At 39.9% G+C, this 57,671-nt stretch carries 53 protein-coding genes and 1 tRNA gene (1 of these 54 running past the window's edge); 20 read left to right on the top strand and 34 right to left on the bottom strand.

Features of this window, described 5'->3' with window-relative positions; all coding sequences use genetic code 11:
- The 6 genes from VJ786_RS09200 to VJ786_RS09175 form a co-directional block, all read right to left on the bottom strand.
- A protein-coding gene (locus VJ786_RS09200) for an ABC transporter permease/M1 family aminopeptidase (protein WP_336557646.1) crosses the window boundary here: on the bottom strand, window positions 1-3,524 show its 5' portion. Its footprint begins 139 nt before the window's first position; the window shows 3,524 of its 3,663 coding nt (coding positions 1-3,524); the start codon lies at window positions 3,522-3,524; the stop codon falls past the left edge of the window.
- Window positions 3,517-4,401, bottom strand: coding sequence for an ABC transporter ATP-binding protein (locus tag VJ786_RS09195; protein ID WP_099368006.1), 885 nt, complete (start codon window positions 4,399-4,401; stop codon window positions 3,517-3,519). Before VJ786_RS09195 ends, VJ786_RS09200 begins: the two co-directional genes overlap by 8 nt.
- Before the next feature lie 126 nt (window positions 4,402-4,527).
- The gene (locus VJ786_RS09190; RefSeq protein ID WP_099368007.1) at window positions 4,528-5,328 is read right to left on the bottom strand and encodes a M48 family metallopeptidase; all 801 of its coding nucleotides are present in this window, start codon (window positions 5,326-5,328) and stop codon (window positions 4,528-4,530) included.
- Window positions 5,329-5,401: 73 nt separating this feature from the next.
- Window positions 5,402-6,052 (bottom strand): glycerol-3-phosphate 1-O-acyltransferase PlsY, encoded by a 651-nt coding sequence (plsY, locus tag VJ786_RS09185; RefSeq protein WP_099368008.1) that lies wholly within the window; start codon window positions 6,050-6,052, stop codon window positions 5,402-5,404.
- 13 nt (window positions 6,053-6,065) lie between these two features.
- Window positions 6,066-6,923 carry a carboxylating nicotinate-nucleotide diphosphorylase gene (gene nadC / locus VJ786_RS09180; RefSeq protein WP_099368009.1) on the bottom strand — a complete coding sequence of 286 codons (858 nt, stop codon included), beginning with the start codon at window positions 6,921-6,923 and terminating at the stop codon, window positions 6,066-6,068.
- A gap of 74 nt (window positions 6,924-6,997) precedes the next feature.
- On the bottom strand, window positions 6,998-7,339 hold the full coding sequence (locus VJ786_RS09175; protein ID WP_167554297.1) for a DUF4783 domain-containing protein: 342 nt from the start codon (window positions 7,337-7,339) through the stop codon (window positions 6,998-7,000).
- Window positions 7,340-7,533: 194 nt separating this feature from the next.
- On the opposite strand from VJ786_RS09175, the gene gpmI reads away from it, so the two are divergent.
- Window positions 7,534-9,069 carry a 2,3-bisphosphoglycerate-independent phosphoglycerate mutase gene (gene gpmI / locus VJ786_RS09170; protein WP_099368011.1) on the top strand — a complete coding sequence of 512 codons (1,536 nt, stop codon included), beginning with the start codon at window positions 7,534-7,536 and terminating at the stop codon, window positions 9,067-9,069.
- Window positions 9,053-9,613 (top strand): hypothetical protein, encoded by a 561-nt coding sequence (locus VJ786_RS09165; RefSeq protein WP_099368012.1) that lies wholly within the window; start codon window positions 9,053-9,055, stop codon window positions 9,611-9,613. The genes gpmI and VJ786_RS09165 overlap by 17 nt, the downstream gene beginning before the upstream one ends.
- 268 nt (window positions 9,614-9,881) lie before the next feature.
- Here VJ786_RS09165 and VJ786_RS09160 read toward each other — a convergent pair whose 3' ends face one another.
- Together VJ786_RS09160 and VJ786_RS09155 are read right to left on the bottom strand one after the other, a co-directional pair.
- Window positions 9,882-10,418, bottom strand: coding sequence for an adenine phosphoribosyltransferase (locus VJ786_RS09160; RefSeq protein WP_099368013.1), 537 nt, complete (start codon window positions 10,416-10,418; stop codon window positions 9,882-9,884).
- Window positions 10,415-11,404 (bottom strand): ComEA family DNA-binding protein, encoded by a 990-nt coding sequence (locus VJ786_RS09155; RefSeq protein WP_180268526.1) that lies wholly within the window; start codon window positions 11,402-11,404, stop codon window positions 10,415-10,417. The genes VJ786_RS09160 and VJ786_RS09155 overlap by 4 nt, the downstream gene beginning before the upstream one ends.
- Before the next feature lie 67 nt (window positions 11,405-11,471).
- Between VJ786_RS09155 and VJ786_RS09150 the strand changes: the two genes are divergently transcribed.
- Entirely contained in the window at window positions 11,472-12,080 is a 609-nt protein-coding gene (locus VJ786_RS09150; RefSeq protein WP_099368015.1) for a polysaccharide deacetylase family protein, read from the top strand.
- Window positions 12,081-12,105: 25 nt separating this feature from the next.
- Here the strand turns inward: VJ786_RS09150 and VJ786_RS09145 are convergent, their stop codons facing one another.
- From VJ786_RS09145 to VJ786_RS09115, 7 genes are read right to left on the bottom strand one after another with little or no spacing between them, the layout of a single operon-like run.
- Window positions 12,106-12,906 (bottom strand): DUF4249 domain-containing protein, encoded by an 801-nt coding sequence (locus VJ786_RS09145; protein ID WP_336557645.1) that lies wholly within the window; start codon window positions 12,904-12,906, stop codon window positions 12,106-12,108.
- A gap of 4 nt (window positions 12,907-12,910) precedes the next feature.
- On the bottom strand, window positions 12,911-15,247 hold the full coding sequence (locus tag VJ786_RS09140) for a TonB-dependent receptor (protein WP_336557644.1): 2,337 nt from the start codon (window positions 15,245-15,247) through the stop codon (window positions 12,911-12,913).
- 28 nt (window positions 15,248-15,275) lie between these two features.
- Window positions 15,276-16,094, bottom strand: coding sequence for an alpha/beta hydrolase (locus VJ786_RS09135; RefSeq protein WP_336557643.1), 819 nt, complete (start codon window positions 16,092-16,094; stop codon window positions 15,276-15,278).
- The gene (locus VJ786_RS09130; RefSeq protein WP_336557642.1) at window positions 16,094-16,393 is read right to left on the bottom strand and encodes a hypothetical protein; all 300 of its coding nucleotides are present in this window, start codon (window positions 16,391-16,393) and stop codon (window positions 16,094-16,096) included. The genes VJ786_RS09135 and VJ786_RS09130 overlap by 1 nt, the downstream gene beginning before the upstream one ends.
- Window positions 16,354-16,986: a hypothetical protein gene (locus VJ786_RS09125; RefSeq protein WP_336557641.1), complete on the bottom strand. Its 633-nt coding sequence runs from the start codon at window positions 16,984-16,986 to the stop codon at window positions 16,354-16,356. Before VJ786_RS09125 ends, VJ786_RS09130 begins: the two co-directional genes overlap by 40 nt.
- A gap of 29 nt (window positions 16,987-17,015) precedes the next feature.
- On the bottom strand, window positions 17,016-17,657 hold the full coding sequence (locus VJ786_RS09120; RefSeq protein WP_099368021.1) for a hypothetical protein: 642 nt from the start codon (window positions 17,655-17,657) through the stop codon (window positions 17,016-17,018).
- A gap of 41 nt (window positions 17,658-17,698) precedes the next feature.
- Entirely contained in the window at window positions 17,699-20,626 is a 2,928-nt protein-coding gene (locus VJ786_RS09115) for an FAD-binding and (Fe-S)-binding domain-containing protein (protein ID WP_257213836.1), read from the bottom strand.
- Between the two features lie 226 nt (window positions 20,627-20,852).
- Here VJ786_RS09115 and VJ786_RS09110 point away from each other — a divergent pair, with 226 nt between their 5' ends.
- Together VJ786_RS09110 and VJ786_RS09105 are read left to right on the top strand one after the other, a co-directional pair.
- Window positions 20,853-21,332: an Lrp/AsnC family transcriptional regulator gene (locus VJ786_RS09110; protein ID WP_099368023.1), complete on the top strand. Its 480-nt coding sequence runs from the start codon at window positions 20,853-20,855 to the stop codon at window positions 21,330-21,332.
- A gap of 7 nt (window positions 21,333-21,339) precedes the next feature.
- On the top strand, window positions 21,340-22,527 hold the full coding sequence (locus VJ786_RS09105) for an EamA family transporter (protein WP_099368024.1): 1,188 nt from the start codon (window positions 21,340-21,342) through the stop codon (window positions 22,525-22,527).
- Between the two features lie 84 nt (window positions 22,528-22,611).
- On the opposite strand, the gene VJ786_RS09100 is transcribed toward VJ786_RS09105, so the two are convergent.
- The 4 genes from VJ786_RS09100 to VJ786_RS09085 are packed head-to-tail and all read right to left on the bottom strand — an operon-like array spanning window position 22,612 to window position 29,732.
- Window positions 22,612-23,883: a glucose-1-phosphate adenylyltransferase gene (locus VJ786_RS09100; RefSeq protein WP_099368025.1), complete on the bottom strand. Its 1,272-nt coding sequence runs from the start codon at window positions 23,881-23,883 to the stop codon at window positions 22,612-22,614.
- A 1-nt stretch (window position 23,884) separates the two neighbouring features.
- Window positions 23,885-25,300 (bottom strand): glycogen synthase, encoded by a 1,416-nt coding sequence (locus tag VJ786_RS09095; RefSeq protein ID WP_336557640.1) that lies wholly within the window; start codon window positions 25,298-25,300, stop codon window positions 23,885-23,887.
- Entirely contained in the window at window positions 25,297-27,216 is a 1,920-nt protein-coding gene (gene glgB, locus VJ786_RS09090; RefSeq protein ID WP_099368027.1) for a 1,4-alpha-glucan branching protein GlgB, read from the bottom strand. The genes VJ786_RS09095 and glgB overlap by 4 nt, the downstream gene beginning before the upstream one ends.
- A 59-nt stretch (window positions 27,217-27,275) precedes the next feature.
- Window positions 27,276-29,732: a glycoside hydrolase family 31 protein gene (locus VJ786_RS09085; RefSeq protein WP_099368028.1), complete on the bottom strand. Its 2,457-nt coding sequence runs from the start codon at window positions 29,730-29,732 to the stop codon at window positions 27,276-27,278.
- Between the two features lie 213 nt (window positions 29,733-29,945).
- Between VJ786_RS09085 and queA the strand changes: the two genes are divergently transcribed.
- Window positions 29,946-30,995, top strand: a complete 1,050-nt coding sequence (queA, locus tag VJ786_RS09080) for a tRNA preQ1(34) S-adenosylmethionine ribosyltransferase-isomerase QueA (protein WP_099368029.1) — start codon at window positions 29,946-29,948, stop codon at window positions 30,993-30,995.
- Between the two features lie 148 nt (window positions 30,996-31,143).
- On the top strand, window positions 31,144-31,845 hold the full coding sequence (locus VJ786_RS09075) for a 2-C-methyl-D-erythritol 4-phosphate cytidylyltransferase (protein WP_099368030.1): 702 nt from the start codon (window positions 31,144-31,146) through the stop codon (window positions 31,843-31,845).
- Window positions 31,846-31,850: 5 nt separating this feature from the next.
- Here the strand turns inward: VJ786_RS09075 and VJ786_RS09070 are convergent, their stop codons facing one another.
- The 9 genes from VJ786_RS09070 to VJ786_RS09030 all read right to left on the bottom strand — a co-directional run bounded on the left by VJ786_RS09070 (window position 31,851) and on the right by VJ786_RS09030 (window position 38,428).
- Window positions 31,851-32,003 (bottom strand): lmo0937 family membrane protein, encoded by a 153-nt coding sequence (locus VJ786_RS09070; RefSeq protein ID WP_134777679.1) that lies wholly within the window; start codon window positions 32,001-32,003, stop codon window positions 31,851-31,853.
- Window positions 32,004-32,109: 106 nt separating this feature from the next.
- On the bottom strand, window positions 32,110-32,874 hold the full coding sequence (locus VJ786_RS09065) for an MBL fold metallo-hydrolase (RefSeq protein ID WP_099368031.1): 765 nt from the start codon (window positions 32,872-32,874) through the stop codon (window positions 32,110-32,112).
- Window positions 32,871-33,143, bottom strand: a complete 273-nt coding sequence (locus VJ786_RS09060; protein ID WP_099368032.1) for a hypothetical protein — start codon at window positions 33,141-33,143, stop codon at window positions 32,871-32,873. Before VJ786_RS09060 ends, VJ786_RS09065 begins: the two co-directional genes overlap by 4 nt.
- On the bottom strand, window positions 33,140-34,147 hold the full coding sequence (locus tag VJ786_RS09055; protein WP_336557639.1) for a glycosyltransferase family 2 protein: 1,008 nt from the start codon (window positions 34,145-34,147) through the stop codon (window positions 33,140-33,142). Before VJ786_RS09055 ends, VJ786_RS09060 begins: the two co-directional genes overlap by 4 nt.
- A 1-nt stretch (window position 34,148) precedes the next feature.
- Complete coding sequence (locus VJ786_RS09050) at window positions 34,149-35,099, bottom strand: glycosyltransferase family 2 protein (protein ID WP_099368034.1); 951 nt, start codon at window positions 35,097-35,099, stop codon at window positions 34,149-34,151.
- A gap of 70 nt (window positions 35,100-35,169) precedes the next feature.
- Window positions 35,170-35,790, bottom strand: coding sequence for a DUF4199 domain-containing protein (locus VJ786_RS09045; protein WP_099368035.1), 621 nt, complete (start codon window positions 35,788-35,790; stop codon window positions 35,170-35,172).
- 3 nt (window positions 35,791-35,793) lie between these two features.
- A complete protein-coding gene (locus VJ786_RS09040; RefSeq protein ID WP_099368036.1) occupies window positions 35,794-36,462 on the bottom strand; it encodes a hypothetical protein in 669 nt (222 codons plus the stop codon).
- A gap of 5 nt (window positions 36,463-36,467) precedes the next feature.
- A complete protein-coding gene (locus tag VJ786_RS09035) occupies window positions 36,468-37,730 on the bottom strand; it encodes a dihydroorotase (protein WP_099368037.1) in 1,263 nt (420 codons plus the stop codon).
- Window positions 37,731-37,870: 140 nt separating this feature from the next.
- The gene (locus tag VJ786_RS09030; RefSeq protein ID WP_180268527.1) at window positions 37,871-38,428 is read right to left on the bottom strand and encodes a UbiX family flavin prenyltransferase; all 558 of its coding nucleotides are present in this window, start codon (window positions 38,426-38,428) and stop codon (window positions 37,871-37,873) included.
- Between the two features lie 416 nt (window positions 38,429-38,844).
- Here VJ786_RS09030 and VJ786_RS09025 point away from each other — a divergent pair, with 416 nt between their 5' ends.
- The gene (locus tag VJ786_RS09025) at window positions 38,845-39,495 is read left to right on the top strand and encodes an ankyrin repeat domain-containing protein (RefSeq protein WP_099368118.1); all 651 of its coding nucleotides are present in this window, start codon (window positions 38,845-38,847) and stop codon (window positions 39,493-39,495) included.
- A 29-nt stretch (window positions 39,496-39,524) separates the two neighbouring features.
- On the opposite strand, the gene VJ786_RS09020 is transcribed toward VJ786_RS09025, so the two are convergent.
- Both VJ786_RS09020 and ribD read right to left on the bottom strand, forming a co-directional pair.
- Window positions 39,525-40,820 (bottom strand): DUF2851 family protein, encoded by a 1,296-nt coding sequence (locus VJ786_RS09020; RefSeq protein ID WP_099368119.1) that lies wholly within the window; start codon window positions 40,818-40,820, stop codon window positions 39,525-39,527.
- Between the two features lie 44 nt (window positions 40,821-40,864).
- Window positions 40,865-41,914: a bifunctional diaminohydroxyphosphoribosylaminopyrimidine deaminase/5-amino-6-(5-phosphoribosylamino)uracil reductase RibD gene (gene ribD / locus VJ786_RS09015; RefSeq protein ID WP_336557638.1), complete on the bottom strand. Its 1,050-nt coding sequence runs from the start codon at window positions 41,912-41,914 to the stop codon at window positions 40,865-40,867.
- A gap of 89 nt (window positions 41,915-42,003) precedes the next feature.
- On the opposite strand from ribD, the gene prmC reads away from it, so the two are divergent.
- Window positions 42,004-42,906: a peptide chain release factor N(5)-glutamine methyltransferase gene (prmC, locus tag VJ786_RS09010; RefSeq protein WP_099368120.1), complete on the top strand. Its 903-nt coding sequence runs from the start codon at window positions 42,004-42,006 to the stop codon at window positions 42,904-42,906.
- Between the two features lie 129 nt (window positions 42,907-43,035).
- Window positions 43,036-43,108, top strand: a tRNA-Lys gene (locus tag VJ786_RS09005).
- Window positions 43,109-43,161: 53 nt separating this feature from the next.
- Here VJ786_RS09005 and VJ786_RS09000 read toward each other — a convergent pair.
- On the bottom strand, window positions 43,162-43,851 hold the full coding sequence (locus VJ786_RS09000; protein WP_336557637.1) for a hypothetical protein: 690 nt from the start codon (window positions 43,849-43,851) through the stop codon (window positions 43,162-43,164).
- 368 nt (window positions 43,852-44,219) lie between these two features.
- Between VJ786_RS09000 and VJ786_RS08995 the strand changes: the two genes are divergently transcribed.
- The 3 genes from VJ786_RS08995 (at window position 44,220) to VJ786_RS08985 (ending at window position 46,120) form a co-directional block, all read left to right on the top strand.
- Window positions 44,220-44,942, top strand: a complete 723-nt coding sequence (locus VJ786_RS08995) for a hypothetical protein (RefSeq protein ID WP_144038189.1) — start codon at window positions 44,220-44,222, stop codon at window positions 44,940-44,942.
- A 63-nt stretch (window positions 44,943-45,005) separates the two neighbouring features.
- Complete coding sequence (locus VJ786_RS08990) at window positions 45,006-45,449, top strand: DinB family protein (RefSeq protein ID WP_099367880.1); 444 nt, start codon at window positions 45,006-45,008, stop codon at window positions 45,447-45,449.
- A 47-nt stretch (window positions 45,450-45,496) separates the two neighbouring features.
- Complete coding sequence (locus tag VJ786_RS08985; protein WP_336557636.1) at window positions 45,497-46,120, top strand: HD domain-containing protein; 624 nt, start codon at window positions 45,497-45,499, stop codon at window positions 46,118-46,120.
- 31 nt (window positions 46,121-46,151) lie between these two features.
- Here the strand turns inward: VJ786_RS08985 and VJ786_RS08980 are convergent, their stop codons facing one another.
- Entirely contained in the window at window positions 46,152-46,976 is an 825-nt protein-coding gene (locus VJ786_RS08980) for a hypothetical protein (protein ID WP_099367882.1), read from the bottom strand.
- A gap of 189 nt (window positions 46,977-47,165) precedes the next feature.
- Between VJ786_RS08980 and VJ786_RS08975 the strand changes: the two genes are divergently transcribed.
- Both VJ786_RS08975 and VJ786_RS08970 read left to right on the top strand, forming a co-directional pair.
- A complete protein-coding gene (locus tag VJ786_RS08975; RefSeq protein WP_099367883.1) occupies window positions 47,166-47,918 on the top strand; it encodes a class I SAM-dependent methyltransferase in 753 nt (250 codons plus the stop codon).
- Window positions 47,919-48,213: 295 nt separating this feature from the next.
- A complete protein-coding gene (locus tag VJ786_RS08970; RefSeq protein WP_099367884.1) occupies window positions 48,214-48,882 on the top strand; it encodes a hypothetical protein in 669 nt (222 codons plus the stop codon).
- Between the two features lie 16 nt (window positions 48,883-48,898).
- On the opposite strand, the gene VJ786_RS08965 is transcribed toward VJ786_RS08970, so the two are convergent.
- Both VJ786_RS08965 and VJ786_RS08960 read right to left on the bottom strand, forming a co-directional pair.
- Window positions 48,899-49,423 (bottom strand): DinB family protein, encoded by a 525-nt coding sequence (locus VJ786_RS08965; RefSeq protein WP_099367885.1) that lies wholly within the window; start codon window positions 49,421-49,423, stop codon window positions 48,899-48,901.
- Window positions 49,424-49,474: 51 nt separating this feature from the next.
- Entirely contained in the window at window positions 49,475-49,897 is a 423-nt protein-coding gene (locus VJ786_RS08960; protein ID WP_336557635.1) for a VOC family protein, read from the bottom strand.
- A gap of 180 nt (window positions 49,898-50,077) precedes the next feature.
- On the opposite strand from VJ786_RS08960, the gene VJ786_RS08955 reads away from it, so the two are divergent.
- The 5 genes from VJ786_RS08955 (at window position 50,078) to VJ786_RS08935 (ending at window position 57,540) form a co-directional block, all read left to right on the top strand.
- Window positions 50,078-50,992, top strand: a complete 915-nt coding sequence (locus VJ786_RS08955; RefSeq protein WP_336557634.1) for an NADP-dependent oxidoreductase — start codon at window positions 50,078-50,080, stop codon at window positions 50,990-50,992.
- 227 nt (window positions 50,993-51,219) lie between these two features.
- Window positions 51,220-54,372, top strand: a complete 3,153-nt coding sequence (locus VJ786_RS08950; protein ID WP_099367888.1) for a SusC/RagA family TonB-linked outer membrane protein — start codon at window positions 51,220-51,222, stop codon at window positions 54,370-54,372.
- Window positions 54,373-54,384: 12 nt separating this feature from the next.
- Complete coding sequence (locus VJ786_RS08945; RefSeq protein ID WP_336557633.1) at window positions 54,385-55,851, top strand: RagB/SusD family nutrient uptake outer membrane protein; 1,467 nt, start codon at window positions 54,385-54,387, stop codon at window positions 55,849-55,851.
- A gap of 4 nt (window positions 55,852-55,855) precedes the next feature.
- Entirely contained in the window at window positions 55,856-56,545 is a 690-nt protein-coding gene (locus VJ786_RS08940; protein ID WP_099367890.1) for a fasciclin domain-containing protein, read from the top strand.
- Between the two features lie 2 nt (window positions 56,546-56,547).
- Window positions 56,548-57,540, top strand: coding sequence for a DUF5007 domain-containing protein (locus tag VJ786_RS08935; RefSeq protein ID WP_099367891.1), 993 nt, complete (start codon window positions 56,548-56,550; stop codon window positions 57,538-57,540).
- The last annotated feature ends 131 nt before the right edge of the window (window positions 57,541-57,671 follow it).

Here is a 57,671-nt window from a genome sequence, read left to right as displayed (position 1 = left end):
GAATAGATCGGATTATCTTCCATCTTCTTGGAAGCTTTCCCCTCTTTCTTATCCCCATAAACCGCAATCTCCACGTAATCCTGCAAAGGCAATGACTTAATTTCCTCTTTTCCATCTTTCCCTTTCAGCATCGTACCTTTCACATCCTCAAAGACCTCCTTCCCTTTCGGGTCGGTTCTATATTTGGATACCTGGAAATCCATGGTCAACTCGTATTTACCATTTTTAAGATCCTTTACGGTCACATCATTGACTTTATTATCATAAAGCGTGATGGTTTCGAACATATCCTTGATGAGGTATTGCAAAGAATCTGGCGTATGCTGTCTCAATAGACCAACAAATTCCAACGAAGTAGTATATGGCGGGTTTTGAAAGGCCGTCCTGTTCAAGTATTCTTTCAAAAAGTTATTGAATGGCTTCTCCCCGAGGTATTCACTCATGGCATACATCACCACAGAACCCTTGTTATAGTGGATATAACCTTGGTTTTCATTGAACATCAATGGATTTTCCCCTAAGTGCTCTGCTGCTCTACCTTGAAGGTATGAATCCAAGGCATCTTTCAAGTACCTACGCATCTGTCCCTTCCCATACGTTTGCTCCAACACCTTTAACGAGCTATATTCTGATAGGGATTCCGACATCATGGTTGCCCCTTTTACCTGTGCACCTATCACTTGATGCGCCCACCATTGGTGTGCAAATTCATGCGCAGTAACCGAATACGGATAATCGACCGCATCCTCCTTGCTTTCATCGATTTTTGCAATAAAACCGATGGCTTCCGAAAAAGGAACTGTATTGGCGAATGCCTGAGCAAAAGTACCCATAGTTTTAGGGAACTCGATCACACGCATTTGATTGAACTGATAAGGACTATAGTTAGCTTCATAATAATCCAAGGATTTTTTCATGGAAGCCATCATGCGATCCAAGTTGAAATCGTGGAATGCATGGTAATAAATCTCCAAATCCTTGCCTTTATACTTCTCCTTCTTAACGTTGAATTTAGCAGAAATGAATGCATAGAAATTGAGGATTGGTGCATCCATTTTATAATGGAAATAACGCTTCCCATCTTTTTCCCATTCCTTTTGCAGGTATCCAGGTGCAATGGCAATCTGATCGGTATTGGTGCTCAATATCGCTTCAAAATTGATCCAATCGGCATCTTGGCTGATGTAATTATTCCCTAATTTACTGCTGTCTCTAGGATCCGCCATGCGATCCTTTGGAGGCAATCCATATTTAGCACGAACATCGTTGTTCTCAACCTCCGCCATATGCACATAAGTAAGCGAAGGGAAGATACTATTATTGAAAAAGGTACCATTTCGAATCACTTCTGAACGATCATCGAGAAAAGTATGTGGCTTATTCTTGATCTGATAAACCACCTCCATGCTATCACCCGGCATCAATGGTTGAGCAAGTTTATAAAGTCGCACATGGAGTACACTATCGTTCAGGACTTCTTGGGCATTGTTCTTAAAACGAATATCTGTAAGCAGATCACCTTCGGAATAATTCAGGAAAATCGAGTCGATAGCATGATCGGTTTTATTCTGGTAGGTAAAACGCCCATTGATGAACAAGTTTCTGTTTTTGGGATCCATATCCACCTCCACAAACACACCCGTCAACCGAGGAGCAGCCATTAAACTGTATTTTTTGTATTTCTTCTCGTAATCTACCCGCTGCAGTTCATAATCTTTGGAGGAAAGAAAAGGTTCCGCTATATTATTATGGTGATAAATCGCATAACCTAACCCCACAAAAGCAACTAAACTAATCAACATAGGGATAGCAATGGCTGGTTTAAAGCGGTTCATCGCTAAAGCAAACTTTTCTTTGATACCCGAAACAATACCTCTTCGCCAGAATATCAAGGTGATGGCAAACAAGACAAGCCCTAACAACATCCAATATAATCGATAATATAGGAAAGGTCTAAGATTTCCATAACCATTCATATCTGAATAGTCAAATCCCGGATCGGCATTAAAAATAAATATACGTTGCTCTACGCCGATCTGAGGTAAAAATGGCGCACCAATAATCACAAAAAGGCAGATGATAAATCCGATAAAATAGTTCTTAAAGAAGCTATGGACAAAAAGTGCAAAAAGGATCAGAAAAATAAAGGACAAACTGCCCAACACATAGATTTCATAAAGGTAGTGCCCGATTTCGAAATGATAATATCCTTGATAGATCTGATAGATCAAACCATTCAATAAACTGACGGTAAAAACAGTAAGTACCATTTTGTACAAAGCCAAAGCCTTTGAAAGGAGCTGTACCCAGTTTGGTACCGAAGTAGCATCCAACAACAGGTTCATATTCGCTTGTCTGGAACGTTGGATCAACATACCGGCAAATAGCATCACCATGATCAACAAGAAGAACTGGTACATGCCGGACATGGTTTGCAACATCTGCCAAGTAACCGGATAAGTCGTGGTTCCATACAATTGTCCACTGATGCTCAAGGCCATCAATACGAACAAAAAGGCAAATGCCATGAGGATATAAAAAGTCCAATTCCGAATCAAGAACTTATAATCGATATGTGAAATCCGCCAACTTAACTTCAGGTTATCCCAGAAACCATGGTTATAAGTAACCTTAGGAAGATTGATCGTAATGATACTTCCGAAATTATCTTTTACGGTTCTAATTCCCTCTTTTGCACGTTTGAACGTAAAGGCCGATTGGGAAAAACTGAAGGTTTTATAGACAAAAGTTAAGATGATCAAAGCTACCCCCATCCAGATCAATCGGTTATAAAGCAGGACACCTTTGATTGGCAAGAGGTTGACATTTCGCTCATTCACACTCCAATATTTGGTATAATACTGAATCGGTTCAAAACCAAAAGGATCCAGTAGGGCCACCATATACCGATTGTCCACATCGCGCGTATAGATATCCAACAAGCTTTGAAGCAATAAGAGGATCAATACGGCAATAAACCCTACATAGATACTCCTTGTAAAAGTGACCAAGGCGAAGATGATACTGCCAAACAACAGAAAATTCGGGAATATGGTCGCAAAAAATCCTTCTACATAAGCCCTAAAATTGTTAGGTCCCAATAATTGAGCATTAATATTAGGGAAAAATTGAGCAGCATAATAACCTAAGGCACATAATAGGGCTATGATGGTCACCATGACCAAAGAGCTCAGGAATTTTGCCGATAAGTAGGTGGGTTTATTTAAAGGATAAGAAAATAAAAGGGTATGCACATTGTACATGTAATCCCTGGCCACCGATGCGCCAACAATGGTAGGCAACAGAAAGTAGATCAATGTGGCAAATGAATTAAAAAATGCCGCAATACTTAAAGGTGCATTGATATAAATTGGATTGGTTGTGGTGGAAGTAACACCATCAAAAGCTCCCAAGTTGGATAAAGAGGTAAACAAAGCCAATCCAAAATAAATGGCACAATAGACATAAAACACAGGTTGCTTCAACCAACGCTTTATTTCAAAGAAGAATATGGTACTAAACATGAACGATATCCTGCTTTAATGCAACAAAATAAACATCTTCCAAAATAGGCGTAGCCGGCTCGAAGGATTCATCCGGTCGAACATCATGGTAGACACGAATATTTAAGGTATTATCCTGGTTATAATTCGAGGAGATAATATTATGGATGCTATTCTGGGTTTCAAAATCAGCACGTTCGATTCTTTTCTTCCATATTTTATCCTGAAGATGGGTGGTGCCTTCCACAGAAGAACCACGGAAAAGTACTTTTCCCCCATTCATGATGGCCAATTCATGGCACAACTCCCGTACATCATCTACGATATGGGTAGAGAAGATGACGGTATGCTCAGCACCTATCTCACGCAGCACATTCAAAAAACGATGACGTTCTGCAGGATCCAGACCCGCAGTAGGCTCATCCACGATAATCAATTTAGGATTGTTCAACAACATCTGGGCAATTCCGAAACGTTGTTTCATACCTCCTGAATACCCGCTTACGCTCTTATTTCGGAATGCGGCAAGATTGGTGATCTCCAATACCTCGGAAACTATCTTCTTTCTATCCTGACGGTTGCTGATGCCTTTAAGGTTGGCAAAATAATCCAAAAGGTCTTCTGCAGAAAGGTTGGGATATACACCAAATTCCTGCGGAAGATACCCTAAAACTCTTCTTAATGCATTTTTTTCTTTTAGAACATTGATATCGCCGAATTGGATTTCGCCTGAATCTGGAGATTGCAAAGTGGCGATTGTCCGCATCAAGGATGATTTTCCGGCTCCGTTTGGTCCTAAAAGTCCGAACATGCCTGGGCCGATGTTCAGATTGACATTATCTAAAGCCTTAACACCATTATTATAGGTTTTTGTAAGGTTGCTGATCGTTAATTCCATAATTTATTTACTTAGTTTATAATTAGTCGTTGAAATAATGATTTCGTAACAGAAAATTATGAAATAAAAAAGGAGCGACCAAATGGTTCGCTCCTTAAGAGATTTTCTATTGTTGTTGAATATCTTTTATTTTTTATAATATTTCATCGCTTCAGGGATTAGTGATTGCAACTGATTGATACGACGGGCATCACTCGGGTGAGTACTTAACCACTCTGGAGGTGATCCGGTTTTACCGGCCGCCATTCTTTCCCAGAATTTAACAGACTCCCGTGGATCATATCCGGCCATGGCCATCAAGATCAATCCAGCTCTATCAGCTGCCAACTCATCCTTACGGGAGAAGCTTAATGAACCGATCTGGTAGCCAACACCATACAATTGGTTGATGATACCTAAATATTTGTTATCCGACATGGCACCAGCAGCACCCAATACCTGTGCGCCCAATTGAGCTGCCATTGCATTGGATACTTGGGCAACGGAATGTTCTTCGATCGCATGTGCAATCTCATGACCCATTACCGTAGCTAGACCAACATCATTTTGTGCGATAGGTAAGATACCTGTATAAACCGCAACTTTACCACCTGGCATACACCAAGCATTCACATCATCACTCTGCACTAAGTTAAATTCCCAGTTGAAATCGAATTGGTCTGCGAGACCTCTTTCCTGCAAATATTTGTTCGCTGCCGCAGCGATGTTATTTCCCACACGTTTTACCTGTGTTGCAGCGGATGTTCCTGTTACTACCTTAGATCCATTTTTGCTTAAAAAATCCTTGTATGCTAAAGCAGCCTGTTCGTTCACAGCTTTTGGATCCACCAATTTCAGGTATTTTCGACCTGTAATTGCCGATGTAGCACATCCCACCAACGAGACTCCCAAAAGGAACATGCTTGTGTATTTAAAAACCCTCTTCATAATATGTTGATTTAGTTTATCAATAGTTTTTCAATCATTTTGAAATACTTAACAAATCTTGTACCCAAAATGTTTAAACTTTTGATTTTTTCTTGAACAAGTAAATTTTAGACTCATGCCCTTTGAGTAGGCGTTCAATGTTTTTTTGATGGGTGACCAGGATCAAGGCACAGATAGCAATGCCATATAAAAGAATGGAAGGTACCGTTGTCTTAAAAATGAAAGCAATGCTGAATGGAAAGGTGAAACCCGCCATAATAGAACTTAATGATACATAATGGGTAACAAAAAGAACGATTAGGAACACCGAAACACACATTAAAGCGGCCGGCCAATGGATAGCCAGGACCATTCCGAATAGAGTAGCCACTCCTTTTCCACCTCTGAATCCTGCAAATATGGGAAACAAATGCCCTAATACGGCGATAACACCTAAGGCTAATTGGATATTGACAAATTGTGGGGCATCATGGTTGCCCACTAAAGAACTATCTAATAAAAATGGGAGATTGGTGGCTGTCCACCCCTTTAAGATATCGACAAACATCACAATGGATCCTGCCTTTTTACCTAAAACTCGGAATGTATTTGTTGCACCGGCATTACCACTACCATACTCCCGAACATCAACCCCATAAAATGCCTGCCCAAACCATACAGCCGTGGGAATAGAACCAAATAAATAAGCTAATATGACGATTCCTACCAGGTAAAATGATATCATATCCAGCAATTTACTAAATAAGTTTAGCTTTTAGACTTAAATCCAGGCTTTTAACAGAATGTGTCAAAGCACCCACCGAGACATAGTCAACCCCAGCTTTGGCATAGGCCGCAATGGTGTTCAAGGTAATACCACCAGAAGCTTCAGTAACCAATCGACCAGCAACTAGTTCTACCGCTTCACGCACCTGATCTGGAGAAAAGTTATCGAACATGACGCGATCTACTTTTTCCAGGTTCAAAACTTCTTTTAATTCCTCAAAATTGCGAACTTCTACCTCGATAGGTATGCTTAGGTTATTTTCTTTTTTATAGGCAAATGCGCCATTTACAGCTTGTGTGATTCCACCTGCGTAATCCACATGATTATCTTTGATCAGGATCATATCGTATAGACCAAAACGGTGGTTCACCCCGCCCCCGATCACTACGGCACGTTTTTCTAAAAATCTTAATAAGGGAGTGGTTTTGCGGGTATCCAAGACTTTGCAGTTTGTGCCTGCGATAGCTTGCACATATTTTGAGGTCTCCGTGGCAATACCCGACATGCGTTGCATGATGTTTAATACCAAGCGCTCACCTTTTAAAATATCATGGATCTTGCCTTTTAAACGGAAAGCGATTTCACCATACTTGACAGCAGTACCATCTTGGATTAATTTTTCAAATTGAATGGAAGGATCTAAATAGTGAAAGATTTCCTCGGCAATATCAACACCTGCCAATATCCCCTCTTCTTTGACCAATAATTGGGCTTCTCCTAATTGAGAGTCATCAATTGTAGATAAGGTTGTAAAATCGCCATTCCCCACATCTTCAATAAATGCTTCTTTTACAAATTGTAATAGCTTTTCTTTGAATTCTCTATCCATTTAGCAACATAAAATTAAGCGAAGATGAATAAAATTAAATTTATATGGAAACTAAAAGCTAATAAAATTAAACATTATTCTATTCGAAGCTCAGTAATAAGGGATTCCCCATTGTGCTGGTTAAACTTCAGAAAGATTCGGTATGTACCAGAATTAGCTTTTAAGTTATAAACAATATAAAAACTCGAATTGTTACGGTTAGTGTGCTGCAGTTGTTTGATTTCGGAAGTCTTGTTGGACCGGAAATAATCGCTCAATAAGAGCTCGGCTTGGAATTTCGTGTATTGACCAGAGTCATTCTTGATGGAAACAGCGACGTTCTGCCCAAAAAAATTGGCTATTGCTTTCGCGTTATTCGTCTTAAATGCCTCTGCGATCTGCCCACTCAGATTGCTCTGCCAGAATGTGAAAGACATTAGGGGCAAGATTAAAAGCACTACAATAACTCGCAAGAACTTAAAAGAAAACCTGTTTAAAATTCGTATCATGATTGACTTGGTGCACAAAACACGCGCTAACTAGCAAATAAAAATTCAATTAATTTCCAAAAAATCAAATTTTTCGCAACCAAAACTATGCCAAGGCATAATATTTCAAGTATATTTGTGTAATGAGTTCTGAAAATAGTAAAGTAGCTTTAATAATCCTGGATGGATTGGGCTACGGAAAAAACGATCAATCAAACGCAGTATTAGCTGCAAGTACCCCATTTTTAGATCACTTACTTTCAACCTACCCTAACTCAAAACTGGAAGCATCAGGCGAAGCTGTGGGCTTGCCTGCTGGTCAGATGGGTAATTCTGAGGTAGGACATATGAATCTAGGTGCAGGTCGTATTGTTTACCAAGAATTAGGAAGGATCAACAAAGCTGCTCGGGAAGGTTTTTTTATGGAAGACCCTACGATACAGGCTGCCTTTGAATATGCAAAAACAAGTCAATCCAATATACATTTTATCGGTTTACTTTCAGATGGTGGTGTGCATGCACATATTGACCATTTAAAGGCTTTATGTGATGCCGCACAGGCAGCACAGTTTGGAAATGACCAGGTCTTTATCCATGCGTTTTTAGATGGACGGGATACGGATCCAAACGGAGGTGTTGGCTATGTTCGTGATCTACAGAACCACTTAACGCATTCGGTTGGAACCATTGCTTCTGCTATAGGACGTTATTACGCCATGGATAGGGATAACCGTTGGGAAAGGGTGAAAGAAGCCTATGATCTATTGACCAGAGGTTTTGGAACTCCTTCCACAGATCTTATTGCTTCGATCGAATCTTCATATCAACAGGAAATCACAGACGAATTCTTGAAACCGATCGTTATGGTGAATGCCGATGGTACACCTAAAGCGGTGATTAAGGATGGTGATGTGGTGATCTGTTTTAACTTCCGTACCGATCGTGGTCGAGAAATCACTCAGGCATTAACGCAGACTTCTTTCCCAGAATATGCAATGCATCCTTTGTCCTTATATTATGTGACCATGACCTCCTACGATGATACCTTCAACGGAGTACATGTTATTTTCCATAAGGACAATCTCACCCAGACCTTGGGCGAGACATTGGCATTGAATCAAAAGACTCAAGTACGGATCGCAGAAACAGAAAAATATCCGCATGTTACCTTCTTCTTCTCCGGAGGAAGGGAAGAACAATTCCCTGGTGAGCATCGTTTATTGGTACCATCTCCAAAGGTGGCCACTTATGATTTACAACCGGAGATGAGTGCTTACGGAATTACCGATGCAATCTGTAAGGATATGGTCGAGAATGCACCTGATTTTATCTGTCTGAATTTTGCTAATCCGGACATGGTTGGACATACAGGTGTTTTTGAGGCGGTGGTAAAAGCTGTGGAAACTGTTGATGCTTGTACAAGGAAAGTTGTGGAAACGGGATTGGAGAATGGTTATTCATTCATTATCCTGGCGGATCATGGAAATTCGGAATTTATGGTTAATGAGGATGGTTCGGTAAATACAGCGCATACAACAAATCTGGTTCCTTGTGTTTTGATAGATAAAACCTATAAACATATTAAGGATGGAAAATTAGGTGATATTGCTCCTACTGTATTGCGTTTATTGAATGTTCCGATTCCAACTGAAATGACTGGTGATGTCTTGGTTTATTAAAATATGTTATGGTGTAGTGGCTGTTGGGCTGCTTGGAATGCTGATGGCCTGTTCAGATCCTGCTACAAAAGATAATGGAAATTCGGAAAAGGTGCTGTATTTCGATCTACCCTCCTATTTCCAGAAAGAAATTGATTCGTTGAAGAAGTTGGATCCGATGGTGGACAAAACGGTGGCAAAGGATGAGCAGGAGGAAACCAAGAAATTGAAGATCAAGGATTGGGAAGCTGAATTTGCAAGCTTTAAGAATATTGATTTGAATAAATCGGCATATGCGGATTTTATTCAGGTTGATTCTAGTGATAATCTATTGGAATATAGTTTTAATGATCCTAAATCAGATCTTTCATGTGTGAGGATTGAACTTGATGGAACGGGTAATCCTAAGGTTATTACGGTTCAAAGGGATGTAAAGAATAATTTGTATCATACATCAGAGTTTTTGATGTATGAGAAAGGGAAGTATTATATCGTGGAGAAAAACCAGGATGTGAAGGTAATGGGCGCGAATAAGTATAAGGTGCAAGGGCACTTTGGTTCTTAGGGGCTCAGTCAATACATCCTGTACGTCATTGCGAGGAACGAAGCAATCTTTCCGTCATTGCGCCCCACTCGCGTCATTGCGCCCCACTCGCGTCATTGCGACCCACTCCGTCATTGCGAGGAACGAAGCAATCTTTAGACTTTTTCATCCTGAGCGCAGTCGAAGGATCTGTACGGTTACTAATGAACAGATGCTTCGACGATGCTCAGCATGACATGCGGGAAGATTGCTTCCTCGTACCTCCTCGCAATGACGTATTCGGCCGCGTTTACTCTTCCTGATACCTCACCAATGAAATCACATTTTCACTAAATCGGCTCAATCTTCCTGCGCTATTTAAAAAATCCAAACTAATCACAAAACAATAGGCGGCAATCTCCCCGCCCAATTTCTCAATAAGCTTACTTGCAGCCACTACTGTCCCACCAGTCGCCAACAGATCATCATGCACCAACACCTTTGTCCCAGGCAAAAAAGCATCCTCATGCATTTCAATAGTTGCCTGTCCATATTCCAGCTTATAAGATTCTGAAATACAATGAAACGGCAACTTTCCTTGCTTCCGAATAGGAATAAACGGTTTATTGAGCTTTTGCGCCAGCAAAAAACCAAAAAGAAAACCACGGCTCTCAATTCCTGCAATCACATCAAACTCAACATCCTTTAGCCCATCCGCAAAAGCCTCTACAGCTTCCGCCACTATTTCTGGATGCTGCAAAAGCGGAGTAATATCCTTAAATACAATACCCGGTTTTGGAAAATCATGGATATCCCTAATAATGGTTTTTAATTTTTCTTCGATCATAAATCCCTAGCAAAATCTAAATATGGCTCAATTTTACGCAAAAAATCCAGATCAAGAATAAGAATATTCCCTAAATCTTCAATTTTCTCGAATGGCCCGTGCTGTATCCTATAATTCACAATGGTCCTTGCTTTCTTATATCGGATATAGGGATGCTTTGCCAATGAATCAATTCCGATTCTATTGATGAAAATTTTATCATAAGCCAAAGGCTGATCAAGCAATTGTTCTTCAATCTTCTGAAATAACTCAGGCGTCATTCCATAATCCTCCATCAATTGTTCCTTTTTATGAAATCCACCAAGGGCATTCCGAAATTTAACAATCCGACTGGAGAAAACCGGACCTATTCCGCGAACCTGCATCCAACCCGTAGTATCAGCTTCATTAAGACTGATTTTATAAAGCGGTTCTTTTTTACGAACAAAGGAATACTCCTCTTGAGATCCTGAACTCGGTTTTTGATGAAAACCACCACTCCCTATTTCTTCCTCAGCAATCCGAACAAAAGGAAGCAATTCCTTAAATTTTGATTCCGAAATAGAATACATCCTGGAAAGATCTTCCACTTTCCGAAATCTCCCACCCTTTTTTCTGTAATTGATAATTACTTTAGCTTGATCTGGACTTAAACCCAGCTTTACCCAGCCTTCTTTTGACAAATGATTAGGATCAAAAAAGAAATAATGAGGTATCATTTTTTTTCCAAACCCCTCCTTGGATGGTTCAAAGTCTTTATTCAAAGAATCAGAATAATTATGGAATTGATCCTCCTTATCCATATATCCCAAACCATCATCTGCAAAATCACCCCTTTCATCTTTTGACTCTTCTGAAAAAACCAAGGTATAGCTTAGACTTTCAGGAGACCTCCAAAAAGGCATCATCATCTTCAAAACGATCAAAAAAAGCAACAATACCAATAAAACAAAAATCCCCTTTTGCTCCTTCTGATTTAATTGGAAATAATCGATCAAGCGTTTCATTTGGTCAATAGTTTTGGTTCTAAACAAATCATGATTAAATTTGGGGCAAATTATCGAAGACCACAACATGCATTTTGTCCGTCCTATATTTTTTCTTAAATACCTTTATTCCAAAGCGATTTGGAGAAAAAGTAAACGAGAAAATAATATTTATTTAACCTTTGATGATGGACCTATCCCTGAAATAACAACTTGGATTTTAGACGTTCTAAAAGAAAAAGGAGTTAAGGCGACTTTTTTCTGTGTGGGAGATAATATCCGAAAAAATCCTGCCATTTATCAGCGATTACTTGATGAAGGTCATGCTGTTGGAAATCATACCTACAACCATAAGAAAGGTTGGGAAACTCCATTGGAAGAATACCTGGAAAATGTAGCGTCCTGCCAAGAGTTGACAAAAACCAAACTCTTTAGGCCTCCATACGGAAGAATTACCCAGAAGCAGTTGAATGTCCTTGCAAAAGATTATCAAATTATCATGTGGGATGTACTTACAGGCGATTACGATAAAAGGATCAGTCCAGAAAGATGTTTATACAACGCGACAACCTATGTCCGCAAGGGTAGCATTATTGTATTTCATGATAATATCAAAGCCATAGAAAATGTCCGTTATGCTCTTCCCAAAACCATCGATCACCTTTTGGAAAAAGGATTTAAATTCAGCCACTTCTAAAATCTTAGATCTACTTAAGAAAGGATTATTCTAAATCATCATCGTCCGCATCGGCGATGGTCACGGTATAATCCCGCACATTTGATATCCCAAAATATCCCAATGCTCCATTGCTGATGTTGCCTGTTGGATTGCCGGGTGCTGCACTGCCAGGATTGGTCAGCTGGTATTCATTCCAATAGGTATACAGCTCTTTGGAAACTATCTGTCTACGAACCTTAACCTTATCCCCTACTTTAAACTCATCATTCCTGCCCCCAATCTGATGGGTAACGACTTGGCCGTCGTTGAATTTATCATTTTGCACGGCATTAAATTTAAAAGGGCCATCATTGATGGAAACAGTATATAAGTAATAATTCGGCACTCCCTTTGGATCTTCAAACTTAAGATTCACAAAGTAATAATCTTCGTTGAATATATTCTCCTTGGTCACTCCCATCGAATCAATTTCTACATAGTCTACCATTGTCCCCTTACTGGAATAGGTCTTATTATCAACACTAACCTCTAAAGTATAGGTAATTTGCGTATTGACAAAGAAGTTGTTATTGGTGTAAAGGCCATTCCCTGCATGAGTAAAGGTATAATTTCTTCCATTACTACCTTTAACAACAACCGAAGCATTATCTACCTGATCGAATTCCGGGGAATCGAAATTAACCGTCCTACTCACTAAGATCTCCTGGTTTCTGTCCTCATTCGTTAAATTGGCTTCAATAACAATCCGTGGATCGGAATCATTCAGATCAATATCGATTTTCTCCTCACAAGAATTGAAAAAAAACAAAGAAACAACAGCTATATAAGTTAAGATACTACGCATAAGACTAAAATTTAAAATTCCAGGTAACAGAAGGGATTATTCCGAATAATGCGATTTTATACGCTTCGGTGATATTCGGGTTGGTTTCATTTTCACGGAAGTCGATGATGTAGGCATTCCTGCGGTTATAAGCATTGTAAAGGCCAAACGACCAACTGGAATTGAAACGTTTATCCTGATTCTTCGGCTCATAATTTGCCGAAAGATCCAAACGATGGTAAGCAGGCATCCGATATCCATTACGCTCCGTATAATAGAACATGGTCGTTCCATTCACCTGATATTTACCGCTTGGGAATGTAATTGCATTTCCCGTATTATACACAAAAGTTGCCCCTAAGTTCCATTTTGGACTTAGCTGATAAATCCCAACGATAGAAATATCATGCGTCCTATCCTGGCGTGCTGCATACCAATTCCCATTATTGATCTGATCAAATTGTCGTTCGCTCTTCGCCAAGGTATAACTTACCCATCCATTCAATTTACCTTTGTTCTTGCGAAGCAGGAACTCCACCCCATAAGCCCTACCAATACCATACAGCAGGTCGCCTTCCATATATTTATTGGCCTGCAGGTCCGCTCCATTTCTAAAGTCGATCTGGTTATCCAATTTTTTATAATAAGTTTCCACGGAAAATTCATAGGCATTGTTCGCAAAATTCTGGAAATACCCTAAAGCCACCTGATCGGCAATCTGCGGTTTGATGTTCAAGCTGCTTACCACATACTGATCCGTTGGAAGACTGGAGGTAGTATTGGTCAATTGATGAAGATTTTGGGCAATGCGGTTATAACTCGCCTTAATACTATTTCGAGGACTTAAAATATAGGCCATAGAGGCTCTCGGCTCCACGTTTAAATAGTGCTTGATCACCTCGTTGCCATAAGTTTTCTCTGCAATAGGCTCTCCATCCTGGTCAAAATCATAAAATGTTCCAGGTACTAGGACCATAAAATCATTAAAGCGAAGGCCATAGATAATAGAAAGATTTTCAATCGGCTTCCATTCATGGGATACATAGGCTGCCGCTTCTATTCCTTGTCTGTTATCTACGGCAATGGAATTGACTGCAGAACCCGCCTTGGCTTCCAAACTGGCAGGACGGATGCGCTGTTGCAATAGATTCACCCCAAATTTCAAGACATTATTATTGTTGGAATAATAGGAGAAATCCTGCTTCAGGTTCCAGTTCCTGATTTTTGAGGCAATCGTAAAATCCGAATCATCGTTATTGACATTCACATTATAGGTAAAATCACTATAGATCAATGTCGTATTACTGAACAATTGGTTGTTCAACACATGGTTCCAACGTACTGTTGCTGTTGCGTTTCCCCAATCAAATCCAAACAGGTCAGAATACCCAAGATCATCCTTGCCAAAATATCCGGAAAGATAGACCGTATTCCGATCGTTCAATTTATAATTCACCTTAGCATTCAGATCATAGAAATAAAGCTTACTCTGATTGACGGTTTCATCCTTCGATAATTTCAGGAACATATCCGCATAGGTTCTACGACCACTCAACATAAAGGAACTTTTATCCTTAACTATTGGACCTTCCACCTTCAATCGCGACGCGATTAACCCTAAACCACCTTCCACAGCAAATTTCTTATTGTTTCCATCCAACATATTGATGTCCATAACAGACGAAATCCTGCCACCATATAGTGCCGGAATCCCTCCTTTATAGAGATTTGCATCTTTTACCGCATCGGAATTGAATGTAGAGAAGAATCCCAATAGATGGGATGCATTATACACCGTAGCCTCATCCAAAAGAATAAGGTTTTGATCTCCTCCCCCGCCTCGTACATAAAAACTCGAACTTCCTTCACCTCCAGAAGCTACCCCAGGCAATAATTGGATGGTTTTAAGAATATCGCGCTCGCCAAAGATGACGGGCACATTCCTTACCTCCTCCATCGTAAATTTCAAAGAGCCCATCTGCGCGGAAGTAACATTTCCATCCTCCTTTTTTGCAGAAACAACCACCTCTTCAATGGTATTTGAGGTCGAGATCAACTCAAAGTTCATTTGCTTTGAGGCATCCACCTGCAGGGTATCCTGATAAGTTCGATAGCCAACAAAACTTATTTCTACCGCGTGTTTTCCCGCAGGAATGGACACCGAATAAAATCCATAATTATTTGAATAGCTACTGAGTTTAAGGTCAGGAAATTTAATCAGGGCGGCGATAAGACTTTCGCCCGAACCTCCATCCTTGATATAACCGCTTAGGGTTACCTTATTCTGGGCATATACATGGAATACAGAAAATAGAACCATGATCATAGTTCCTAAAATCCGAAGTATGGGCAGTTTATTCATAGGGTGGGCAGCGTAAATTTACAGGAAATTATTTTTTAGCAGGTTGATAGAAAAAATCATGGAAAAACATCATCTGATATAAGATTGATTTACTCCAATAATCCCAATTATGAGCTCCAGGCATGGTCAGGAACCGATGTGGGATATTTAGGTAAGTCATTTTTTCGTGTAATTTCAAGTTCACTTTATAAAAGAAATCCTCCGTACCGCAATCAATAAACAATGAAAGTGAGTTCGGTTTGATCAAATGTGTCATCTCCATGACGGTATGTGAGTTCCAAGACTCTTGTTGCTCATGGTAAGGTCCTAAGCGTTTAGCCATTTCCCAATTGTTCGGAAAAGGACGAATATCTACTCCCCCGGCAGTACTACCAGCAGCTGCAAAGGTATCCTGATGTTTAATCGCTAAATACAATGCACCATGACCACCCATACTCAAACCGGTAATTCCTCGTTTGGAACGATCTTTAGCTACTGCATAATTACTTTCCACAAAGTCTACCAACTCTTTAGAAACAAAGGTTTCATATTGATAATTCTTATCATTCGGAATATCCCAATACCAACTTCCATACCCTCCATCTGGACAAACAACTATCATTTCCAATTTATCGACCAGCTCCTTGATCTTCGGAACTTTATCTACCCAATTAGCATAATTACCCGAATACCCATGTAAGAGATAAAGCGTAGGTAGGTTTTTAGACTTACTGTTTTCAGGTTGGATAACCACCGTTTTAATGGCTTTACCCATTGCAGTGCTTTTCACCAAAACCGTATCCACCTGAGCTGCTTGTGCGGTAAAGAATGCAGCAAGCATCAATAAGAATGTTAAACGTATTTTCATCAATTTTGAGGTTTAGAAAAATTATATTGGTAAAGATAAGAATCTAATCCAAAGGGGCGCTCACTTACGGTAAAAAAGGTTTCACCAGAATTATCAAATGTAATTGCTTCACCTTGTGGCTCTTGTTGATAGGCTAAGCGTTTATATGGCTTAGAAAGGCTGTGCTGAATAGATTCATTCAATACACGATTCCAATAATAAATATCGGTAAGATTCTTTATCAAAATGGCATCGCCTGAAGGGCTGATATCAGCAGCAGTTACAAAGGTAAATGGTAATGTAATAAGAGGTTTAAGCATATGTTTTTCAACATCTTGAAAAATATCAGTTGAATAAACAATTGATTTAAATCCCGCTTGCTGATCAGGTAAAACCGATTGTCCAAAGGATCTATGAAAAAAGCTTCTGCATCCCTGGCTTTACCATCGTGGTTAAGGATGATGGTTTGAATCTGCGAAGATTTGATAAGGTTCTCTTTTTTGCCACCTTGCTCCCAAACAGGTTCTTCCAAAATATATAAGCGGATATCCTTTCTCAACCCTCGGTTATCCCCAATATCTCCCAAAACCAAATAGTTTTTCCCATCCTTCTTGAACTTACCGATCTCTTCCATATCAATGGCAATAACACCTTCTAAGTTCACAATCTGCAGCAGGTTAGCGGAAGAATCCACCAGGAAGATCCTAGCCTTGTCTCCACTATCATTGTGCATCCAAAAAGAACCGGGATTAGCATCAGATGCAATAACCCCGGAAACTTCGTTAAGCTCAGGTGCAATCAGTTTCCCTTTTGAAACCCGAGTAGTAGGAATTAAGTCCTGGGCAGTTCCAGCTAAGGCACTGAACAGGAACAATATGACGCTTAAAAGCGTAATGCTATTTATTCTAATCACTTTAAAAGGTTAGCCATTCCATTAATTCATTATTTTCCTTCAAAAGAAGCGATGATCGCCTTTCTATAGGTAGAATCCTTCTCTGTCAATTCAAAGGATTTTTTATAGGTATCTAAAACGCCAAATAATTCAGCAGGAGTACCCGTTCCATTCTCAAAGAAATATTTGAAAGAATAAGTTGCCGATTTTGATAGATCGACTTGATCCTTATTGGAAGAAAACACCAAAGGTAAAAGCGTTTGTGTGCTCATTTTCCCATCGGTTGGCAACTTCATCAAGGTTCCAAGGCTTTTCACAAAATTATCTGAAGGTGCCCCTATCGATGAAAACTTGATCGCTCCTTGTCTAAAACCAGCCTGTTCATCAGCAGCACCCATCGCCGTAACACCAGCAGGGATATTCTTGATCACTTCGACCTGAAAACCTACTGTATCTTGATTATATAAGGATTTTGCTTCATAAATCACCGAAGAATCCGTTTGGCTGTTTTCTTGAAGGTGGAAATACAAATGCAGAGACTCCGCATCGGTATTCGCTGTTAATTGATTAAGGGTTGAACCTGTAGCGCCAGTGGAATCACTTGTATTGTTATTGGTTTTTGAAGAATTTCCACATGACATCATGGCCATTACCGCTGTAAGACTTAATCCAATGTTTAATAATTTTCTCATAATCATATGTTTATTGTTAAACAAAAATAAGGAATTAATGTTTATGCTTTGTTAATTAAAGCGTCATAAAGTATTTCCACAGGATGATAGGATTTCCTTTCCAGACCATCTTTTATCTGATGCCTGCAGGATGTTCCTGCTGCGGCCACTACATATTCCTCACCTGTTTTTCTCAAAGTAGGAAACAACACCAATTCAGCTACTTTTTGGGAAACCTCATAATGTTCTTTCTCATACCCAAAAGAACCTGCCATTCCACAACAGCCCGAAGGGATCACTTCCACTTCATAATTCAATGGTAAGGAAAGGATCTGTTTGCTGTATTCCACCAGCTTAAAGGCTTTTTGATAACAATGTCCATGAAGTTTGATCTTTTGAGGCGCCGCTGTAAACTGTTCCTGATGTATCCTACCAGCAATCATCTCCTGAACCAAGAATTCATCGATCATCAGCGCATGTTTCGCCAACTCCACCGCCTTGGATTTTTTATCGGCATCCACCAGATCCACATATTCATCCCTAAAGGTAATAATGGCCGATGGCTCTACCCCCAATAAAGGCGTTTCCTGCGAAATAATAGCCGAAGCCAAATCCACATTGCTATTGGCTAGATCCTTTGCCTTTTTCACAAAACCCTTGGAGAGGTAAGTTCTGCCGCTCTCTTTAAGGTTTGGAACCAACACCTCATAACCTAAAGCCGTAAGTAATTTATAGGCAGTAATCCCTATTTCAGTATCATTATAATTCGTAAACTCATCGGCATACAGGTAAACCTGTCTTTTCCCTTGCCTCCGCTCCTTTTTATTGGCCCATTGGGTTAAGGTAGTCCCATAAACTTTTGGTAGGGACCTGTCGGGCGCAAAACCTACCACCTGCTTGATCAGGGAGGAGGTCAGCTTGTTGGTTGCGAAAAAGTTATAGATAGGTGCCACTAAAGATCCTAACTTTTGGGATTGGGTGAAGTTTGCTATCAGCTTGCTACGGAAAGAACTGCCGTTAGCATCGTAATAATGCTGCAGGAACTCAGCTTTCATCTTAGCAATATCCACACTGGATGGGCATTCTGTTTTGCAGCCTTTGCAGCTTAAACACAGATCCATCACCTCTTTCAATTCCTCATGGTTGAACCTGTTCTGTTCTGTAGAGTTGGTCAGAAACTGGCGCAGCATGTTGGCTCTTGCCCGTGTCGTATCCTTCTCATCTCGTGTTGCCATAAAAGATGGACACATGGTACCACCCGTAATCTCCGTTTTGCGACAATCACCAGAACCCGAACATTTCTCCGCCAACCTCAAAATGCTCTCCTGCTTGGTAAAATCAAAGTAGGTTTTTATTTGGGAAGCATCTGTTACTTGGTCATACCGCAGATGCGTATCCATTGGCGGCGTGTCTACAATCTTCTTGGCATTAAACACCGCATTAGGATCAAATATTTGCTTGACTTCCAATAACAACTGATACACTGTATCACCTAATACTTTACCAATAAATTCCCCTCTTAAACGACCATCTCCATGCTCGCCACTTAAGGAACCATTGTACTTCAATACCAGATCAGTGGTTCTTTCCAATATCCGACGAAACTGTTTTTTTCCTTCTTCCGTCTTCAGATTGATGAATGGTTCTATATGCAATTCCCCTGCTCCCGCATGTGCATAATAAGAAGCATGAACCTTTTCTTCTACCAGCAATTGTTGTACATCTTCCACATAGGCGGGAAGATCTTCAGGCGATACCGCACAGTCTTCAATCAGATTAACAGGTTGTGAATCTCCGGGAAGATTCCTGATCAATCCCAATCCCGCTTTCCGAACATCCCAAACCAAATTCGTCTGTTCAGCTCCTAATATCAGCGGATAGGCATAGCCCAAACCTGCAGCTTTTAATTCAAGAATTAATTTTTCTGCTTTTGCCTGTATTTCAGCGACCGTATCTGCTCTGAACTCAACAATCAATAAAGCTTGAGGATCGCCTTCAATGAAGAAACGGTTATATTGATAGGTAGGATGTCCTACCGTGAAATCAAGAATATATTTATCCACCAATTCGGAAGCCTCCGGAAAATTTCGGAGCGCCACCACATTCCCATGCATACATTCCACCATATCATGAAAGTGTATACAGACCAAGCCAATTTCCTTCGGAGGAAGCGGCATAAGGTTGATCTTAGCTTCGGTAATAATCCCGATCGTCCCTTCTGACCCTGCTAATAGTTTACAGAAATTGAAAGGCTCACTGGTATCTGTCAACAGGTCCAAAGCATATCCGGTATTTCTACGCGTGATATCTTTTTTAGGGTATCCCGATTGAATCGCTGCCAAGTTATCTTGCTTGCTTATCAATTCGTTGATCCCTCGGTAAATATCACCTTCTCGACATGTTGAGGTTAATTTCTTAAAATATTCCTGCTCATTCAATGCTTCAAATAAAACTTCCGAAGCATCATCTAATAAGACATTTGCAGCGATAAGGTTCTGCCTGGTATCTCCCCAAACGATGGAGTGCAGACCCGAAGAGTTATTACCTATCATACCACCGATCATGGCGCGGCTGGCCGTCGAAGTTTCCGGACCAAACATCAACCCCATCGGTTTTAAATAGGCATTCAGATCATCTCGGATCACCCCCGGTTGGACACGGGCCCATTTCTCTTCTACATTGACCTCCAGGATCTGATTGAAGAACCGTGAAACATCTACAACGATTCCTGCTCCAACCACCTGCCCCGCTAAGGAAGTACCTGCTGTCCTTGGAATGAGCGTAATATTATTCGCTTTTCCAAAATGGATCAGTTTTACAAGATCCTCCTTTGTTTTTGGTATACAAACCGCTAAAGGCAATTCCTGGTAAACAGAAGCATCTGTAGAATAGGCCAAACGCATGGTTTGGTGCGATGCATTCTTTTCATCAAAAAACAAATCTCCCTGTAGGGATGCTGATAATTCAACTAAATTCGACTTTATAGACACTGTAAGTAAAGATTGAACAACAAAACTAAGCATTGTTACACAAATAAACCCAATTAGAACCCATTTTAATTCCTAAAGATTATTGATTATATTAGTAAAGTATTCGCTATCTAATACTTAAACCGATAAAACTATCCGTCAGATCACAAACCTCAAAACTGAATAAAATTCATTTTTACATTAATTAATTTGAATTTAATTCGGAATTATCGATATTTGCGCCATTATGGCAAAATTAGAAATTACCCTTGACCAGATTGACCTTCAAATCCTGCGTATCATGCAGGATAATGCAAGGACCAACAATGCTGATATTGCCCGTGAATTGGGCATGGCACCATCTGCAATTTTGGAAAGGGTTAAGAAATTAGAACAGCGCGAAGTTATCCTTCAATATAATGCCCGCATCAACCCAGCAGCAATCGACCAAAAGATGCTTTCCTTTATCTTTATCAAGACCCAAGATATCATTGGTGTTCAGAAAGTAGGTGTTCTCCTGGCAGAGATCCCTGAAGTATTAGAGGTTCATGATATTGCAGGCGAGGACGGCTATCTGATCAAGGTACGTACGAACGATTCGGCAGGTCTGGTAGACCTTATGCGCAATTCATTGAGTAAGATTGATGGCATCATCTCCACTCGTACGACCATCGTACTGGAAACAGTTAAAGAGGACAATAAATTAGTGATCCCATTTAAGGATTAAAATACATATGGTAAAAGCTACTACCCCGTCTACCGCAACGATCATCTTTGCCTATTTAGTGGTATATATCGTTTGGGGATCTACATTTTTCTTTATTGAGAAGTCTTTGCACGCCTTCCCACCCTTTGTGTTGGGATCGATAAGATTTATCATTGCAGGAACCCTATTGATGGGCTATTGCTACTTCAAAGGATATAAGATATTTATCAAAAGTGCTGTAAAGGATGCAGCAATGGTTGGGTTTCTATTATTGTTCGTCGATATGGCAGCCATTATCTGGTCTGAGCAATACATCTCCAGCGGTATTGTATCCATCCTATCGGCAGCAACTGCCATTTGGTTCATCATACTCGACAAACCGAAATGGAAGGAGAATTTCACCTCTGTTCCTACTCTATTGGGATTGATCCTGGGATTTCTGGGCGTATTCATGCTTTTTGCGGAGCAGATATTTTCACCCAATGCTCATTCTGCCGATAATGATAACAAATTGACCGCCATGATTGTCCTCACTTTGGGAACGATCGGTTGGACGGTAGGTTCCTTATTGTCCAAGTACAGCAAGGAAAAAAGGGACCAGAAAGCAGCTGTAGAAAATGGCCCTAAAGCAGAAGCTGAGGATTTGAATGTCATGGTCAAGACCGCTTGGCAAATGGTAGTAGCCGGAACGGCATTTACAACCGTTGCCCTGTTGAACGGAGAATACGCCAGATTTGACTTTTCTGCTGTCGCTATAGAATATTGGGGAGCGATGGTTTACTTGGCCTTAATGGGCTCTATTTTGGCTTTTAGCTGCTATATTTTCCTTCTTCAGGTAAGACCTGCAACCGAAGTGAGTACCTATGCTTACGTAAATCCTATCGTCGCCTTGATCCTGGTTCATTTTTTCACAAACCATGAGGTGACCAAAATGCAGATCATTGGATTGGCCGTTGTTTTGTTTTCGGTTCTATTGATGAACTGGAACCTCTATGTGAACAGTGAACTGATCAAAAAATACAAACGCAGCCGTAAAATTAAAAAATTACGTCATATGGCACCGAAAAGTAGTATACCACGAATTGTAGAAGTAGCTGAATACGGCAAGACACGCCTTAAAAAGGCTAAAGAAAACAACGAATCTGAAAAGAAAACAACAGCAAAACCAGAATTCGACTTGGATAATCCAGATGGATTAGGTGATCAAGAGCTTTAAGGCAATAAAACTATCGCCTATCAAAACAAAGAGCCCATTACAATAGTAATAGGCGCTTTGTTTTATTAAACCAATTAGGAAGGTTTAAAAACCGATAGTTCGACCATGTTGGATCACGGCATTTTTCTTCACCACAACTATCCCATCCCTGATCGTATATTCTTCAAAATCACCATCCGGAAGGTGTTTTCCTCCTTTTATCCGAACATCATTACCAATACGGCAATTCTTATCCAAAATCGTGTTTTCTATATAACAACGCTCCCCAACACCAATTGGAGGCGGTTCCTGACTGGAAGCAAGCTCCACAATCTCATTCAGTTCCTCATAATAATCCGAACCCATCATATAGGTGAATTTCACCACTGTACCCGAACCTATTCTCGAACGGATACCGATAACCGATTGTTGGATTTTCTCGGCCAAGATAATGCAGCCATCTGCAATGATCGCATGATTCAGGGTCGTTCCGGAAACTTTGGACGGTGGAAGCATACGCGCGCGGGTATACACCGTTTCTCCAAAAAGATTGAATGAAGGAATATCCTCTGTCAACCCGATATTTGCCTCGAAAAAGGAGGCAATGGTACCGATATCCGTCCAATAGCCATCAAACTGATAACTCAACACCTTCGAATTTTCAATAGCATCAGGAATGATCTCCTTTCCAAAATCCATCCCTTTGTTCTCAGCCAACATTCTGGTCATAACACCTTTGGAGAACACATAGATTCCCATGGAGGCCAAGTAGTTCCTACCCTGCTTCTCCAACTCATCAGGCACTTCTGAAGTCCATTCTGGCAATAAGTCCTTACTAGGCTTTTCGATGAAGGAAACCACCTCATTATCCTCATTGGATTTCAGGATACCAAATCCCGTTGCTTCCTTCCCCGTCACCGGAATGGTTGCAATAGTGATTTCGCCTTTATTTTTCACATGAAAATCAACCATAGCGGAATAATCCATCTGGTACAATTGATCTCCAGAAAGGATCAACACATAATCATAGTCTACATTGACCAGATTTTTCTGCGTCCTTCTCACTGCATCAGCAGTTCCTTCAAACCACGAATCTCCCTCACTAGTCTGTTCTGCTGCCAAAATATCCACAAAACCCTTACTGAAAATACTGAAGTTGTAGGAGTTTTTGATGTGTTTGTTTAACGAAGCCGAGTTGAATTGGGTCAAAACAAAAATCTTGTTGTAACCGGAATTCAAACAGTTAGAGATAGGAATATCCACTAATCTGTATTTACCTGCAATCGGAACTGCAGGCTTAGACCTTTGATCGGTCAATGGGAACAGGCGGGTGCCACGACCGCCTCCCAGAACAATAGATACTACCTTGTGCGCCATATTATTTAAGTAATTGGTTATATAACTCTACATATTTTGAAGCTGATTTATCCCAGGAAAAGTCCAGTTCCATGGCTAAATCTCTTGTTTCATTTAATTTCTTAGGCTCTTGAAGATAATCCAAGGCACGTTCTACCGCTTGGGATGCCTCTGTTGCATTAACATCCTCAAATTTAAATCCGTAGCCACCCTCAGAAACATCAATAACCGTGTCTTTTAGTCCACCGATGTTCCTAACTACCGGTATGGTCCCGTATTTAAGGGCATAGAGCTGGTTCAAACCACAGGGCTCAACCCTGGAAGGCATGATCAGCATATCCGAAGCCGCATACACCTGATGGGCCAATTGTTCATTATAACCGAAAAAGACAGCAAAGCCTTCCGGAAACTCCTTTTCAAGTTCTGCAATCTCTTGTTGTATGGCTGGATCGCCGGAGCCAAGTATAAAGATATTCAGTTTTCCAGCTACTTTATCCAAAAGCTTTCTTACAATTCCCGGCAAAATATCCGCACCCTTTTCCGTGGCAAAACGCCCTATATAGCTCAATAGGGGTAAATTAGGATCTAAACCATATTCCTTACAGAATTTGCTTTTATTTTCATATTTACCTTCCTGAACATTGATTGGCGAATAATTATCCGTAATCTGTTTATCCGTTGCAGGATCCCAGTAAGCCGTATCAATTCCATTCACAATACCCCAGGCTTTCCCTCTTTCATCATAGAACAGGCGTTGAAGGCCATTTGCTTCTACAAACAATTCGCTGAGGTAACCCTCTGAAACGGTAGTATAGGCATCACAGCATTTAATCGCTGTAGCCAAAGGGTTGATAACACCATCCCAATCCAACAGCCCCCATTTCCAGGTATCAAATGCAGGCAATATAATCCCTTTGTTCCAGTTCATCCAGCCTTGATATTGTCCATTATGAACGGTAAATACCGTTTTAATGTCTGAAAATTCTTTATAATCCGTAGCGTTCCTCGTTAAAAAAGGAATTAATCCTACATGATGGTCATGGCAATGGATAATGTCAGGTTTTATACCATTATGCTTTAGGTAATGCAGGAAAGCATGTTGAAAGGCAATCCATTGTTCCGCTTCATCCGCATAGCAATACACTTCCTCCCGATCCAATAAGCCAGGAATCCTTATCAAATACAATGGAAAACCCAGTGCATCAGTGCTTTCTTTGAGCACCTCATAATCCATCAGGATAGAACCTTGATAGAATTGCCCAGTTGCTACCGTTTCAAAGCTGTGCTCCTGCACAAACTTCCGGTTGAAATAAGGCATCACCACCGAAGCGTCAACCCCTAAATGATTTAAATATTTAGGCAATGCGCCGACAACATCGGCAAGCCCGCCTACCTTGGCGACCGGAAAACATTCTACACTCAGATGGATTACTTTCATTTCTTGATTTTTCGTTTAAAGATCAGTCCTGACAATGGCGGTAAATCCAAGGAGAAAGACTGATTTTGGTTCATCCAAAAAGTCGGATCAGTACTGACCTGCTTCTTAACCCCTACCGCACTGCCATTGTAACTCATGTCATCCGAATTCAACAGCAATTCCCATTCGCCTGGATGGGGAACCCCTATCCTAAAATTTCTCCGTACAACAGGAGTTAGGTTCAAGACAATAATCAAATCGTTTTCCCAATCATGACCACGTCTACAGTACACAAAAACACTGTTCGCTTTATCTTCTAAATCAATCCAAAAGAACCCTTCCGGACTGAACTGTTTTTCATATAATGCTGGATAACTCTGGTAGATCTCGTTCAATTTTGAAACGAACTTCTTCAGGCTCTGGTGTGGTTTGAACTGTAATAAATGCCAATCCAACGATTGGTTCACATTCCATTCGGATGTTTGTCCGAATTCACCGCCCATGAACAACAGTTTGGTTCCAGAAAAAGTATACATAAAGAGGTATAAAGCCCTCAGGTTGGCAAACTTCTGCCATTCATCCCCCGGCATCTTATAGATCAACGATTGTTTTCCATGAACCACCTCATCGTGGGACAATGGCAACATAAAGTTCTCCGTAAAGGCATATACCGACGAAAAAGTAAGTTTATTATGATGATAAGAGCGATTGATCGGATCTTCCTTGAAATAGGATAAGGTATCATGCATCCAACCCATCATCCATTTCATGCCAAATCCCAAACCGTTATTAAACGTCGCCCGGCTTACGCCTGGCCAGGAAGTGGATTCCTCCGCAATGGATTGTACCTGCGGAAAATATTTGGAGATCGCTTCATTGAGTTCCTTTAAAAAGGAAACTGCCTCGAGGTTTTCATTCCCTCCCAGCTCATTGGGTTCCCATTCCCCTTGCTTTCTGGAGTAATCCAGGTAAAGCATCGATGCTACGGCATCTACGCGTAAGCCATCCACATGGTAACGGTCGAGCCAAAAGAACGCATTGGAGATGAGGAAAGACCGGATCTCGTTTCGGCCATAATTGAAAATATAGGATTGCCAATCGGGATGAAATCCCTTCTTAGGATCCGCATGCTCATATAAATGCGTACCATCAAACTTATACAATCCGTGGCTATCGCCCGGAAAATGCGATGGCACCCAGTCCAGAATGACACCAATATGGTGTTTATGCAATTCTTCTATAAGATACATCAGGTCCTGTGGTCCACCATACCTTGAGGTAGCAGCAAAATATCCTGTGATCTGATATCCCCAAGAAGGATAATAGGGATGCTCCATCACCGGCATAAACTCCACATGGGTATAGTTCATTTCCTGCAGATAGGGAACCAAACGCTCTGCTATTTCCTGATAGGAAAAAAAGCGATTGGGATCTTTTGGATCACGCATCCAGGAACCCAAGTGCATTTCATAGACGGTATAAGGCCTGTCGAGCGCATTATGTTCCCTTCGGTTGTACATCCATTCCGAATCCTGCCAAGAATACCAAGTGGTCGCAACAATCGAAGCTGTTTTTGGTGCTACTTCAGCATGTAATGCAAATGGATCGGCTTTTTCCAAACGCTCGCCTGTACTGGAATGGATATGGTACTTATAAACCTCCCCATTTTCAAGACCAGGGATGAAACCTTCCCAGATACCCGAACTATCCCATCGAACTTGCAAGGGATGGGAATGTGGATTCCATCCGTTAAAATTTCCGATCACGGATACCTGTTGGGCATTCGGTGCCCAGACAGCAAAGTAGACCCCTACTCGGCCATCTACCCGGAGTTCTCGTGATCCAAATTTTTCGTACAGTTTATAATGTCTTCCTGACCGGAATAAGAACACATCAAATTCCGACAACAAGGAATGTGCTTCTACAGCGTTTGACATAATTAGGTTTATATGATTAATATCTTCTATTAAGCTATTCTGTTTAGTTTATTTAGTTATTATTGAATGATGACCTTTTTGAAGTCGCGTTCTAATTTGATAAAGCTCAATCCATCTTCGTCCTTGCTAACATTTACCTTCATACCATCCACAATAACCTGCTTCATATCAAATGGTAATCCGACCAAGTAAAGATTAAAGTCCGAATAATATGGTGTATACAAGCCCTGTTCCCCCTGCACGATCTGAACCGTGTTTTGGGTAGACTCTGCAATGAAATTTTTCTCTACATACACCCCTTGCTCATAAGCAAAGGTTTCTCCATGATCGGAATACAGGTGCGATTCATGCTGTCCTTCCGCAAAATAGAACGTCATCTTTAAGGACTCAATTTTACGCTCTCCGGTAAATTGCATGACCGGAAATTCAGGGATGATACTTCCCCCTCGAACAAAGAATGGCATTTCATCCATCGGTGTATCGATGGTATGTTCTTGCCCACCGGCATATGGAGTATGATCGAAATAGTAATACCAGCTTCCTTCAGGAAGATATACAACCTTGTTCAACTGACCAGGGTGCAAAACAGGCGACACTAATAATTGATGACCGAAGGTAAATTCTTCCTCACGTTGCAGGTTTTTGGCAATATGCTGTTCCAGAAGGGATATCGGCCTAAGAATAGGTTCCCCATACCTATGCTGCATCCAAAAGCAGGTATAGATATAAGGAAGTAGTTTATACCTCAATTCAATGAACTTCTTACAGATCTGCTCCCAATCTGGCCCAAAACTCCAAGGCTCCCTGTCGCGGGTATCGCCTGCCGAATGCACACGCATGAACGGGGAAAACACCCCAAACTGCATCCAACGGGTATAGAGTTCACCATCAGGCTCGCCCGTAAACCCACCGATATCTGTGCCACAGAAAGAAAGCCCAGAAACCGATAATCGTTGCAACTGTAATGTCCCGATGCGCAAGTGTTCCCAAGTAGCGATGTTATCTCCGGTCCAAACAGACGAATAGCGTTGTGTACCAGCATAAGCCGCTCTGGTAATGGTAAATGGACGTTTATTCTTATATAATTTCTTCAACCCATCGTAGGTTGCACGAACCATCTGCATGCCGTATATATTATGGGCCTTACGATGTGATCCGCGATGACCTTCAAATTGATGCCTAACATCATCAGGGAATGTTCCTCTTCCAAAAACAGCCGGTTCGTTCATGTCGTTCCAGAATCCTGCAACGCCATCATCTACCAGTCCTTTGTATAAGGTTCCCCACCAGGTCCTCACCTCTGGGTTGGTGTAATCCGGGAATTGACAACGGCCTGGCCAAACAAAACCTTCCATAAAATAATCATCACCCCGACGACAGAAATAGTTGTTCTCCTGTCCCTGCTTGAATACCCAGTAGTTTTCATCGACTTTGATTCCTGGATCGATCATTACCACCGTTTTGAAGCCATTGGCATTCAGATCGGCGATCATTTTCTTAGGATCTGGGAAATAACGCTTGTTCCAAGTGAAACAACGATACCCATCCATATAATCTATATCCAGGTAGATCGCATCACAAGGGATCTCGCGCTTACGGAATTCGTAGGCCGTTTCTCGAACCTTGTTCTCCGGATAGTAGGACCAGCGACATTGATGGTAGCCGATTGCCCACATGGGCGGCATATAATGGGTACCGGTTAAACTATGGTATCTTTTTACTACATCCATCATCTGCGGACCGTGGATATAATAGTATTTTAGTTCGCCACCTTCTGACCAGAAACTTGTTTGGTTCGGATGCTCCGAAGCGAAATCAAAATAGGTCTTGAAGGTATTATCAAAGAAAATTCCGTAGGCCTTTCCTTCGGTTACCCCAATGTAGAAAGGAATCGTTTTATAGAGCGGGTCTTGATTGAACGCATAGGAATAGGTATCCGAATTCCAATTCTTCACCCTTCTTCCTCTTAGATTGAGGTTGGAGGCTTTATCGCCCAATCCATAAAACACCTCATCGGATTTGGCCTCCTTGCTACAGTAAACATAATATCCGCCATAGTCAACATTCTCCTCCCAATGCATGGCTGCATGGTCGCTGTTCAGAACGGTATCATCCTCTTCAGAAAAGGAAATGAAGAAATTGTCCTTTTTGATGGAGCAGGTCACTGCACTGGTTTTTACCCGGAAATAGGCTTCATCTTCTGTTACTTCGCAGTTTACAAAGACCTCTTCCTTGAAACTCACCGCATAGGAAAAATCTTCCAAAAACACCCCTTCAGGCGCCAATCGGATACGGATGATCTCCTCAGAGAATACTTTGACTTCTACCTTTGATCGCCCATCGGTAAAGAAAAAGGAATTACGTTCTTGGATATAACCCTGAACCTTAGCAAGGTACTGTTTTTCGATGCGTGGTAAATCCAAAACAGGATTGTTCACATGGTGCATCTCTTCTAAACTCTCGGTATCTGGAAGTAGGTCGTTTGCAAAATCTTCTTTTCGTGTGCTGTCTGCCATAAAAGTTAGTTTCTGTGGAATTCAAGGCATTTCAAATGCCGTTTTAAATTACAATATATTTTAAAGAATCCAATATTAATAAATAAATTCTTACAGAAAAGTAGGTATTATCTTATATGACAGTGTAATTATTTAATTTTTCGTACTTTTGTAAGCCTTTATAAAATCTAGCCCCAGTAAGGCTAGAGGGCAATAAATACTGATTCATATAAAATGAAATTATCTCAATTCAACTTCAATCTACCGGAGTCTCTGCTAGCTTCTGAACCATCTGAACAAAGAGACGAATCTCGTTTGATGGTTTTACACCGCGATTCTGGAAAAATCGAACACAAAATCTTCAAAGATGTATTGGATTACTTTGATGATAAAGATGTCATGATATTGAACAACACCAAAGTTTTCCCTGCCCGTATGTATGGAAACAAAGAGAAAACTGGTGCTACCATTGAAGTATTCCTTTTAAGAGAATTAAACAAAGAATTACGCCTATGGGACGTGTTGGTAGATCCAGCTCGTAAAATCCGTGTAGGTAATAAATTATATTTCGGAGATGATGATTTATTAGTAGCGGAGGTAGTAGACAATACCACTTCTCGCGGCCGTACCATCCGTTTCCTTTTTGATGGAACCGATGAGGAATTCCGCAAGAACATTGAAATCCTTGGCGAAACTCCTCTTCCAAAATACATCAAACGTAAAGCAACACCAGAGGATAAATTCCGTTACCAAACCATCTACGCTAAAAATGAAGGTGCAGTTGCTGCTCCAACAGCAGGACTTCACTTCTCGCGCGAATTGATGAAACGTTTGGAACTGAAGGGGGTTGATTTTGCAGAAGTAACCTTGCACGTTGGATTGGGAACATTCCGTACCGTGGAGGTAGAAGATTTGACTAAGCACAAAATGGATTCGGAGCAATTCATCATCTCTGAAGAAGCTGCTCGTGTGGTGAACAAGGGAATCGATGCTAAACGTCGTATCTGTGCAGTAGGTACTACTTCTATGCGTGCTATTGAATCTTCAGTTTCTGCCGACAAACACCTGAAAGCTGCAAACGATTGGACAAGTAAATTTATTTACCCTCCTTACGATTTTAGTATTGCAAACTCGATGATCACTAACTTCCATACGCCTCAATCTACCCTATTGGTGATGATTGCTGCCTTTGCAGGTTATGAGAACGTCATGAATGCTTACGAAGTAGCCGTTAAAGAAAAATATCGTTTCTACAGCTATGGCGATGCGATGTTAATCATCTAAGATAAATAATTCAACAATTGATTAAGCCGTATAAAACTATGTTTTATACGGCTTCTTTTTTAATGGCCTTTACCTTTCCTGCTATCGTTTTTCCTATGTAAACCCTATGTTTTCTTGGTAAATTTAAGGTTTTTTTTACCTTTATGACATGGAACAAAACTATGTCATTATTGTAGCTGCTGGAACTGGATCGCGTATGGGTGGAAACCTCCCGAAACAGTTTATTCCGATAAACGGTAAACCTATTTTAATGCATACTTTGTTAAAGTTCCATTTATCAGAAACCAAGCCAAAGATTATGCTGGTCCTCTCTTCCGAAATGGAATCCTATTGGAAGAAGCTCTGTCTGGAATATGATTTTCAGGTACCACATGAGCTCTGCCATGGAGGAGACAGTAGGTTTCAAAGTGTAAAAAATGGGCTGGCAAAGTTGAGAAGTTTGATTGAAGTTCCAGCGAATGCCATAATTGCAGTTCATGACGCAGCTAGGCCTCTCCTTTCAACGCAGTTGATCGATGCTTTGTACCAAGAAGTTGCCAATGGACCTCATGCGGTAATCCCTGCTGTTCAGAGCAGCAGTTCTGTACGATTTGGAAATGAAAATAAGAGTGAAGCGGTAGATAGAAACCAGGTCTGGTTGGTTCAGACGCCGCAGGTATTCCAAGCTGCCTTATTGCTGGAGGCCTATGACCAAGAGGAATCAGCATCTTTTACCGATGATGCATCGGTGGTGGAAAATTGGAATGAAAATAAAATGAGCAATAACCTCCTCATCTTTCCCGGTGAACATCAGAACCTGAAGATCACTTATCAAGAGGATTTAGCTATTGCTCAGCTGTTATTAGAATAATCTATCTAGGCGTTACCTCGTATAACCCTAAGTAAAATAACAATGATGGCGATCACCAATAAGATGTGAATAATACCACCTGTTGCATAACCTCCGAAGAAGCTGATAGCCCAGATAATGACTAAAACTACTGCGATTAAATACAAAATATTTCCCATAGCAAATCAGTTTTTAAAGTGTTTAAATAATTAATTCAATAAATGTGATTTCATATGGTTGAACAATGAAAATTCACAATTGTTTTGAAGGATGAATTATTTTTTATTATTCTTCGATAATTAACTGATCGTAAGCCACAAAAATGTTAGGGGGAAGTAAAGCGGAAATTTCTTCATGGGTTCCAAATCGATGGCTGATATGGGTTAAATAAGTCCTTTCTGGTTGGATCCGTTCAGAAACTTCTATGGCCTCTGCTAAAGTAAGATGGGAAATATGTGGTTCTTTTTGGAGCGCATTCAAAACCAATGTCTTCACACCTTTCAACAGCTCAAAAGATTCTTCAGATATGGTTTTTGCATCGGTTATATAGGCAAAATCATCGATCCGAAAACCCAATACCGGCATCTTGTAATGCATCACCTCTATGGGTAGGATTTCTTTTCCGTACAATTCAAAAGATTGGCCAGGGAAGATTTCCTCCAGTTCTAATTGCGGAACTCCAGGATATTTGAAATCGCTGAAGGCATAATAGAATTCCTTACGAAGGGCATCGTGGGTCGCCTTATTGGAATAGATCGGAATGGATTGCTGTTGCTGATAATTGAAAGCCCGAACATCATCCAGACCCGCCACATGATCCTTATGGGAATGGGTCATCAATACGGCATCCAGCTGCTGCACCTGGTCTCTTAACATCTGATACCTGAAATCAGGACCGGTATCCACAACAACGGTATGGTCGTTATATTCCAACAGAATGGACGACCTCAAACGTTTATCATGTCGGTCGGTAGATCGGCATACCTTACATGAGCATGCGATAACCGGGACCCCCTGTGATGTACCTGTACCTAAAAATGTTATTCTCAAACCGTAAGTTTTGTTTTTTTAATCTGTTGAAAGAATGGCTTCAACTTATCACTTAACAAGCTCTCTTCAATGGGGATAGTCTGCAATAGCTGAAGTAGGGATTGCACCTTCATATCCACACTGGAGAATTTATTCACCACAATGACCTTTGAATTTTGAAGCATACAAGCACCGGTTCGGAAAGAACCTTTCTCAAATCGCAATCGATACCCCTGCTCTTTGAACAAAATTTCTAATTTATCTAAACTACTTTGTGTAAGCGCTATCATGAATTCTTCTTTTCTGGATACAATAGCTGTTTACTATACTGACTGATAAAGCCGGAGCCATAAGCGATCAATTGCGTAAAGGCCGCAACCACCGCAAGAACGGCTACTTTCAAGCTCCTGCAGGTTATCAAGGCATGCAAGAACAGCATTATTGTATACAATAATAACAAACAATTACCAAGAGTTCCTAACAAACTCAGGATATATATCCCATTCATCGTTAATAAATTGATGACATTGATCATGAACAACACGACCAGTCCCAAAACAAAAACGGATGGTAGGGCATGCACGGGTTTCAGTTCGGCAGGATACATCTTATAGATGTCTATCCTCCCCTTTCCAAAACTATGGGTCTGTTTATAAAATTGTGCGAAGCTGGTCCTTCTTTTATGGTAAACAAAGGCATCAGGAATCAATCCAACCTTAAACCCGGAATTGATCATCCGGATACTGAATTCAATATCCTCCGACCTGCGAGAAAGTTTAAAACCACCTGTTTGTTCCCATACTCTTCTGGAAATACCAAGGTTGAAACTTCGCGGATGGAATTGGCCCACATGTTTTTTATTACCGCGGATTCCTCCAGTGGTAAAGGGGCTGGTCATGGAATAGCTGATGGCTTTCTGGATAGCAGTGAACGATGGATGCGCAGCATCCGGTCCTCCGAAGGCATCGAGTCCATCCTTTTCAATCCCTGCCTTAACTTTTAGCAGGTAATCGGAAGGTACAATGATATCGGAATCAAAGACGATGAAATAATCGCCTTTCGCCCGTTCAAAACCATAGTTCCTAGCGAATCCCTGACCTTCATTTTCCTTAAAGAAATAATGGACATCCAATCGATCCTTGAATTGATCGATGATATGATCGGCCTTGTTCCTGGATCCATCCTCCACAATGATCACTTCGAAATCCTGGTATTGTTGATCCAAAAGGGGTTGCAACAATTCCTTGATCTCTACCGGTCGGTTGTATAAAGGAATAATGATTGAAAAGAACATCTTAGATTACCTGGTCGATATGATATTTATTTCGGTCTGTACCGTTACGGGATACCAGCTCGGCAATGAAACCTGTTAGGAACAATTGTGAACCGATCAAAATGGCTACCAACGATAGGTAGAACAAAGGTTGATCCGTCACATTCCGGTAGGCTGTACCATTGGCAATGCTCATCAATTTCTCGATGATGAGGTAAATGGTGATAAAAATCCCGATCAGGAAACTGATCACGCCCAGCGGTCCAAAAAAGTGCATCGGTCTTTTGGCAAATTTACCAACAAAGAAGATCGACATCAGATCCAGGAATCCTTTTACAAACCTGCCCGGACCGAATTTGGTCGTCCCATATTTACGTGGAAAATGCTGAACTACCTGCTCCTGGATATTACTGAATCCTGCCCATTTCGCCAATACGGGGATATAACGGTGCATCTCGCCATATACCTCGATGCTCTTTACCACATCTTTTTTATAGGCTTTCAGCCCACAGTTGAAGTCGTGCAGATTATCGATACCCGACATGCTGCGGGTAACGGAGTTGAACAGCTTGGTTGGAATGGTCTTGGTCAATGGATCATAACGTTTTTTCTTCCATCCAGAAACCAGGTCAGCACCTTGGTTCTTGATACGATCGTACAATTCCGGGATCTCATCAGGGCTATCCTGAAGATCGGCATCCATGGTAATGACCACATCACCCTGTGCTGCGGCAAAACCAACATTCAATGCGGCCGATTTCCCGTAATTACGACGGAACCGAACGCCTGTAACATGCTCATTCTCCGCTTTCAGCGATTGAATGACCTGCCAGGACTTATCCTTACTCCCATCATCAACCATGATGATCTCGTAAGAGAACTGATGCTCATCCATAACACGCTTGATCCAAGCGCAAAGCTCCGGAAGAGACTCTTCCTCGTTGTATAAAGGTATGACTACTGATATATCCATAAGTAATAATGACAAAGGTATCATTTTTAGATGATACCTTTAATCAAAAAATATTGAGGTAATAGGATTATTAAGCTTCGGGATTATTTTGCCAAGGATGTGCAGAATCTGTTGCTACCTGTTCCTTGAACATTGGTTTTTCTTTTTTGAAGATGGCAGCAAAGATCAGGGCCAACACAAAATAAACCAAGAAATAAATGAACAGACCCAAGACATTCTGTCCGATGGACAATGAGCCTAAGGCATCGCGTTGTTTATCCAATTCCGCTACGATGGTATCGATTGCTTCATCAGAAGCATTGATGGACTCGTAATACTCGATGGTCATATTGCGGGTTTTATCCAATACCTGTTCCTGCAACTGAGGCATGGTCCAGTTCATGATCATGGTTGCCAAGGTACCGATCAGTGCGGTAACTGCCAACATGATGAAGATATTTTTAAGGGCTACAGAAAAGCTCCAGTAACCACCATTTGCCGTACGAAGGGATTTTGAAAAAACCGCTACCAAAATCAAGAAAGGGATATAGTTAACCGCTCCTGCCTGTATAGCCGAACTCATTAGTGTGGTTCCATTAATGGTAATATACATAGAAGCTATAGCCAATACCACCGAAACCACCCCAAGGATAATCCCATAGGTAATTGCTTTCTTCTTCAATAACGGATTTTCGTTAGTTGTCAATTCCATAATTTATTTGTTAAAGTTGATCATTAATTGATATAAGGCTAAAGATAATGATTTATTTGCCGCATACTTAGAAAAATCTCCCAATTGTCCTTCATTTGGATTTTGCTCGTAAAAGAAAGAAACCAAAGGATAAAACAGCTCATAAATCTCCTCATCTTTCGACTGGCTATCGGCAACCTTAGCGATCTGCTCATAAGAGCTCTCAACTAACAACTGATTGGCAATCACATTTTCATAAATTTCGTATTCATCTTGGAATTCATCTTCTTCCACCAATAGGAACTCTTTCAGGAAATCATCCAAAGATGGTTCGATCTCATCATCTGCACATTCTTTTAGGTATAAGAGGATGTTCAGCATCTCCGAACCCCTTTCAATGGTCTCGTCTTCGATGGCTTCCCATTCTTCCGACTCCAGGTAATCCTCTTCCAGTTTCAATACATCTTCTGCGAAGAAATTGATCATGAGAAGATCAAACGTGTATTCACGCAATTCTTCAAATTGCTGATGGTCATCAAAAACCGCATCCATATCTGCCACCTTATCCATAAATGGTTTTTCGGCATTGAATACATTTTCCAACGCTGTCTTTACCACAGACGCATCGATATTTTCAGAGTTCGCATAGGCATTAAAACTTGCCTCAAATGCTTTTTTTACTTTCGCTTCCATATTGTTTAGTTTATGATTACCTGGTTGTTATTGATCGTTGCCAAGACCTGGCCTGTCAATTCCTTACCAAATAATGGTGAATTAGTCGATTTGGACTTATTGCTGTTATTATCTAAAGTCCATTTTTTATCCATACTGAATAATACCAAGTTAGCATCCTCACCCTCTACGAGCTGTGGAACTGGAAGATTCAATACCTTACGCGGATTTTCTGCCAATTTTTCTACAATCGATTCTGGGTTGAAGCCGGCTTTAATCAGTAATGGAAGAACAGTTTGCGATGCGATGATGCCATCTTTTGCAATCTGGAATTCTACTTCTTTGAATTCAATTTCGTGTGGGGTATGTTGCGAAACCACCGCATCAATCACACCATCTTTTAGACCTTTGATCAAGGCTTTTACATCACGCTTGGTGCGTAATGGTGGGCTCACTTTATAGTGGCTATCAAAAGATTTGACATCTTCATCGGTAAAAACCAAGTTATGCGCAGCCACATCACAGGTAACCTGGATTCCTTTTGCTTTTGCTTTTTTGATCAGATCTACCGATTCTTCGGTAGAAATCGTACTGAAGTGGATCGGTGATTCATTGTATTCGGCCAAGAATAGATCACGGGAAACCATGATAGACTCTGCCAAGTTAGGGATACCTTTCATGCCCAGGTAGGTACTCACCTCCCCTTCGTTCATTTTATTTCCAGCAGCAATGGATTCATCCTGCGGAAAGGTCATGATCAATCCTTGGAAACCTTTGGCATATAATAACGCTCTTCCCATCAATCCTGCCTGCTGTACACTGCGGTTACCATCGCTGAAGGCTACGGCACCATTGATCTTCATATCGAACAGTTCGGCCAATTCATTTCCTTCCCTTTTTTTGCTCACTGCTCCAACGGGAAAAACATCAACGAGGTTACCCTTTGCCGTATTGACGATCAGGGACACTTCTGAACGGGAATGGATCGGTGGATTGGTATTCGGGTGTACAGCTACACCGGTAAAGCCACCAGATGCTGCCGCAGCAGTACCTGTTTGGATATCTTCCTTGGTTTCATAACCCGGTTCGCCAAAGTTTACATTCAGATCGAAAAAACCGACAGAAAGAAAACTTCCCTTCCCGTTGATCTCCTGAACCTTCCCTTCCGCCTTTACAGACTTGCCAATTTTCTCAATTTTTCCATTTTTAACCAATACATCAACGGATGTTAGGTGTAGCGGATGGCCTGCCGAAACCAATGTTGCAGAAGTAATTAATATTGTTCCCATGAAATATATTGAAAATCAAAAATATAGTGATCGTAATTTTTGTTGGATATAACGAATGCTAATAAAGATAGATACAGCTGTTTCATTAAAAAACAAAAATACAAAATCCTTTGGATTACGAGGATAAAATTATGGTTTTTCTATTTACCCCAGCGGTAGGTCTGCAGATCAAAACCGGCCATATCAAGGACGCGGTCTATTACCGTAGCTGCCAATTCCTCAAAAGTTGCGGGTCTGCTGTAAAAAGACGGCGATGCTGGACAAACGATTCCTCCTGCCTGGGTTACTGCCTGCATATTATTGATGTGGATCAAACTTAATGGCGTTTCCCGAGTGATCAAGATCAGTTTTCTACGTTCTTTCAGGATAACATCAGCCGCTCTGGTGGTAAGGTCTGACGAAGTTCCTTGCGCAATCCTAGCCAAGGTCCCCATGGAGCAGGGAGCTACGATCATGGTCTCAAATTTAGCGGATCCTGATGCAAATGGCGCCATGAAATCATTCTTCTGGTAGAATTTGAAGGAATAATCATTGTAACTCTCATCTCCCAGTTCAAATTTCCAGACATCCTTGGCATTATCCGACATTACCACACCAACCTCTTCCACCTGATCTTTCAGAAGGGTAAGTTTATCCAACAATATTTTGGCATAAATGGAACCTGAGGCACCTGTAATCGCAACTATTATTTTAGACATGATGTAAAATTAGTATTTAGTATTTAGTATTTAGTAAGAAGTACTAGTATTTAGTATAAAGTATTTAGAATTTAGACAGGAGAGCTACTTGCTGGGGATGAGGGATGGTTGGGAATAAAAAAGGGTCGAATAGAATATATTCGACCCTACATCTACCTATGAAAAACATGCCCTTGGGGAGGGCATTACAAAAGTAATTATAAGTCTAAAAATTTAATAAAAAATATAGTTTTATTTATGGTTTTGTAGCTAAATAGCTACAAATATAAAATGATGTTCGTTAACATTAAAATTAATTAGTAATAAAGACATAAAATTTAACCCGTCAATTTTAACGTGCTGTTTAAGAATTCCTATTAAGGAATTATAAATTTAAGTTTTTTTTGCTTAATTCGTAACATAAAAAGTAAGAGTGTATGAGTCTATCTGTCTTGGAAGAATATATTGAAACGGGAAACCATCAGGATCTGGATTTATTGTTGAGTAGAAATCCGGAATTGGTAAAAGAACAAACTTCGCATGAAATCTCGCCTTTGATGCTTGCCTGTTATTATCAGAAAACACAGATCGTTCAGACCATTTTGAAATATATTACTAGCATCACGATCCATGAAGCTTGCGCTGCTGGACTCACAGAACAGGTACAGCTGATGCTGGATCAAAAGCCGGAAGTGATCAACGAACTATCTTCACATGGGTTCTATCCATTGGGTCTAGCTGCCCATTTTGGAAAAGAGGATATTGTGAGGATCCTGCTTAGAAACCACGCCAATCCGAATGCCTACTCCCAGAACGGATTTCAGAGCTACCCTATACATGCTGCCTTATTGAATCAGCACGACAACATTGCAAAAATGCTGATCGAAGCAGGTGCGGAAGTCAATGTGGTACAGAATTCCAGGATATCACCATTGCACATCGCTGCCCAGCAAGGAAACATCGACCTGATCATCATCCTTTTGGAAAATGGAGCACATATCCAGATTCAGAACGACCAAGGTAAGACCGCATCGGATCTAGCTGCCGAAAAGGGATTTCACGAAATTGCGGAAATCCTGAAAGCCTAAACATCGATAGGTTGCTGGAGAATAAAAGCTTAAACGTCGATAGGCTGCTGGAGAATATATGCCCCTATTGGGCAATTAAGGCATTTTTTTAGATCACAGTAATGGGTTTGGAGATGAAGTAGACCTTGACTTTCCATGGCACTGAAGGAAGGCAAACCGGACTTTCTGTATTTCCGCGTCACAACATTTTCTTCTGCTCCTATACTTTCCAACCATTCCATGGCCAGATCCATATGACCTGTCTTTCGAATATGTTTTCCATAGGCAAATAACAAGGGCGCAAAACAATTGATGACCAAAAGATCCGTAAAAGTTTCTGAAAATTCATTGCTATGGTCCTCCGTAGTTTTTTCAAAGTGATAATGTGTTCGCCAATATTTATTTATCGTTGTGTTTCTGAGTTCCTGTTTGATGTCTTCCACATAATGGCTGGAAACTATTTTTGAAAACCAGTTGGTTCGAATGTGGTAGAGGCCCGCCAACTGCGCTAATCTGATAGTAGGGAAATTTGCCGGTCTCATCCGGAGGAATTTCCACTGATAAACTGACATTTCCGCTAAACCGAATCCCTGTTTTATATACTCATATTCTTTCTGCAATTGTGTCGGATAGCTTTCCTTCCCTTTATAGGCTGTTAAAAAACCCGCCTGACCAAAGAACATCGCTTGGATGCTTTTTGGCTTATCGGCGAACTTGGCGAGCAATTTCAGGTTGATCAGTTCCGCCCAATCCAGAAAAGCTTGTTTATTTACCTTAAATCCAAACGATCCAGCCAGCATGCTCAAGGTTATCCTTTCCCAATCGCCTTTAAAACGTTTATTTTGAAGCATGATCTGTTGATACCTCCCTTCCAAACGTTCAACCGCAGCCCGCTGAACAGTTTGGAGCTTGATATGCATGGGGATCTTTTTCATTCGATAGGCACAAGACAACCAATGCCCATTATGAAGCAGATCCAAGGCTTTTTCCAAGACTTCTTCATCCACTAACTGCTGAAGGTTGAGGTTGGGGATCCAAGTTCCATCCGAAAGATAACAGGCCATCTCCCCTTCCCAGATGACATGCAGAATAACAGCATTATAGGCTTCGTCCTGATGATGACGATGCACCATCCAATCTTTCGCATCCACATGAAGTTCAATATGTCCAAACCATTGCTGACCAGCAATCTTTAATTCGGCAAAAAGGAAATCAGGACCTGCGTGTTCGTTGAATTGACCTGGTTTAATAACCTGAACCTGCTTTCCACAAGTGGTTTTCATCATTAATGGCTTGAATAGCCGGAAACGCCAGATAAAATGCAATAGCTCTTCGGGGATTCGCATCCCTAAAACTAAAAATAAGGTAATAAGAAATTATTAGTTGATTATTAAGGTTTTATAAGGATTTCCAAGGTATCAGATCCTACCTTTAATTTTTCTTTTATACTGCCGTTGATCTTCGGCGCTTCCATGCCTGCTCCCCAGTTTTCGGAAGATTTAAAAATGCGCGCTTCATCCCATAAGCCAGCCTGGATAAATTGTTCTAAGGTTTTCTTGCCACCCTCTACAATCAAGGATTGTATATCCATCAGATATAATTGATATAAGACCTGCTGGGGAAGATATAGGTCGAAATTTTCGAATGCAATCAATTTGATGTTTCCTTGCCAATCGGTTTGTTCGGCATTGAAAACGATGGTATCGGCTTCCGTGGAATAAAGATTAGCCGCTCTGCTGATTTCCAAACGCTTATCGATCAAAACGCGTTTTGGATTTCTACCGGACCATTCTCTGGCAGTAAGGGAGGGATTGTCGGCGAGCGCAGTTCCTTTTCCAACTAATATCGCATCTTCTTGGGTTCGCCATTGATGCACCAATTGTTTACTGGCCGCATTGCTGATCCACTTTTGGGAACCATCCGCTGGTGCAAAATAACCATCGTTGGTCTCTGCCCATTTTAGGATGATATAAGGTCTAAAATCTTTTAGTCGGGTAAAAAAGCGTCGGTTCACCCATTTCGCTTCTTTTTCTAAAACACCTATCACTACTTCGATCCCTGCCTCCTTCAGCTTTTGGATCCCCAAACCATTTACTTTTGCAAATGGATCCTGACAGGCAATAACAGCTTTTTTGAACTTTTTGGAGACGATGAGATCGGCACATGGAGGTGTTTTACCAAAATGCGCACAGGGTTCTAAAGAAACATAGATGGTACTTTCTTGAAATAGCTTCTCTGCTGATTCAGGAAACTTAAGCATGGCATCTTGGATCGCATTGACTTCGGCATGTGGGCCACCATAGGGTGAAGTATATCCCTCGCCAATGATTTTCCCATCATGTACAATCACAGCACCGACCATCGGGTTGGGACTGGTTTTACCGGCTCCCATTACCGCCAGATCAAGACATCGCTGCATGAATAATACTTCCCTGTTCATGTTTCCCCTTTTCAATTTTGCTAACACAGCAAAACTATCAATTAAATCCAATAAAATTAACAATGAAGCATTTTTTGTAGGTTTGCAGCATGGAAACCTTAGGAAGCATCCAACAACAGTTCCTGCAAGAGCTGAGCAGTCTATATGAGCAAGATGAAATCAAATCCATCTTCCAAATTGTTTTATTGGATCGATTGGGAATTTCGAAAGCTAAGTTTTTGCTGGAGAAGGATATGGTGCTAGATGCACAACAGCTTCATTCTTTACAGCAGGTTCTTTCCCAGTTGAAATCAGCAAAACCTGTTCAACATATTTTGGGAAAAGCTCCCTTTTATGGGATGGAGTTCTTGGTTACAGAAGATACCTTGATTCCAAGACCGGAGACAGAGGAATTAGTGGATCTGATAGTTAAGGATTTCCAATTCATTGCTAAAGATTTACAATCAGGTATAAAGAAGATTCCAGCTGACGAGTCGGTCAATCTTCAAATCATTGATATCGGCACAGGATCGGGTTGTATTGCGATCGCTTTGCAGAAAAACCTTTCTCATGCGCAGACCATGGCCGTCGAACTTTCTCCTGAAGCGATCGCAGTGGCAAAAGAAAATGCGGTAAAGAATGGGGTCGACATCAATTTCAGATGCCTGGATATCCTGGAATGGGAGGTTGTTTTCCAGGATGAGGAATTTGATATCATTGTAAGTAATCCACCCTATATTACGCAGGATGAAAAAAAGGAAATGCATGACAATGTATTACAGTTTGAACCACATTCGGCCTTGTTTGTGGAGGATGATGCACCTCTCCTATTTTATGATCATATATCCTCATTTGCCAAGAAGCATCTAAAAGCGGATGGGGTTTTATATTTTGAAATCAACCAGTATTTAGCGAAGGAAACGCAGGATATGATTTTTAAAAAAGGATTTTCGGAAGTTCGAATAATAAATGACCTGAATGGGGTTCCACGTATGATTAAAGCGAAAAAATAATCAAACTGAAAAACAGTAAGTTATTTGGTTGAACACAAAAATTAGCATAAAAGATTTGGCACATATCAACCTTTTTTCTACCTTTGCATCACTTCAAACAACGAAGTAGTTCTTGAAATAAAGAATTCCGATTCCGTAGCTCAGCTGGTAGAGCAATACACTTTTAATGTATGGGTCCTGGGTTCGAGTCCCAGCGGGATCACAAAAAAAGCAACTCCAAAAGGGTTGCTTTTTTTTGTTTATCGTCTTTCCTATTTAATTGCTAATAGTCACCATTGGCTTACCTTCTTTACAAGATATAGTAGCTTGCTTATTACTCGACATTCCATCGCATTTAATATTCTCAAGTTGGTTCTTTCTATTGTTTAGTTGATAATAATTTAGAAGTAATTCTTGAAATTCTTTATTCCTTATTGTTTTATGAATAGCAAAACCTTCATAATTACAATTCACAATCAAAATCATAGAACCCCATTCAGATGGGTCTGTGCAGTTTACATCTTTATAGAAATCCATGATATTCTTTTTAAATTTAGGCAACTCCTCATTCACCTCTTGGATAGTCAGATCTTGGACAAAAAGCATAGTAGCTTTACCATCTCGACAAACTACTTTGATTGGAGGAATCGGGTATAAAAAGTCAAATATAATTCCTTCCCTTGCAGCAGCTTCCAATATTTTATTAAAATAGTTATCATACTCCGCCAATAAACGATCGAACTGTGCCTGAATAGAGGGATGGATTAAAAAATAATTGTGTTTATAAACTACTTTAAAAGTAGAAATATCCTGACATGGAACAGATTCGCTCAACAAATTGATCTCTCTTTTTTTTTCCTGCGCGCGCTTACCCCAATAGGAGGATGACTTTAATTCATCACTTTTAGAACAGGAAAAGAGTTGGAAAATCAACAATACAAGGAAAGAATAGGTGAAAATTTTCATAACAAATAATGGTTAGTTAAAAATACTAACGTAAGCAATATTGATTTTGCTACCAATCTTGGATAATAATCGAAAATAATTTTACAATAGAAGACTTAAACAATCGATATCGTTTACCATTATGCGGATGTGGAATTGCTATATGCTAAGGTATTAAACGAATGAATGGTCCTACAGCAGAAGCATATTCTTTTCTAAACGATTTTAGAACGGTAATTATAAATGTCTTTTAATCAAGAACCCCGTCAATATAAAATGGCGGGGTCTTTCTATTTTTGAGCGAAAATATATGTATATTAGTTTCATTAAACCAATTATTGAGTATTATAATGCTCATGTATATTTTTATCAATTATAATCCTTTAGACATGAAAAAAATCCTTTATTTAATATTTTCAACTTCTTTTCTGTTCTTGTTTTTAACGACAAAAGCACAAAATTCAATTATAACAGACCAAATAGAATTAGGGATTATCGCCAGTAATGAAAAGGATCCTAAATTGAGGAAAATTGCAATTGAAAAAATAACCGATCAAATAGAGTTAGGCATTATTGCCAGTAATGAAGAGGATCCTAAATTGAGGAAAATTGCAATTGAAAAAATAACCGATCAAATAGAGTTAGGTATTATCGCCAGTAATGAAGAGGATCCTAAATTGAGAAAAATTGCAATTGAAAAAATAACCGATCAAATAGAGTTAGGGAATATCGCCAGTAATGAAGAGGATCCTAAATTGAGAAAAATTGCAATTGAAAAAATAACAGACCAAATGGAGTTAGGGAATATCGCTAGTAATGAGGAAAATCCTAAATTGAGAAAAATTGCAATTAAAAAAATAAAAGACCAAATGGAGTTAGGGAATATTGCCAGTAATGAAGAGGATCCTAAGTTAAGAAAAATTGCAATTGAAAAAATAACAGACCAAATGGAGTTAGGGAATATCGCTAGCAATGAAGAAAATCGTAAATTGAGAAAAATTGCAATTGAAAAAATAACAGACCAAATGGAGTTAGGGAATATCGCTAATAATGAAGAGGATCCTAAATTGAGAAAAATTGCAATTAAAAAAATGGGAAAATCTAAAAATTAAATTTTCATCCTAGGATTTTCGGATAATCTAGACCTTCTCCTTATCTCGTATAATGCATCAAATATGAAAGATTTCTTTAAAGAACTCCTAGAATATGGCACATATTACAACCGACAATTAATTGATATTATAAATCAAAACCCTTCACATATCTCTGATAGAACGATGTCTTTAATGAGCCATATATTAAATGCACATCACATCTGGAATTGTAGAATAGCTGGAAAAAAAAACTTATATGCAGTTTGGCAGAATCAACCAAGGGAACACCTGCTTGAAATCGAGTTAACAAATTTCTGGTCGAGCGAAGATATTCTCGAAGGTTATGAGTTAGACCAAATAATTCTTTACGCAAATAGTCAAGGTCAACAGTTTGAGCGCAGTGTGCGAGATATATTATTTCACATCATCAACCATACAACTTACCACAGAGCACAAATAGCCAGCGATTTAAAGGTAAATGGTTTAACCCCTCTTCTAACCGATTACATTCACTACAAACGTTAATAATAATTTAAAGATCGTACTATAAAAGGACATTTAATCTCTCCAATATGATCAATAATTTAGAATTACATTTTATCGGATTGTATTCAAAATACGGAACGGATACTAACCTGGGAAAGGAGAATTGGATTGAACTAAAGGAACAATATCAGGCCAAAGGAAGATACTACCATAATCTGGATCACATTACAGCAATGCTGATGGAATTGGAATCTGTAAAGGAAATGCTGATAAATATTGATTTATTGTTTTTTGCAGTATACTATCATGATGTAATTTATCTCCCCCACTCTAGCTGTAATGAGGTAGATAGTGCCAATTTTGCACGAGAGCGATTGGTAAATACAAACCTAAATAATAAACAAATTGATCAAATTGCAGATTTGATTTTATCAACCAAAAAACACGAATTACACCAAGAATCTGATTTTAATTACCTAATTGATGCGGATCTTAGCATTTTAGGGAAACCATGGGAAATATACCTACAGTATATTAAAAATATACGGAAAGAATATGCCATGTTTTCTGACACAATTTATAATTCCGGACGTAGTAAATTTTTAAAGCATTTATTAGCTGAAGAACAGGTGTTTAAAACTGCTTGGTTTCAGAAAAAATACGAGGAACAAGCAAGAGCCAATCTAGCAAGAGAATTGGCTCTATTTTGATAATTAATTGAAAATCAGATTTAATAAATTCTTATTTCTTCTCTTCCTCTTTTACCACTGTTAATGGCTTCCTATATCTATTCTTCACAAAAACCTCCTGACCATCGGGAAAAGTCAAAATTAAATCGTTAAAACGTCCTCGTGCTCGGATAGAAACACTCTCTCCGCCTGCATCATTCAACCGAAAACTTTGTTGACTTTGAACGACCAATGTTTTTATCTCCTTACCCCCTTCAATCATTCTGAATACACCGGAACGATCAAATTTAATCTCCATTTTTCTACCTTCATTATCACTTAATTCATAACTTCCATTTAATTTTCCATTTACCGTAATTTCATAACCCTTCTCGTCTTTGACCGTCCTTTTTCCGGCAAAACTAAATTTCATGGTCATGGTATACTCTCTCCCCTTACCGGTGCTGAAATACCATTTATTAAATCGATTACTGCGGGATTTCACCCAATTATCGCTATTGGTTTCCAATGAATAATTATTATCGAGATCAGGCGCTACAGAAATATAATTGTTGTAATCATCATAGATTTCAAAACCTCCGGATTTATTGCTTTCTAACAATAGAAAATCACTATCACTGAAATTCATTAAGGAGTTCTCACTGAATACATTCAACCAAAGGATGGTATTTGCAATCTCCTCTCCGAATATGGCTTTATAAACCACCTCTAAAAGATGATTTTCCCCTACTCGATAGAATAATTCTGAATTATCGGAAATGGTGGAATCGGTTAAAGAAATTTTTGAACTGTTTGGAAGAATAGGTTCAGCTTTGACTTGTGCTGTAAACGAAAATACGAATGCAAAAAAGAAGCATACACGAAGGGCTAATTTCATAAAATTGGATTTGATTAATTAATTTAAAACTTAAAATAAAATCTTAACATAATTAATGACTTTCAATAAAGATTTAAGTTTAATCAAATTTCAGATTTATTTTCCCGATATAATAGAAGCATGATTTTTCCTTCAAAATAAATCCATAATAATTTTATATATTTAGAATTAATGAATTTTTTTCACTCTATGAAATGGAACCCAAATTTATACGATCAGAAACATGGATTTGTTTCCCAATATGGCGAAGACGTTATAAAACTCCTAGCTCCGCTCAAAAACGAACTTATCCTCGATTTAGGTTGTGGAACCGGTGATCTCACCAACCGAATACAACTTGAAGGGGCCACTGTAATGGGAACAGATTTTTCCGAAGAAATGATCAGGAAAGCGAAAGAAAAATACCCCTCCATCAAGTTCACTGTGGAGGATGCCCGAAACATTGATTACAAAGAAACCCTCGATGCTGTATTTTCTAATGCGGCCTTACACTGGATGCTGGAAAAAGAAGCTGTAATAAAGAGCGTTTATAAAAGTTTGAAAAAAGGAGGCCGATTTGTCGCCGAATTTGGCGGAAAAGGAAATGTGGAGAAAATCAGACTCGCCTTAAAAAATATATTGGCTGAAACAGGAAACCAAGAAATTGCTGAAAAAGAGATCTGGTATTTCCCTTCTATTTCAGAATATGCAACTTTACTGGAGAAAAATGGGTTCCAGGTTGTGTATGCTGTTCTATTTGAGCGAGAAACTTTATTAGCCGATAAAGACGGAGTGAAAAACTGGCTGAAGATGTTTGCTACTTCCTATTTAGAAAATTTAGATCCAGAAACCGCTGAAAATATATTAGACGAGGTTCAGGAAAAAATAAGACCTACCAATCTTAGGGATGATAACTGGTACGCTGATTATGTGAGGCTAAGGTTTATTGCCATTAAGGAGTGACGAATCTATTTTATTTCCAATAATCTGTATAGCTATAAAAGGACAAGACATATATTGTCTTCTTAATGCAAGCGCATTGCAAGTGAGGTGTAAGTGATATGTAAGTGCTAAAAGGCACTTAGAACCCACCTACATGCCACCTCCATCCAACTTCCACCTTGAACCAAATAGGTTTTGTTTATGCTTATTTAATACAAAACTCATAAACAATTAATTATAAAAGCCTTTTAATTGGCTATAATTCCCATTAATTTCATCCTGTAAATGATAGCAAGAAAAATAAATTTTAAATGGCATGGGAACAATAAATAAAAATGGAAATATCTCCGGTCTAGTTGGCAATTTGGTTTTCCGAGAATGGAATGGTTTACAAATTGTTCAATCAAAACCCAAGGGTAGAAAACCAGCACCTGGAACCATCAAAGCCGCTAAGATTTTAGGTTTAAAGAGTAAGCTTTCCGCTATTATACGAAAAAGACTAATTTCAAAACAGGAATTTCAAGATGCTGCCTGCCATACTCGTTTAATAAAAAAATTAACAAGATTTAGCTTGAGCTCTGATCAATCCCCAAATGAGTTATCGAATTTCTCGAATGTGGATATGAGTAGATTAGTTGGTTTTCCATACAATCCATCATCCCACTTGGAGGATAATATAGGCTTCAAGCCAACAATAAATTTGAATAAGGACCAACAAATAGAAATTCAAATGCCAGAAAGCATGGCCAAAGAGCAATTAAAAACTCCCCGAAATTGCTCTTTCCTGGAACTTCTATTTCAATGCCTACACATTTCCAAGGGATTAAAACTAATCCAATCTTTGGGTCAGGTTAAAGTGGATATAAATCTATCTTTAGCATTAAGTTCCCAGAATATTTTCAATAAACACGTTATTAATTTACCAAAAGATGATGAAGGGATGATAAGCTTTACAACACCAAAAAATTTCATCCCGGAGGAATAATCGCTGGATTTATAGTTTAATAATCCAAATTCGGGATCAGGTCATACTTCATTCCTGGCAAGCCCAAAAGCTTTCGCATGAGGCCCATCTGCCCACAAAGATAATCTGCACGGCCAATACACATGCCCACAAAGTTCAGTACATCCTCTTTTACAAAAGGGATACCCATTCCTATAGGGAAATCCCGTTCCAGTTCCTGATCGGTCACTTCCAATAAGCGCTGATAAACCAATGGCGATACCTCTTTAAAATTAACGATCAATTCCTCCAAGGTTGGGTAAGTGATTGTGTGATCTAAGGCCTTCGCTTGGAAAAAAAGATCATCAAAAGGATCCTTCATATCCAAACCCAGAACTTGCCCCATACCATAGCGTGTATTCACATAATTTCCAGCCATCCATACGACATGATTGGTTTTATTATCAATACGCTGTAAAGCAGCTTCTTCAGAGATACCGTCGAGTACATTGAGAAAATTTTGGGAATGCATCCTGTACGCGGGAATGATAATATCTAGTTTGTGTGATTTTGGAGTTTTCATAGCTTAAAATTTTATGTTGTTAGCATTTCATTAATTACCATTGGCAGCGGATTATTCCACTACGGTATTGTCTGGCATCTTGGAGAAATCCACATAGGTCAGGTTCCAACCAAATCCATTGATATCCCAAAAGGAATTTTGGTACATCCAACCATAATCCTGCGGTTCTTCATGCTGGGAAGCGCCATTTTCCAGGGCTAACCGAATAACCTCATCAATCTCTTCGCGGGAATTACAGCTCAATGCAACTACAACCTGACTGGTTCCTGGCATTGGAAGAGGTTTCTCGGTCAGTGTTTTAAAAAAATCCTCGAATATGAACATGGCATAAAGCTGGCTTTCTTTGAGTACCACCGTAACAGCCCTTTCATCTGTCATTTCCTCGTTGAAACTAAACCCTAATGCCTGCCAAAATTTCTTTGTTCTTTCAACATCCTTGATGGCAAAGTTGATATATGCTGTGTTGATTTCCATTTACTGTGTTTATTAGTTCTACCCTTAATGGTATAATCAAATTTAGGCAGCAATTAGTAAAGAAAACTTTTCCTATGGCAAGAAATGGAGTTACCTGGAATTCACTGATTACCTTTAAGTAAGTCATAGTAAACCAACCCTTTTCTCTGTTTATCTTTGTCTTATAAAAATAAAATTGACATGGAAAACAACAATACAATTTCAACCCTTTTAGTGGCCAATGCATACGGTCCTGCTGATGTATTAACTTTTCAGGATTTTGATCTTGGAGAATTGAGAAATGGCTATGCCCGCATCAAAACCAAAACTGCGGGTATCAATCCGATCGATGCCCGCCGGATGACCGGAGAATTCAAACATTCAGGTTTGCCGCAAACATTCGGAACCGAATTTTCCGGAGAGATTTTGGCGATTGGTGAAAACAGTCAAGGATTTAAGATCGGGGATGCTGTACTAGGTTCAGGAGATGGTTTCACCCACGCAAGCGTGATTGATGTACCTATTGGAAACCTTATCCGTAAGCCTGAGAACATCTCTTGGGAAGTGGCAGGGTCTGTTGCAGGAGTTTCCCAAACCGCCATGACCATATTGGATGAAATTGGAGATATCAAATCCTTGTTGATCCATGGTGCTTCAGGAGGTGTGGGTTCCATTACGGTTCAATTGGCGAAGGAACGTGGAATAACGGTTATCGGTACGGCTTCCAAAAGAAAGTTGGAATACATGGAGAGTTTAGGTGCGATTGCAGTGGAATATGGTGATGGCTTGATCGAAAGGATTAAGGCAGCACATCCGGAAGCTATCGATGCAGCAGTGGATATGATCGGTACGGAAGAGGCAACACAAGCTTCCCTTGCTACGGTAAAACCAGATGGGGTAATTGCTACGATTGCCGGGAAACCAGTTTCCTCGAAAAGAGTGATTCCAATCTGGGTAAAAAGAAACCCTAAGAACCTACAATTTGTAGTGGATGGGTTGGCTTCAGGGAAATTCCAATGGGAAATCGATAGTGTGTTCCCATTTGATAAAGCAAAAGATGCTTTTTCAAAAATATTGGAAGGACACACAAAAGGTAAACTTTTGTTACAATTCTAAGGCAATTCTTAAAATATATAGTTATTAAACGAGTTCTTTTGTAACAAAGTAAAAAAAAGGGCGACACTTTTTTAAAAAATTACACAAACGTTTGCGTCTTACCTGCGCAAACGTTTGCGATTTAAAAATAGACCCAAATATTGTATTATCGGGGTATTTAGTAAGTGTTAAGGGTTTGTTAATTCGCTGCTTTTATTGCAAAATTGCAGATAAAATAACAGCTAATTATGAACAGGAATCTATTAACTCTAGCATTTATGCTATTCTTTGCTTCCTTTCTCTATGCACAGGACATCACCTTAACGGGTACCGTCAAAAACAAAGACGGACAACCAGTTGAGAGTATCACTGTCAGAGAAAAGACCGGAAGCGCCGCGACCTCTACTTCAGCGGACGGATCCTTTACCCTTAACGTCAAAAGTTCTACCGGAACATTGGTCTTTACAGGTATTGGATATACGAGACTGGAAAGAGCTTACCAAGGTACGGGGCCAGTAAATGTGGTCATCCAAGCGGATGAAGGGAACTTGGAAGAAGTAATCATCGTTGGTTACCAAAGACAGTCCATGAAAAAGACCACCAGTGCGGTTCAGGTAATCTCTGGAGAACAGATCGAGAACCTAGCGGCACCAAGTTTTGAAAGTTTATTACAGGGACGTGTTTCCGGTGTGAACATCCAGAACTTCACCGGTGAGCCAGGTGCCAGAAACACCTTCACCGTACGTGGTAACACCACCATCTCCCCTGACCTGAATTCAGAAGTGGATTTGGCGAACACCATGAGTTCCCCATTGTACATTATCGATGGTATGCCTTTGTCCGTAAATGACTTGGCTACATCTTCTGCTACAGGAACGAACTACATCGCAGGCATCAACATCAATGACATCGAGAGCATCGTTGTTCAAAAGGATGCTTCTGCAACAGCGGTTTGGGGTTCTAGAGGTGCAAACGGCGTCATCATTATCAAAACCAAATCAGGTAGATCAGGAAAACCTCAAATCCGTTTATCGTATTACAAAGGGATCACAGAAAGACCTGAATTGCAAAAAACCTTATTAGGTTCTACAGAGCGTTGGGAAAAGATGAATATCCTAAGCCAATACTCCACACCAAGTAATTACGGAGGCGGATTTACACAAGCTTTGACCGATAGTTTGAACACAAGCTATAACAATGCAACGGATTGGCAAGATCTTTTTTATACTTCCGGTAACATCGACAACGTAGATGGAAGTATATCTGGAGGTACTGATATCGTAAATTACCGTCTATCCTTAGGTTATTATAATGAGGATGGTATTGTTAGAAATACGGGTTTCAAACGTTATTCATTAAGAGGTAATTTTGGTTTTAACCTAGCATCATTCCTTCGTAGTGACCTGATGTTCTCTACCACTAGAATGAGCAGAAAAAGAGGTTTGGGTCGTGGTATTAATGAGATCGTTCCGGTAAACCAAGCTGGTATGCCTTCTTCATTTGTTGGACTATCCGATGCAGATTATGATTTTTACCTAGGACAATATGACAAGTTATTGGACGATAACAAAACAGATGTTTTGAACATGTTCTCCAAAACCTATGTTGATATCATCCCAGGTCTGCAATATTCCTTCGAAGCTTCGGTTCAGGCAAATTTAGATCGTCGTGATCAATTTCAGCCAAGAGAGCTGAATGGTGGTACGAACTTCGCAGCTTCTAACAAGAATGATGCATTTACCTATAACTTAGCGAATGTCATCAACTATAACAAAACACTGGCTGAAGACCACAATATTACCTTTACCGGTATTCAGTCTTTTCAGTATGACGATTTCAAAAACCTTAACTTAACTGGATATAACCTACCTACAGATGATATCCACGTGGTACAAGGTGTTGCACAAAAAGATCTTTACGGTTCAAGCAACAGAAGAAATTCAGGACTGGTTTCCTATATGGGACAATTCGCTTACGATTATAAAGCAAAATATCTTTTCAATGCTTCATGGAGAGCTGATGCATCTTCCCGTTTTGGTAAAGATACCAAATGGGGTTACTTCCCTTCCCTATCATTAGGTTGGGTTGCATCTGATGAAGCATTCATGAAAAACCTGGAGTTTGTAAACTTCTTGAAGTTTAGAGGTAGCTGGGGTAGATCTGGGGTATTACCTGCCGATTTCTATGCACCTTTCAACGTTTGGGATCTATCAACAACCACTTATGATGGCGAAAATATTGCAACCCCATCTTTTGATAAACCATTAACTCTACCAAACCTAACTTGGAACAAATCAGAACAATCTAATATTGGTTTTGATTTGAACATGTTGGACAACAGGTTGAACATCGTATTCGATGCATACCGTAAGATTACAAAGGATCCTATCCTTTCCTTCCCTTATCCTTTTTATACGGGATACACTAGACTATCCTATAACGTCCCTATGACGATCTATAACGAAGGATTTGATCTATCTATCTCAACTAGAAATATGCCTTCTGGTAAGGATTTCCAATGGAATACAAATTTAAACCTTACCTATAATAAAAATAGAATCGGATCTCTTCCATATAATGATAAGAGTTTCTATGCGGAGACTTACGGGTACAATCAACAGTTATTATTCCGTGTAGGAAGTCCAATCTACCAATGGGCACAGATGATTTACCAAGGAGTATATAACCGTTTGGAAGATATTCCTGTAAACCCTATCACGGGTAGTAAATTGTCTTACTTCAAAACCTACAATCCGGTATTACCGGGTTATCCAAACTGGTTAGATGTGAATGGTGATTGGGATGTATGGAGTGATGAAGATAAAGGAGCTGCTGATGGTGACTTGGTTCCAACAGGTGATCCAAACCCTAAATTCACGGGAGGTCTATACAACGAATTCACTTATAAAAACTTCACTTTAGGGATTTTGGGTACATTTACCTTTGGACGTGATATCATCAATACCTTAAAGGCAAATCAGTTCAATAACATTGCAGGAAATGTTTACAATTTCACCAATCTTCGTCTTCCTGATTTGGAAGGATTAGATTATTGGACACCGGAGAAAGCAAAAGATCCTAATTTCCAAGCGAATTTCCCATCCATCCAACCGGGTAATTATTTTTACCAATTCTTACCTTTCAGTACCATGTGGAACGAACAAGGCGATTACTTCAAAATCAAAACCATTACGGTTGGTTATTTGTTGCCAGCTAACCTGACTAAAAAATTAGGTATCGGCATGAACCGCGTTAGATTCTACGGTATGATGGACAATGTATTGACCATTCAATCTGCAAACGTTCCAGATGCTGAATTAATCACACCTCAAGGTGAATATTCTGGTGGTGCCTATCCATTGCCAAGGAAATATACCCTTGGTCTTGAAGTTAACTTTTAACACCGAAACATCATGAAAATTAAATCATTAATAACATACATCTGCTGCGCATTCATCATCGTGAATTTCAGCGCTTGTAAGAAATATATCGATCTGGAACCAGAGAACAGCACCTATGATGAGGTTTTCTGGACGGATGCCAACAATATTCCGAAGGCCAATGCCGGAGCCTATTCCATGCTTAGGGATGCCTTAAGAGCAGATCGTTCCTTTTTTATTTTCGGCGATCTAGCTGGAGGTAACTTTGTTACTGGGGGAGATTACTGGAATTATAAGGACCTTTCTAAAGGCGGAAATTTCAAATTTGGATATGCTCCTTATTTAGAAGGAAGCCTTTGGAATTGGACAAGATTCTATGCAATTGTTAATCAATGTAATTTGATCATTGAAAAAACACCTGCGCTTCCTGCTGACGATTTCCCAAATGGAGAAACAGAGAAAAATCAATTGATTGCAGAAGCACGTTTCATCCGTGCCTATACCAATTTCTATATGCAACGTGTTTGGGGAGATATCCTTTTGATCAAGGAATCTTACAAAGATCCTCAGAACATCCCTCCTATTGCTAGAAGTCCATTGGAGGAAACCATGGCATTCTGTATAGATGACCTGTTATTTGGGATTGATAATTTGCCTACTACAGGTAGTAAAGCAAAAGCTTCCAAAGGTGCAGTACAAGCCCTATTGGCGCACGTATATGCTTGGAAACATGATTATGTAAATGCAGAAAAATATGCCAATGATGTACTTTCAGCAGGATATTCTCTAGAGTCAACGGCAGATTATCGCAAGATCTGGGCAGGAAACTCGAAAGAGTCTATCTGGGAATTGAGCATGTTATACAATACCAGTGGTGAAGAGCATTCGCAAGGATTCTTCAATGCGTTTTTAGCAGACCCTGCAGTTCCAGGAAAGTCGGTTGCCTCAGCATGGACTTTTGACCAGGATGTGTTGGAAGATGTATTTACCACATCAGAACGTGGTGCACGATTTGATTCCATCGCTACAAGAGGTGCAAATGATCAAACTTATTTCCTTCGTAAATACGATAATTTTGTTGAATATCCACCAAAAGTACCTGGAGGTTCTTACTACGCCATCAGTAATAACTTGGTATTATTACGCTTAGCGGATCTACGTCTTTTGCATGCAGAGGCTGCATTAAAGAACGGTAAACCTCAAGTAGCTTTAGCTGATTTAAACATTATCCGTAAGCGCGCTGGCATCAGTGAGTTGACTTCTGCTGGATCAGATCTTATGATTGAAATCTTTAAAGAGAGAAGACGCGAACTTATCGGTGAAGGATCTACCCAATTCGATTTGATCCGTATGGAAATGTTCAATAAAATCGCTGAATTCTCAGCCATTTATTCTGCAGACCGTCTTGCCAATCAAGGGTATTTCTGGCCATTGAACATGCGAGCTTTATTACCTCAGAATGAATTATTAACTCAAAATCCTTGGTGGATTAAACAATAGCACTATGAAAACCAATAACATATTATATTTTGTTTTAATCATTGGAACTTTTATCCTATCCCAAGGATGTAAGAAAGATGATTACCGTATAGGCGGCGATGTACATGATCCAAATATCAGAATGTCGACCTATGATTATTTAAAAAGCAACAAGTATGGGCTTTTCGATACCTTATTAATGTTGGTCGATAAAGCAGGCATAAAAGATAAGATCAACCAGCAAGGTGTTACCTTCTTTGCTCCTACTGATTTTGCCATTAAAAATTATGTGAATTCCAGAACTTTGGCTATCCAAAAGATCGACCCTTTCAAAAAATGGACAGTGGATTCGATCATGAAATATGAATTGCCGAGATTTGCAGATTCATTGGATGTGTATTTTGTAAAAGAAAGCCTTCCTAATGTAAATTTAACCATGGAAGGTAAGATCTATAAGAATCAGAAGAATAAAGAAGTGGTAGTTTCCTATGAGGAGACGAGAGATCCGAATTTAGGCTATAATCCAAATTCATCTATCATTCCTAGAGTGGTCTATTACACCTACTTATACCAGACCTTAAGTCCAGGATTTGATGTAAAGGAAATCGCATACCCTGTAGGCGTTCGTACGTTGGTTCAAACATCCAATGCACAGACAACCACCGGTACATTACATGTATTAAACAATTCGCATACCTTATTTTATTATAGATAGCCATGAAGAATAAATATATAATTGCTGCTCTCTTGTTAGGTACTTTAGCAACTGGAGCTTGTAAAAAGATTCCTGATGGAAACTTGAGTAATATTATCAGATATGAGGTTCAACCTTCTACCATTCAACAGGGAAGAGCCTACGTTTCCACTGCAATTAATCCAGAGGGATCTACAAAACCATTGAACATTAAATTGGTCAATGTATACAACCGCGAGACCGGTGAAAATGTGACTCCTTTGTTCGAGAAGACATATGCCCATAAGGTGTGGAAAGCGTTATATGATCCGAAAAAAGACACTACCTTAGAGCAGATCAATGCAAAACGTATTGATACCATGATCCATCCAATTGTGATCAACCCGGTATCTGGTCAGATCGAAGCAAATTATACGACTGTCAACCTTCCTTTAGGGAAGTATAAATTTGATTTGGAAATAAGTAATCCTACTGGTACCAAATTTTATAAAGACATCGGATCATTTGACTTAGTAGAAGCGCCTTTATTCGAAATACCAGCAGTACGTTCAACTGTAGCGATGAAAGTGGGTGCAGAAGGAACAACTAAGGTAATTACCAGTGGAGTAGAGCACATCCGCGTTACCCGTACTTCAGAAACTGGAGACAAGGTGATCGTGAAGATTGTGGATAAGAATGGAAATGCTTTCAATCCTAGCAAAGGTGAGATTGCAAGACGACCAAATAGTGGTAATACACCAGGTTTCTTGCAGACCATGCAGGATTATGCGATCTCGACTCAATTATTTGACGATCGTATGGAATTTGCTTTCGGTGTAGTACCTTTCCCATTGAACTCTTTGGGTAATGGTTTTAACTACTATTACCGTATACCAGCACAATATGTTAAGTATGATGATAGCCTTGGCCTTCCATACAATACTTATTCTTGTAATGCACGTTTTTCTTTTAGAACGTATGCACCTGGAACTTATTTGATCGAAGTCATTGTTCCACAAGTTACTCGCGTTCCTTAATCTTTTTTGGAATGGAATTGAAAGAAGGTGTCTAAAAAGGCACCTTCTTCTGTTTTATAGCTTTCTGGAGCTCCATTATAATTTCATGAGCAATATTAGGCTGCAAGTCGATGTTTTGTACTTTTCAGCAT

This window comes from Sphingobacterium tenebrionis (assembly GCF_037126265.1).
In the GTDB taxonomy this organism is placed as follows: domain Bacteria; phylum Bacteroidota; class Bacteroidia; order Sphingobacteriales; family Sphingobacteriaceae; genus Sphingobacterium; species Sphingobacterium tenebrionis.
This window is presented reverse-complemented; position numbering and strand designations above follow the sequence as displayed.

What these genes read in the sequence shown, in the direction of transcription:
- VJ786_RS08995 (WP_144038189.1), top strand. Translation starts at nt 44,220, where the DNA reads ATGAAAAAAATCCTTTATTTAATATTTTCAACTTCTTTTCTGTTCTTG.
- VJ786_RS09030 (WP_180268527.1), bottom strand. Translation starts at nt 38,428, where the DNA reads ATGTCTAAAATAATAGTTGCGATTACAGGTGCCTCAGGTTCCATTTAT.
- ribD (WP_336557638.1), bottom strand. Translation starts at nt 41,914, where the DNA reads ATGAACAGGGAAGTATTATTCATGCAGCGATGTCTTGATCTGGCGGTA.
- VJ786_RS09045 (WP_099368035.1), bottom strand. Translation starts at nt 35,790, where the DNA reads ATGGAATTGACAACTAACGAAAATCCGTTATTGAAGAAGAAAGCAATT.
- glgB (WP_099368027.1), bottom strand. Translation starts at nt 27,216, where the DNA reads ATGTCAAACGCTGTAGAAGCACATTCCTTGTTGTCGGAATTTGATGTG.
- VJ786_RS09035 (WP_099368037.1), bottom strand. Translation starts at nt 37,730, where the DNA reads ATGGGAACAATATTAATTACTTCTGCAACATTGGTTTCGGCAGGCCAT.
- queA (WP_099368029.1), top strand. Translation starts at nt 29,946, where the DNA reads ATGAAATTATCTCAATTCAACTTCAATCTACCGGAGTCTCTGCTAGCT.
- VJ786_RS09070 (WP_134777679.1), bottom strand. Translation starts at nt 32,003, where the DNA reads ATGGGAAATATTTTGTATTTAATCGCAGTAGTTTTAGTCATTATCTGG.
- VJ786_RS09050 (WP_099368034.1), bottom strand. Translation starts at nt 35,099, where the DNA reads ATGGATATATCAGTAGTCATACCTTTATACAACGAGGAAGAGTCTCTT.
- VJ786_RS09150 (WP_099368015.1), top strand. Translation starts at nt 11,472, where the DNA reads ATGCATTTTGTCCGTCCTATATTTTTTCTTAAATACCTTTATTCCAAA.
- VJ786_RS09000 (WP_336557637.1), bottom strand. Translation starts at nt 43,851, where the DNA reads ATGAAAATTTTCACCTATTCTTTCCTTGTATTGTTGATTTTCCAACTC.
- VJ786_RS08945 (WP_336557633.1), top strand. Translation starts at nt 54,385, where the DNA reads ATGAAAATTAAATCATTAATAACATACATCTGCTGCGCATTCATCATC.
- VJ786_RS08960 (WP_336557635.1), bottom strand. Translation starts at nt 49,897, where the DNA reads ATGGAAATCAACACAGCATATATCAACTTTGCCATCAAGGATGTTGAA.
- VJ786_RS08940 (WP_099367890.1), top strand. Translation starts at nt 55,856, where the DNA reads ATGAAAACCAATAACATATTATATTTTGTTTTAATCATTGGAACTTTT.
- VJ786_RS08950 (WP_099367888.1), top strand. Translation starts at nt 51,220, where the DNA reads ATGAACAGGAATCTATTAACTCTAGCATTTATGCTATTCTTTGCTTCC.
- VJ786_RS08985 (WP_336557636.1), top strand. Translation starts at nt 45,497, where the DNA reads ATGATCAATAATTTAGAATTACATTTTATCGGATTGTATTCAAAATAC.
- VJ786_RS08935 (WP_099367891.1), top strand. Translation starts at nt 56,548, where the DNA reads ATGAAGAATAAATATATAATTGCTGCTCTCTTGTTAGGTACTTTAGCA.
- VJ786_RS09085 (WP_099368028.1), bottom strand. Translation starts at nt 29,732, where the DNA reads ATGGCAGACAGCACACGAAAAGAAGATTTTGCAAACGACCTACTTCCA.
- VJ786_RS09140 (WP_336557644.1), bottom strand. Translation starts at nt 15,247, where the DNA reads ATGAATAAACTGCCCATACTTCGGATTTTAGGAACTATGATCATGGTT.
- VJ786_RS08965 (WP_099367885.1), bottom strand. Translation starts at nt 49,423, where the DNA reads ATGAAAACTCCAAAATCACACAAACTAGATATTATCATTCCCGCGTAC.
- VJ786_RS09135 (WP_336557643.1), bottom strand. Translation starts at nt 16,094, where the DNA reads ATGAAAATACGTTTAACATTCTTATTGATGCTTGCTGCATTCTTTACC.
- VJ786_RS09095 (WP_336557640.1), bottom strand. Translation starts at nt 25,300, where the DNA reads ATGAAAGTAATCCATCTGAGTGTAGAATGTTTTCCGGTCGCCAAGGTA.
- plsY (WP_099368008.1), bottom strand. Translation starts at nt 6,052, where the DNA reads ATGATATCATTTTACCTGGTAGGAATCGTCATATTAGCTTATTTATTT.
- VJ786_RS09060 (WP_099368032.1), bottom strand. Translation starts at nt 33,143, where the DNA reads ATGATAGCGCTTACACAAAGTAGTTTAGATAAATTAGAAATTTTGTTC.
- VJ786_RS09130 (WP_336557642.1), bottom strand. Translation starts at nt 16,393, where the DNA reads ATGCTTAAACCTCTTATTACATTACCATTTACCTTTGTAACTGCTGCT.
- VJ786_RS09165 (WP_099368012.1), top strand. Translation starts at nt 9,053, where the DNA reads ATGTCTTGGTTTATTAAAATATGTTATGGTGTAGTGGCTGTTGGGCTG.
- VJ786_RS09020 (WP_099368119.1), bottom strand. Translation starts at nt 40,820, where the DNA reads ATGCGAATCCCCGAAGAGCTATTGCATTTTATCTGGCGTTTCCGGCTA.
- VJ786_RS08970 (WP_099367884.1), top strand. Translation starts at nt 48,214, where the DNA reads ATGGGAACAATAAATAAAAATGGAAATATCTCCGGTCTAGTTGGCAAT.
- prmC (WP_099368120.1), top strand. Translation starts at nt 42,004, where the DNA reads ATGGAAACCTTAGGAAGCATCCAACAACAGTTCCTGCAAGAGCTGAGC.
- VJ786_RS09025 (WP_099368118.1), top strand. Translation starts at nt 38,845, where the DNA reads ATGAGTCTATCTGTCTTGGAAGAATATATTGAAACGGGAAACCATCAG.
- VJ786_RS08980 (WP_099367882.1), bottom strand. Translation starts at nt 46,976, where the DNA reads ATGAAATTAGCCCTTCGTGTATGCTTCTTTTTTGCATTCGTATTTTCG.
- VJ786_RS09075 (WP_099368030.1), top strand. Translation starts at nt 31,144, where the DNA reads ATGGAACAAAACTATGTCATTATTGTAGCTGCTGGAACTGGATCGCGT.
- VJ786_RS08955 (WP_336557634.1), top strand. Translation starts at nt 50,078, where the DNA reads ATGGAAAACAACAATACAATTTCAACCCTTTTAGTGGCCAATGCATAC.
- VJ786_RS09160 (WP_099368013.1), bottom strand. Translation starts at nt 10,418, where the DNA reads ATGATCGAAGAAAAATTAAAAACCATTATTAGGGATATCCATGATTTT.
- VJ786_RS09040 (WP_099368036.1), bottom strand. Translation starts at nt 36,462, where the DNA reads ATGGAAGCGAAAGTAAAAAAAGCATTTGAGGCAAGTTTTAATGCCTAT.
- VJ786_RS09175 (WP_167554297.1), bottom strand. Translation starts at nt 7,339, where the DNA reads ATGTCTTTCACATTCTGGCAGAGCAATCTGAGTGGGCAGATCGCAGAG.
- VJ786_RS08975 (WP_099367883.1), top strand. Translation starts at nt 47,166, where the DNA reads ATGAAATGGAACCCAAATTTATACGATCAGAAACATGGATTTGTTTCC.
- VJ786_RS09155 (WP_180268526.1), bottom strand. Translation starts at nt 11,404, where the DNA reads ATGAAACGCTTGATCGATTATTTCCAATTAAATCAGAAGGAGCAAAAG.
- VJ786_RS09100 (WP_099368025.1), bottom strand. Translation starts at nt 23,883, where the DNA reads ATGGCGCACAAGGTAGTATCTATTGTTCTGGGAGGCGGTCGTGGCACC.
- VJ786_RS09145 (WP_336557645.1), bottom strand. Translation starts at nt 12,906, where the DNA reads ATGCGTAGTATCTTAACTTATATAGCTGTTGTTTCTTTGTTTTTTTTC.
- gpmI (WP_099368011.1), top strand. Translation starts at nt 7,534, where the DNA reads ATGAGTTCTGAAAATAGTAAAGTAGCTTTAATAATCCTGGATGGATTG.
- VJ786_RS09120 (WP_099368021.1), bottom strand. Translation starts at nt 17,657, where the DNA reads ATGAGAAAATTATTAAACATTGGATTAAGTCTTACAGCGGTAATGGCC.
- VJ786_RS09190 (WP_099368007.1), bottom strand. Translation starts at nt 5,328, where the DNA reads ATGAAGAGGGTTTTTAAATACACAAGCATGTTCCTTTTGGGAGTCTCG.
- VJ786_RS09110 (WP_099368023.1), top strand. Translation starts at nt 20,853, where the DNA reads ATGGCAAAATTAGAAATTACCCTTGACCAGATTGACCTTCAAATCCTG.
- VJ786_RS09105 (WP_099368024.1), top strand. Translation starts at nt 21,340, where the DNA reads ATGGTAAAAGCTACTACCCCGTCTACCGCAACGATCATCTTTGCCTAT.
- VJ786_RS09055 (WP_336557639.1), bottom strand. Translation starts at nt 34,147, where the DNA reads ATGTTCTTTTCAATCATTATTCCTTTATACAACCGACCGGTAGAGATC.
- VJ786_RS08990 (WP_099367880.1), top strand. Translation starts at nt 45,006, where the DNA reads ATGAAAGATTTCTTTAAAGAACTCCTAGAATATGGCACATATTACAAC.
- VJ786_RS09195 (WP_099368006.1), bottom strand. Translation starts at nt 4,401, where the DNA reads ATGGAATTAACGATCAGCAACCTTACAAAAACCTATAATAATGGTGTT.
- nadC (WP_099368009.1), bottom strand. Translation starts at nt 6,923, where the DNA reads ATGGATAGAGAATTCAAAGAAAAGCTATTACAATTTGTAAAAGAAGCA.